The organism is Hyphomonas sp. UBA4505 (genome assembly GCF_002388685.1).
In the GTDB taxonomy this organism is placed as follows: domain Bacteria; phylum Pseudomonadota; class Alphaproteobacteria; order Caulobacterales; family Hyphomonadaceae; genus Hyphomonas.
Map to the genome: position 1 here is coordinate 1 of NZ_DGMZ01000010.1, position 56,145 is coordinate 56,145.

Here is a 56,145-nt window from a genome sequence, read left to right on the forward strand (position 1 = left end):
TTTTGGGAGCGGTTCAGAAAGGGCTAGACTCTCGAAATGAGTGAGGGACGCGTGGGGCTCAGGTCAGTCACGCAATCCGTGTCCGCTTCGTTCTGAGGTCGGGCCCGTTTCCTCACATCTCCAAGAGCTTGCTTTTCGAGGTTTTGTTACTCACTTTCCTTGCCAGCTCTTCTAGCAATAATAGCTTAAAACCGGTAGGCAATACCGATGTTGAGAATTGTTGGGTCCACCGAAATCTTGCCTCTGACCGGCGCCCCGCCGAGTGTCCCAGAGATATCTGTTTCGAATGGCGTGTAACGTATATCGGCATTAGCAAACCAATTATCGCTCATTTGATAGCGCATTCCAACTTGGACAGCGGGCGCCCAGGCGTCTTTCAAGTCGAAGTCCGCGAGTGCATCCCCTTGTTCTTCCAGAAACAAGATTCGAGCGATACCGGCACCAACATAAGGGCTAACGGATGAATTAGTCGAAAAGTGATATTGAAGCGACAAAACAGCAGGGCCATATTCCGTCTCTCCAACAGGCAGTCCTGCCAAACTGCCGCTCCCTGCAAGATTAGCGCTGGCAGGCAAACCACCAAAGAAGTTCAACGCTACAGATGAATTCAAAAAATAGGAAACGTCGAAACTCAGCGTGGTGTCATCGGTGATATTGACACCAGCCCCGGGTATTGGCGCACCGCCCGCGCTGATTGAATCCAACGTTTCGTTCGTGAATACTTTCGCCGCATTCAGGCCAAAAAGCCAGTCGCCCTTGGAGTAAAGCGGTTCCGCATTTGCGACGCTGAACGACGAAAAGCCACCGATCATCGTGATTAACACAAACTTCGAGGCAAAAGGCCCCTTGGATTTTACATTAGATTGTTTCATTTATTCCTCCCTTTTGGTCGTTTTTTCGCGCCCTATGCGCGGTCGCAAACAGGCGGAACATGCGATCCGCAAACCCGCTTGCCTGATTTCAGGCTACGCCAGAAGCACGTCCCCATAGGCTTCCCGCAGCTTGTTCTTCAGCACCTTACCGGTTGCGTTTCGTGGAAGCTCATCCACAAAAACGACCGTATCCGGGATCTGCCATTTGGCGACTTTGTCAGAAAAGAAGGCAATCAAATCCTTCTCTGACACTTTTGCTCCTGGTGCCTTGACCGCGACAAGGACCGGCCGTTCGTCCCATTTTTCATGTTTTGCCGCGATTGCGGCGGCATCCACGATACCGGGATGACCGACCGCGATGCCCTCAAGTTCGACGGTGGAAATCCATTCGCCGCCAGATTTTATGATGTCCTTGGAGCGATCCCGGATCGTCATGAACCCATCGGCATCAATCGAGGCCACATCGCCGGTTTCAAACCATCCATCGGATGCCAAAGTCGTGCCCGGCTCCGCACAAAAGTAGCTGTCTACGACCCAATGGCCGCGAATGCGAAGATTGCCTTGCGCCGCCCCATCCTCGGGAAGTGTGCTGCCTTCATCGTCAACGATCTTGAGTTCCACGCCATAGGGCGGGCGGCCCTGGCTTTCTCGCACTTTCGCCTGCTCTTCCTCGGTCATGCCTGCATGGCGTTCCAGCAAGGCATTCGCGGTCCCGAGAGGCGAGGTTTCGGTCATGCCCCAGGCGTGCACGACTTCGGTGCCATATTTGTCGCGGAATTCGGCGATCATCGACGGGGGACAAGCCGACCCACCGACCACTGTCCGTGTGAGGGTTTCGGCTTTGGAGCCGAGTTTGTCGAGCGATGCGAGAAGCCCCTGCCAGATTGTAGGAACACCAAGCGCGACCGTCACGCCTTCGTCGTCGATGAGCCGTGTAAGGCTGTCACCATCAAGTCCCGGACCAGGCAGGACCAGCTTTGCGCCGACCATCGCAGCAGCATATGGGATGCCCCAGGCATTGACGTGGAACATCGGAACCACGGGCATCATCACTTCGCGTGCTGAAATGTTCAGCGTATCGGGAAGGGCCGCGCCCAACGAATGTAACACCGTAGAGCGGTGCGAATACAGAACGCCCTTGGGGTTTCCTGTAGTCCCGGAAGTATAGCAAAGGCTGGATGCGTCATTCTCATCGACATCCACCCAATCGGCGTTTTCGTCGCCCGAGGCCAGGAAGTCCTCGTAGAACACAAGTCCGGGGATTTTTCTTGCTGCTTTTTCATCACGCACGGACATAAGAACGAAGGTATCGACAGTCGTCAGCTTCTCCTTGATCCCCTCAATGATCGGCAGGAACGTCTTGTCAAAAAAGATGACCCGATCTTTCGCGTGGTTGATGATATAGACAAGCTGTTCCGGGAAAAGGCGCGGATTGATCGTGTGACATACCATTCCACCACAGGAAATGCCAAAGTAGCATTCCAGATGCCGCGCATTGTTCCACGCGATCGTCGCCACGCGATCCCCTTTGAAGAGCCCCATCTTTGTCAGCGCCGAGCCGAGCTGCCGGGATCTGTCAGAAATACCTTTCCAGTTCGTCTTAGTCTTTGTGCCATCTGTTTCCACCGACACAATCTCGGTGTCGCCGTGGTAGCGAGCTCCGTGGTCGATCAGTGAATGAATGGTCAGTGGCATAGCCATCATCTGTCCGCGCATTTGGCTTCCTCTTCAGAACTTGAAATTTGGGTTGGAATCGTGCCGTTCTGAAACTGCTGGAAGCTTCTTACAATAAACCCCATCGCCCCCTGACACCGGACTGTTTTTCGCTTTTCATCATAAAGTTCAGGCAACTGAACGACTCCTGTCAAAAATACGCACCTGCCCCAGAATGATCTCGGCCGCATTCTCAGCGATGACCATGGTCGGGGCGTTGGTGTTTCCAGCGACAAGGCTTGGCATGATGGATGCGTCCACCACTCGCAGCCCAGATACACCGCGAACCTTAAGCTCGGGGTCGACCACAGAATCCTTGTCCGCACCCATTCGGCATGTACCAACCGGATGATAGATTGTTTCTGCGCTTTCCCGAATGAATGCCGCGATCTCATCGTCGGTCTGTACGGATTTACCGGGGTGCACTTCGTATTTGCTGTGCGCAGACATTGCCGGCGCTTCGAGTATCCTGCGCCCAGCTTTGAAGGCTGCAATCATCGTTCCCATATCTTCCGGATCGCTAAGATAATTCGGCTGAATCAGAGGATCGTCCATAGGATCCGGGCTTTTGAGGCCAATATAGCCGCGGCTCTTGGGCAAAAGATCGCAGATGTGAAGCGTATAGCCATAACCAAAAGCGATCTTGCGGCCATGATCTTTCAGATATGTGGGCAGGAAGTGAAACTGAACATTCGGCCTATCGCGGTCAGGGGACGACTTAATGAACCCACCGCTTTCCGCAACATTTGACGTGAGAAACCCTTTACGTCTGAAGATGTAGGAAAGCAAACCACCAATGCCACGCGGCAGAAAGCTGGGCGCGACACCGATCGGGCGCCGTGAGCTAGCAGCATGCATAATCGTTACATCGAGGTGGTCGGCCATGTTCTTGCCAACCTCGGGAAGGTCGTGAACGACGGCTAGACCATGCCGTTTAATTTCTTGGGCATCCCCGATACCTGACAGAAGGAGAAGTTGAGGCGAATTCACGGCCCCGCCAGACAGGATCACCTCGCCGCCGGCATTGAGACGCAGTTGGCGATATTCGCCGCCCTGCCGCAAGGTGACACCCGTTGCGGACTTTTCTTCCATGACGACGCGGGTCACACGGGCGTCGGTGATGACTTCAAGATTGGAACGGGACTCAGCCCCCCGCAGAAAGGCTTGCGCCGAACTCCAGCGCCTTCCGTCCTTTTGCGTGACCTGGTACATGCCCAGCCCCTCTTGCGAACCGCTATTAAAATCGCCGTTGTGAGGAATCTGCAATTCACGCCCAGCCTGTACGAAATCGCGGCTCAAAGGGTTCACGGTTTTCAGCTCGCTCACGGAAAGCTCGCCGCCCTTACCATGACTATCGGATGCTCCGAACCGATGGTTGTCTTCGATCCGCTTGAACAGGTCTGTCATGCGGTCCCAGCCCCAGACATCCGTGCCTGCCTCGGACGCCCAGTAGTCGTAATCGGCCTTGTGCCCGCGGATATAGACCATGGCGTTGATGGACGACGACCCGCCCAGTGTTTTGCCACGAGGCCAGAACAGTCTACGGCCATTCAAATGTTCTTGTGGTTCGGTATCGAATGCCCAGTTCAGCTTTTTGCTATTGGCCAACAAGGCGATCCCCACTGGCATGTGAATCAGGGGGTTCTTGTCCTTTGGGCCCGCTTCGATAAGCGCGACGCGTTTTGCCGGGTTTGCAGACAACCGGTTGGCCAGAACGCAACCGGCGGATCCGGCGCCGACGATGATATAGTCGTACATTTCTTCTCTCCCTATTGGTTCCGGGCGGCTGTTATCCAAGCACCCGGACCACGATGTTTATGAGGCGGCGTACAAAGCCCGTGTAAGGCGGGAAAAGCATGTGAGTGATGGAGTGATTTTCCTCCAGAACGGCTTTTTCATGCGAAAAGGCCTTGAAGCCGTATTCGCCATGGGCCGCCCCGATGCCGGAGTTGTTGACGCCGCCGAATGGCAGGTTCGGGTGCAGGAAATGCACCACTGTAAGGTTTACGCCCACGGCGCCCGAAGAGGTGCGCGTGATGATTTGATCAGCGAAACTCTTGCTATTGTCGAAGATATACAGGGCAAGCGGTTTGGGATTTGCGTTGATCTTGTCGATCACTTTATCCAGATCAACATATTCGATGATCGGCAAAATTGGCCCGAACAGCTCTTCCTGAGTGATTTCCATATCATCCGAAACCTCGGAAATCAGCGTCGGGGCAACGAAGTTCTGGCCCGCATCAGTCTGACCCCCCTGAAGGATACTTGCGCCTTTGGCACGGGCATCCTCGATCAGGTTGCGCACCCGGTCAAAATGCCTATCGTTCACGATCCGGCAATAGTCGGGCGTTGCTTTTTGTGCCTCGGGCGTTTTCCCATAGACCCGACCGATCTCGGCCTGAAGCGCGGCCTTGAACGCGGCCGACACATCGCGGTGCACATACACATGATCGGGGGCGATACAGGTCTGACCGTTGTTTGAGAACTTACCCCAGACGATGTTGCGCGCGGACTTCTTGATATCGGCGTTGGGCCCGACGATAGTGGGCGACTTGCCACCAAGTTCCAGAGTTACAGAGGTGAGGTTCTTTGCAGCCGCCTCCATCACGACCTTGCCGATTGTCGGACTGCCCGTGAAGAAAATATGGTCGAAGGGCAGCGACAGAAGCTCTTGGGAAACCGCGGCATCGCCTTCGATGACTTTGACCAGGTCCGGTGTGAACGCCTCTTCCACGATGTCGGTGATGACCTGAGCCGCATTCGGCGTCATTTCGGACGGCTTGATGATGGCACTGTTGCCCGCCGCGATTGCCGAAACCAGCGGCCCGAGCGAAAGATTCACCGGATAATTCCAGGGCGCGATGATCAGGCATACACCCTTGGCCTCGGGGCGAACCCGTGCCTTGGTGCCAAACACCCCCAAAGTGGCGCGCGCCCGTTTGGGGCGCATCCACGACTTCAGATGGTGTTTGGTGTGCCGGATTTCCTGAAGCACAGGAAATATCTCGGTCAGTTTCACTTCTTCGGCGGGTTTGCGAAAATCAGCCGCGCAAGCCGCGATGATTTTGTCCTCGTTCCGTTTGACGGCCTCTGCCAGGCGGTCCAGCTGTGCGATACGTGCCTTGCGGTCAAAGACCGCCCGCCGGGCAAGTTGTGCCCGAATCTGGGTGTCAAACGCCGCTCGGATGTCATCGGCACCGGCTGTTTTGGCGGGAAATGAGGCAACCTGATTCATGTTCGCGCTCTTATTTTTCTTCGTAGAGGACATAGTCCTCTTTCGTGGCGCCACAGTCCGGGCAGCACCAATCATCGGGGATTTGGCTGAACAGCGTTCCCGGCGGAAAACCTTCGTGTTCGTCACCAAGGGCTTCGTCGTAGATATGACCGCATGTGATACAAAGCCATTTCCGGTAGGCGGTTCCGGCGGCAGGGGCCGCTTGCGCCACCGGCGCAGGCTGAGGCGGCTGCGGTGCGGCGGCAGGAGGGGCAACCGCTACGGGTTCGGGTGCCGGGGTTGGTGTAGGCGCTGCGGCTTCGCCGATCAGCACAAAGTCCTCTTTGTCGCGGACCGCGCAATCGGGGCACGCAAAGTCTTCGGGTACTTGCGACCACGGCGTTCCCGGCGGGAAACCTTCATGCGGGTGCCCCAGGATTTCATCGTAGGTATATCCGCAATCCGGGCATTGATATTTGGCCATTGTTCATTCCTCCCTTACACACGTGCGTTGACAGGCAAGCACATGCGTCTCTCCAGATTTTCTGTCGGTTGTGTCTGCGGCCCCATCTTTGGGTTAAAGCAAGGGGCTGTTTGTCAGGTCAGTGTTGGCCCCATGGGGGCCAACGCCTTTGTCTGAGATGCCAAGCCTTGGGTTTTATTCGGCGGGCATTGCGGCAGGCTGCGCAGGTGCGACCGACCCGAATTTGCGGTCATAGTAGTCGCGCATACCGGGTTCGATCTGGATCTTGTTCAGATCGCCTTTGGCCCAGTCCAGGACACGATGATCCATGATCGACCGGAACCAGGAGGGGATCAGCGCGGCAAAGAACATCCCGGGATAGCCCGAAGGAAGCGCAGGCAGATCCTTGAAGTCCCGCAGGGATTGATAGGACCGCGTCGGGTGCGCGTGGTGGTCCGAGTGCCGCTGCAGGTGGAACAGGATCAGGTTGGACATGATATGGTTCGAGTTCCACGAATGGTGCGGCTTCTGATGCTCATACTTGCCGTTGGGCAGTTTTTCGCGCAGCAAGCCATAATGCTCGATATAGTTGGCCGAGGTCAGCTGCCACCATCCGTACGCCATTTGAATGGGCAGGAACACAAGCATGATGGGCCCGAAGAATGCCAGCAGCCCGGCATAAAGAACGACGGTAATGATCAGCGGCTGAAGGATCTCGTTGTCCAGGCTCCAGACACTCTTACCACTCCGCTCAAGGCGAACCTCTTCGAGTTCCCAAGCGCGTTTGAAAGCCCCGGGGATTTCGCGGGTTGCGAAAGAATAGATGTTTTCACCCATACGCGAGGTTGCCGGGTCTTTCGGGGTGGCCACGTCACGGTGGTGCCCTTTGTTATGTTCGATGAAGAAGTGGCCATAGCCCACCACTGCCAGCACCAGTTTTGCCATCCAGCGATCAAAAGCTTCCTTCTTGTGACCGAGTTCATGGCCGGTGTTCAGCGCCAAACCGTTGACGACCCCCAGCGACAGTGCCAGCGCGACGAATTCGAGCGCATTCAGAGAATGGGTTGCGACCCACCAGCAAGACCCGATCAAAGCCGCATAATGCATGGGCACCGTCAGATAAGTAAGCACGCGATAATATCGGTCTCTTTCAAGATCAGGTACGGCCGATTCGGGGGGATTGGAAAAATCCTCGCCAAACATAGCGTCCAGCATCGGAACCGCCAGATACCATAAAATCAGCACAGTCCCGTACCAGATGCTCCAGCCGGTTACCGAGACCAGATACAGTCCGATTAGCGGCGTTGCCGGCCAGAATACGGACAAAATCCAAAAATACCGTTTCTTATCAACGTATACTTCATCGGCGCCAGCTTGCGCCGTGGACGCTTGGCTTAGATCGCTCATAGTCTACTCCTCCCAAGGAAAAGGCTGTTGTAAGTTTCTGTATTGGCCAGAAGAGCATCTCCTTTTCGTACTTGCTGCTTCTTGCCGCTTGGAATTAAGCTGCCTCTCAATCAGGTCACCCCACAACTACACGTTCGTGTAGTTTAGAGTTTTTGTGCGCTAGGTAAGATGTCGGCACGCCTACGATACATCACTTTCAGGGAGGGAGGGATGATTAAGACCTCCAGCGCAATCCCGAACGACATCTACGATTTTCTGGAACGCATGAATGTCCGTCAAAAGAAATTGACTCAGGGCTGCCTGAGACGTGACAGACTGGATATTGCGGGACACCCCGGCGCGAAATGCCTCCTTTATCAGGCACCTCGCGGCTTCGGCAAATCAGTGCAGATCGCCTTGTGCGCCCAATCGGCTGCCGACCGAGGAGACGATTGTATCTATCTGGACCTGTCGTCGTTCTGGCCAGAGAGCGTCTCTGAAGCGGACCTTATTGCAACCGCGATTGTCGCAATGCTTTCGCCACCGGACCTTCCCGTCACGTCCGGTGATCGCGGCCCAGAGATCATCGCACTGCGCCTTCTTTTCGATTGGAAAAGACCCGTCATGATTTGCTTGGACGGCGTTTCTGACTCTGCCGCCACACAGAGATTTCTGAAAACGATCACCCTGGAAACGCCAGAAGCCGTTCGACTGGTAGTAAGCGGGCACCAACCGGGCACGTTGGTCACCCTGTCGGTAGTTTCGCATGTGGTTACGATCGGTCCAAGAGAGTTAAGCTTCACTCTTGACGAGACATGTTCAATTCTACCGTTGGAAGCCGACCGGGCGACGAAGATATACAACAAGACGGCTGGTTGGCCGCTTCTATGCGCACTGGCTGGCAAATCGAAAGCATCAGGCGACGCGATCGCTGACCTTTCAGAGGTTCAGGCATACTTCGAAACCGACGTACTGGCACAGATTACGCGGCCGCTCCTCGATCACCTGATTAACGCCAGTTGGCTGGAGGAAATCACGGCAGACTGCAGCGATTATGTGTTCAAGATTAACGATTCCAGTTGCAAATTGGCAGAACTAGCATCGCGCCACGGGCTTTTGATATCCAGCGTTGAAAAACCAAAATGCTATGAAATGAACCGGGCCCTGAAAGAGTACCTGCGCAATCGTTTCATCGAAGCAAATGGATCGCGTCGGTCGTATTTCCTAAAACGTATCGCATTCTGGCATTGGCGAAAAAAAGAGTACCGTTTGGTCGTGGATGTTGCTCTTCGCGCACACGATCACAACTGGGCCAAACGGCTAACTGATCAAGCTCTGTTCGATCTAGCCCTGAGACAAGGAGAGATTGAGGCCTTGACGATCTGGTTCACGGGCATTCCCAGAGCCAAACTGCTTCAGATGCCATCCTTGGCTATCGGATATGCTTGGGTGCTGTACTTCAGTCAACGCGCACAGGAAGCACAGGATGTGCTTTCCAGGCTGAACGACCAGAGGGTTTCCGCACCTTCGGAGGAGGAAGATTCGAATGGCTGGGGGAAACTAGTGCATGCCATCGGTCTTGCCACCCACGATGAATTGAAAGAAAGCGATGAAAGATGCGCGGTCTGGATTGATACCTATGGGTCGGCCAATCCTGTCGGCCATGCCGCAGCACAGACGTGCAGAGCATTCATCGCCGCTTCCGGCAGGCAGTTTGCTGCCCTTTCAGATCAAATAGCCTCCGCCACGGTCGTGAGCGGCGCGGTCCGTCACCGTTATGCGTTTGGCTGGCTTGCTGCTGCTGGGATTCTGGCTAAGCTGCTCAATGGCGACATCTATGGCGCACGCAGCGAGATTCGTCGGGCACAGAAGAACGAAAACGTCGCCCATGAGTGCACACCCTTTACCAAAGGAATGCTCGCGGCCTTCGAGCTTCAGGTCCAAACAGAAGAAGAGTCTATCACTCCCGATGAGTGTCTTGTGCAAGAGGCTCTGGATTTTGCGCTGAAATTCGGGGTGACGGATGTGGTGTGGAACACCGTCCGAAGCGCGGCCGAGATCTATATTCGCCAGGGTGACACATTGCAGGCGTTCTTGTTGCTTGAACGTTGCCGCCTGCTGGCAAAGGATCACGGTCTGAAGCGGCTGGGCATTCTGGTGCGATTGGGCTCCGAAGTCTTTGCTATGGGAACCCGAACCAGCACTCCGCTCGCGACCGAGCCGCTTCCGTCCGTCGAAGACCTGGTGTTTCTGCCAAACCAGAATCGCGCCATCCAGGCGGAAATCGCCTTGCTAGAAGCCTCAAGATTTCTGCGAGACGGCAAACTGGGCCTGGCCGAGATGCACGCTCGAAAAGCCCTTTCCAACTTTTCCGCCGTCAGAGACCAACGCGGAGAAATCAGGGCGCAATATACGCTTGCGACTGCAATTTATCTGATGGGCGAAAAAAAGCAGGCGCTGAAAAGAATCGCCGATGCCGATCTGAAGGCACAACAACTGGGCGCTTTCAGGTCCTTGATAAACAGGCGGCATTTTCTGCGTGTCATCAGTCCAGCGGCGAAAGCGTTCTTGGATCAACGGACAACTCAGGTCGCCAGGACCAAAGTACCTGCGCATGATGTGCAGATTACTGAACGCCCCTTTGCATATAGATCGGCCCCCATAAGTCAGAAGCAGGTAATCGTCCTGCAACATGCCGCACTTGGGCTGAGCAACAAGGAAATTGCAGTGCGCATGCATGTCACGGAAGACACCGTGAAGTGGCATTTCAGAAAAATTTTGCGTGGTCTAAACGTCGCCAATCGCACCGAGGCAGTAATGGCTGCGCGCTCGCTTAGCCTCATCTAAACAATCGGTAAACCCGGGGAGGAAAGAAACATGAACACAACTGTGATTATCGGCAATGGAGCGGCCGGAACAAATGCTGCCGCAACCTTGCGCATGAATGGCTACGAAGGTGCGATAAAACTTATTGGCGATGAGGTGTCGCTGCCTTATCAGCGCCCGCCTCTGTCCAAGGCGTGGCTGCAGGGACCGGATAGACCGCAGCCAACTCTGATACGTCCTCTTTCATTCTACGAAGACAATCGCATCGACCTGATGCGGGCGCGCAAGGTCGTCAAGATTGATAGGAATAAGCGTAGAATCCACTTTGCGGACGGGAAGACGATGAAATTCAATACCTTGATCCTTGCCACAGGGGCATCGCCGCGTCGTCTTAATGCGAAGGGCGCGAACCTGAAAGGGATCCACTATCTGAGAGACCTGGGCGATTCGGCAAGGCTTCGCCAAGCCTTGAGCGATCCTGGCTGTCGCGACGTTGCAATCATTGGCGCCGGTGTTATCGGGCTCGAAGTGGCCTCTGCCGCGGTCAATCTTGGGAGAACCGTCACTGTTGTCGAGGCCGCCGCTCGCGCCATGGCCCGCGTTGCCTCACCCGCAACAACCAATTTCGTTACTCAGAAGCTGAAAGATGCCGGTGTTCAGTTTCTCTTCAATCAGAAGATTGAGAGGTTCGGCGCCGCTGATCGCCGCGTTTCCTCGATCCATCTTGGCGATGGATCCCAAATAAAGACCGATCTCGTGTTGGCGGGGATTGGTGCAACACCCAATATTGCGCTTGCCGAAGCCGCGGGCCTGGAATGTGACAATGGTATCTGCGTCGATCAGGACATGCGGACATCTGACTCCGAAATATTTGCAATCGGAGATTGTGCCCGCGGTGAAAACGAATTCGCATCCGGAAAACTGCGTATCGAAACCATTCACAATGCAACCACGCAGGCCCAGATTGCGGCAGCGGCCATTTGCAACAAAGAACGTCCTACCCCAGTTCCCCCACGGTTCTGGTCCGATCTCAAAGACATGAAGGTTCAGGCGGTCGGAATATCGTCCGGTTACGATCTGGTTCGCAGCGATGCTTCTCAGCATCCACCAACTTTGGAAACGCATCTGAAATGCGGCGAACGTCTTATCGCAGCCGAGATCGTAAACCTTCCCAATCGTCAGAGCGCCCTTGCGAGAGCGATTTCTCCGCGCATTCCAGTTGACACTCAATAATCCACAATCAGGTCTGATTTTGGGGCGAGTTCGGCCACTTTTTCTGCTTCGAAGCCGCATCCAGAGTATTGGACAGATTCCACACCTCGTTCTTTGCGCCTGGATTTGAATTTTCAATAGGTTGTCCATTGGGCGATGCCGAAGGAGACTGATGTTCCGACACGTCAACTTCGCCGGAGGAACACCACATGGACATGCATCAGAATGCGCGCACTGACCCGATCCTTTTGGACGCGGCCACGAACAAAGAATCACCTGGCTGCATTCATGGAGGTAAAGCGATTTCGGCCTGAAGAAATCATATCGAAATTGCGCAAGGCGGAGGCAACTGTGCGCATCGCGACGACTGCCACCCTGCTTTCTTCCCACAAAGACAGCTATACTCAACAGGACATTGACAGCTGGCGATCCAGCCCTCCCGCCAGGTTCCTCACAGGCGGTAGCCACCGGAAGGCGAAGCTTTTTTGGTGATTGAACGCTCGATGCCTGGATGGCCGTGATGATGAAGCTTCGGACATCAGGTGATTTGTGGTTCCGACGTTGACCGGGGGGAGTAAGGCGACCGGCCACTTTTTCGAGATTTCGAGAAACCACGATCTGTCGCCATGAACCGCGCCAACATAGGTGCGATAAGCTTTGCGGCTTCGTTCTTCTGTCCGGTCTCACGGGCCAGCACGTCAGCATAGGCAACAAGATCGCGATGCACATCGGCGGGAAGTTCAATACTCAATTTGACAGGTTTATCGTCTGGGATGGCGCCGAGTTTCAATTTGGTCATGGGTCAATTCCGATAGGGTTCGAGGATGAGGTCGCGCGTGACCATCACGCGCACTGGGAATCCGGGGCGAATGGTCAAGGTCGGCGGGATGGAAAGCTGACGACGAACAACCTCCTCACCGGCGCGGCCGATCGTGTCCTGCGTTCCTTCGCGAATGGCGCGGGCGATGTCGTCGTCATCATCGGCGCCAAGCTCCACACCGATATTCAGGACAGTGGCGAGCCCGGCCGCCATGAACAGCCGTCCCCAGTGGTTGTTGACGCCGTCTTCGAGGCCGGCATAGCCGGCCTCGTCGGCGCCGGGCTGGCGTTCGAGAACGATAGAGCGCCCATTGGGCAGAATCAGCCGTGTCCAGGCCAGCAGCACGCGGCTTTGGCCGAAAGCGACGCGGCTATCGTATTCACCGATGAGGCGCGCGCCTTGCGGGATCAGCAGGAAGCGACCGGTCGGGCTGTCATAGACATTGGATGTCACCTGCGCGGTGATCTGACCGGGAAGGTCCGAGCGCAGACCCGTGACCAGCGCCGCCGGAATGACCGCACCGGCCTGGACCACATAGGGGCTTGGCGGATCGGTGAGCCGGTCGTTGCTTGTCGTGCGTCGATCAATGGGTTCGTCAAGGAAGGCTTCCCGTCTGTCCGTGGCATCTGGTGCTGCGCTTGTTACGCTCGCGGGAAAGAAGGATCCGGCGCCGGATTGTAAAGGACCGACCGCCGACGAAGTTTGAGGCTGGTCATCGATGGTGGTCGTGGCTTCAGCGAAAAGTCGGCTGAGCCGGGCTGCCTCCAACTCCTGCGACCGGCGCTGTTCGTCAGGATCGACGGCAGGCGCAGCGACGACCGCCGGCACGGGCTGACCGCGTTGTTGAGCTGACAGGATCGGCCGCCCGAGCTCCCCGGGCAGTGGCGGCCCAAGTTGGGGTATGTTTGTGTAGTCGGTCGGAAGGCGCGACAGACCTTCGGCTGCCTGGATTCGCTCGGTCGAATAGAGTTCCGGCGGTCCATCGGCCGGTTTGCGATCTTGCAGAGCCACAATCAGGATGGCACCGAGACCGAGGCCTCCGACCGCGCCAAGCACCGTCAGCGTGCGGCGCGAGAGACGCATGACCGTTGGCGGATCGGCGCGCAGCCGCAAAGAGGCGGCAATCTCTTTGTCCTCACGGGATTCTCTATCGTCGCTCATTTGCGTGGCCCCACGGCGCCGGGGCGTGACGCGGTAGGGGCGTTGCGGCTCACCCCGTCGGTGCGGACGATCCGCACGCGTTTCTGCCTGTCGCCGAGACGCAGTTCGGCGGCGGCGAAGAGCCGATCGACGATCATGTAGTTGCGGGCGATGCGATAGTTGACGAGCTGGCCTTCGCCTTCCGGACCGATAACGAAGAGCGGCGGCATTTCCCCCTGTCCGATCCCGCGCGGGAACTCGATGAAGACCTGCCGCCCATCATCGAAAGCGCGAAGCGGCCGCCAGGGCGCGCGGTCGCCCTCGATCCGATAGCGGAAGCGCAAGGAGTCGAGGACCACGTCACGTCCGATCGGCAAGGCTGCTTCCGCCTCGGCGTTGCGCCGCCTGAGCGCGATCAAGGCATCCTCGGCATAGGTCCACGAGACGGACGCCATGTAGGCGGACGGGTTCGCTCTCAGTTCGAGATGATAAGTCCGCCGATCCGTATTGATGACGAGGTTGGTCTGAAGATCAGGCCGCGTCGGTTTGACCAGAATATGGATGCGCTGATCATCCCCTGAACCGCTCTGGGTGTTGCCGATGATCCAGCGCGCCGTGTCGCCGGCCGCGATCGGTCCGGAGCCAACAAGGCTCTCTCCGGGCTGCAGGGCGATATCGGTGATCTGCCCCGGCGATGCGTAGACCTGATAGAGCGCGCCCTCGGTGTAGGGATAGAGTTGTACGGCGTTGATGAAGCCGTCTCGTACCGGCTCCATCCGGGCGGCGGCGTTCGCCTCGTTCACCCGCTCAGCGGGACCGGCAGATTCCGGCGCTCGGTCTCCCCCATTGATCGGCTTGAGTTGACCAGGCAGCGGCAGTGGGCTGGTGCGCTCGACGATCCGCACCGGACTCTCCGGTTCCGGAAGAAGCTTCGCTTCGATCGGAGGGGTGTCGTAAGCGATCTCCGGCGGTTTGAAGGTCGCGCATCCCGAGAGAGTGGTCGCGGCGAGGAGGACCGTCATGGAGGCTTTGTTCAGGCGAAGTGTCTTTATCATTGGGCGGACTCCCGGGACCAGTTGATGGCGTTGACAAAGATGCCGAGCGGGTTTTTGCGCAGGCGCTCGGCATCGCGCGGCTGTTGCAGAACGATGGTGAGAATGGCGGTCCAACGTTCCGTTGCGGCGAGTTGTCCGTTGGCGTAGCGGCGCTCGATCCAGGCGATGCGGAAGCTGCTCTCGGAGGCGCGGATAACGCTGGAGACTTCGACCGAGATCTGCGTGTCGCCGACCTTGGCGAAGGGATCGTTCACCCGGGCGTAGTCGTTGAGCGCCAGCGCGCCCTTGTCGGTCGTGAAGTCGTAAGCGTGCAGCCAGTTCTGGCGCAGCACGATCGGATCGGCCGGGATTTGGCGCACATTCTCGATGAAGCGCGAGAGGTGGTAAGCGATCTGCGGATCGGTCGGTCGGAAGTCGGCGGTGGCAGGCGTCACGGCTTGCGCCGCGCCAAGCCTGTCCACCTCGACAACATAGGGCGTGATCGTCCCTTGTGTGGACTGCCAGACAAGCGCGGCGCTGAGCCCGCCTGAGAGCAGCAAAGAGCCGAACGCCATCAGTCGCCAGTTCCTGGCTTGCACGCGGGCGGACCCGATGCGTTCGTCCCAGACCTGTGCGGCTTTCTGATAGGGCGTGACGGGCTCTGGGGTCTTGGAATAGCGAACGCTTGGACGACGGAACATCATGATTTCTCCGAAAGGCTGACGGCGGTCCCGCCGCCACCATGGTCGCCAGAGCGAACGGCATGAGCTGCGACGGCGGCGCCGTGGTGAAGGGTTTGCTGTTGTTTCATGCGCCGCGCCCAGGCTGGCGGTACGCCACTGGCTGAGGGCGAGACGTCGGGGCTGTTACTGAACTTGCCGCCGGTCGCTTCGAAGGCTGCGCGCGAACCTGAGCGGTAGCTTTCGCTCATGGAACGGCGAAGCGGGTTCGTTGCGGCGCTGACGCCCGCTTTTCCAACGCTAGAGAGACCGGCGGCGACACCGGAGGCGCCGCCGCCAGCGGCAGCGTTTCCCATGCTGTAGGCGGTCGAGGCGCCACCAGCGACTGCCGCCGCGCCGCGCGCTCCGGCGCCGACTGTTCCGACGGCCATCCGGGCGCCAGCGACCCCGCCGACAGCAAGCCCGCCGGCGGCGAGACCTGCGCCAACCGCAGCGCCTGCGCCGAGTTGCGGGCCGCCCGAAACGATGCCGTTGGCGATGCCCGGACCGAAGATGCCGAGCGCGAGCATGGAAAGCGCGGCGAGAACGATTGCCATGGCGTCTTCAATGGTCGGCTCACCCGTGAACCCCGCGGTGAACTCGCCAAAGATGGTCGAGCCGATGCCGACGATCACGGCGAGCACCAGGACCTTGACCCCGGACGAGATCACCAGCCCCAACACGCGTTCAGCCATGAAGGCGGTTTTGTTGAACAGGCCGAAGGGTACGAGGATGAAGCCGGCCAGCGTGGCGAGCTTGAACTCGATCAGCGTGACGAAGAGCTGGATCGCCAGAATGAAGAAGGACAGGAGAACGACCAGCCAGGCGAAAAGCAGGATGATGATCTGGAGGAAATTCTCGAAGAAGGAGACAAAGCCCATCAGATCGGAAATCGACGCGAGAATCGGACGGCCCGCATCAAGGCCGATCTCTGCGATGCGGCCGGGCTGAAGCAGCTCGCCGGGGCTAAGGCTGCCGCCCGAAGCGATGAGGCCAAGCCCGGCGAAGCTTTCGAAAACGATGCGGGCGAGCGCGTTCCAGTTGCCGATGATGTAGGCGAAGACGCCGACGAAGAGCGTTTTCTTGATGAGCCGGGCGAGGATGTCGTCGTCGGCGCCCCAGGCCCAGAAGAGCGCAGCGAGCGTCACGTCGATGACGATCAGGGTCGTTGCCAGGAAGGCGACGTCGCCGCCGAGCAGGCCGAAGCCGCTGTCGATGTAGGAGGTGAAGACCTGCAGGAACCGGTCAATGACGCCAACACCGCCCATATCCTACTCCTTCTCGGGATCGTCGCCGGGAAGCCCGAGAAATCGGCGGCGTTGCTCTGCCCAGGCGGCGCGACACATCGTGTCGATTTCCAGCTCTTCCGGCGTCACCGTTCGGCAGCGAGAAAGTTCCGCCTGCAAAGGATTGTTGGTCACGGGAGGAACCGATGGCGTTTCCGGAGTGACCGTATTCGCCAGCTCAACCGCGGCGAAGAGCGCAGCGAGCCCGCCCAAGGCGATGGCGACGGGCCTGATGATTTGGTCGGGAGAATTGCGCACGGGTATTACCGGAACATGCTGACGGCGGTTGGCGTGTAGCCGGTCCCGTAGTCGAGGAAGCGATTGAGGTTCTCGCGCCCCTGCGCTTTAGCGGACGCGCGCCGAGCCGCGTCCAGCGCGTCCGCGCGGTTCTGCGCGGTGATGGCGGCGGTTAGGTCCGTCATCTGCTGGCTTTGCAGGGCGAGAAGTTGATTGCCGGCCTGCGCCGCCTGCAAGGTGCCGACCGCACCCTGGCTTTGCGAGACGAGAGTGCTCAATTCCGTGCGCGTCGCTTCAATATTGCCGACGACGCCGGCCTGGACCTTCAACGCGTCTTCATAGCCTGCAACCGAGGTCCGCCAGCGCGCCTCGGCATTGGCGTTCATGGCGGCGAAATCGCCGGTTGCTGCGGCGTCTCCATATTGTTCTGAGAAGACGCGTTCGATTTCGGAGACGACGTATCCAACGCGCTGCGCTTCGCCCAGCAGATCTTCCGTCTGCTGCATGATCGACCGCAGACGCGCCAGCGATGAGTGCGGCAGGTTTGCGAGGTTGCGTCCCTGGTTGATCAACATCTGCGCCTCGTTCTGAAGCTGCGTGATCTGATTGTTGATCATTTCGAGGGTGCGTGCGGCGGTGAGAATATTTTGCGCGAGGTTGGTCGGATCGATGACGACGTCGCCGACGCCGAATAGCGCATAGGCCGGTTGCATCGGCGCCAAAGCGATGGCTCCGGTCAGCATGAGGGCGGCGAGTTTCTTACGCATGAGTAGTCTCCGTGGTTTGAGGGGATGGGATCGGATCAGGTGTTTGGCCGAGCAGTTCGACGGCCCAATCGAGACCGCGACGGGCGAGCCAGGCTGCGGCGAAGCCGTCTCGTCCGTGTTCGGAGAGGATGTCGGTGATGGCGGCGTGATCGGTCTTCGACGATGCGGCCGTGAAGGCGAGCGCGACCTCGCCGAGACCGAGCGAGAAGAGCCGATTGCCGCGGCGCGACTGGCAGTAATAGTCCCGCTTCGGCATGGCCCGCGCGACGATCTCGATCTGGCGTTCATTGAGGCCGAAGCGGCGGTAGATGTCGGCGATCTGCGGCTCGAAGGCACGCTCGTTCGGCAGGAAGATGCGCGTTGGACAGCTCTCGATGATGGCGGGCGCAATCGCGGAATTGTCGATGTCGGCGAGCGATTGCGTGGCGAAGAGGACGGAGGCGTTCTTCTTCCTTAGAGTCTTAAGCCATTCGCGGAGCTGGCCGCCAAATGTCCCGTCATCGAGCGCGAGCCAGCCTTCATCGACGATGATGAGGCTCGGACGTCCATCGAGGCGATCCTCGATCCGGTGGAACAGATAGGCGAGCACGGCCGGCGTCGCGGCCGATCCGATCAGCCCTTCGGTCTCGAAGGCCTGGAAATCGGCTGTTCCGAGTTCTTCTGTTTCGGCGTCGAGCAAACGCCCGAAGGGGCCGCCAAGACAGAATGGCGTGAGCGCCTGTTTGAGTTCGGTCGACTGCAACAGGACGGATAGCCCCGTGAGCGTTCGTTCTGCGACAGGCGCCGAGGCGAGCGAGGTCAGCGCCGACCAGAGATGATCCCGCGCGACCGGATCGATGGTGACGCCTTCTCGCGCGATCAGGCCGGACAGCCAGTCCTGCGCCCAGGCGCGTTCGCCGATATCGTCGATGTTGCGCAGCGGCTGAAGCTGGACGGCGGCTTCGTCATCCGAAAGCGCGCCGGCGAGATCCTGCCAGTCGCCACCACAGGCGACGGTCGCACAGCGGATCGAGCCGCCGAAGTCGAAGGCGAAGATCTGCGCGCCCGCATAGCGACGAAATTGCAGCGCCATCAACGCCAGCAACACGGATTTGCCCGACCCGGTCGGACCGACGACCAGCGTGTGCCCGACATCGCCGACATGGGGTGAAAAGCGGAACGGAGTCGAGCCTTCCGTCTCCGCGTAAAAGAGTGGAGGTCCGTCCAGATGATCATTGCGCGCCGGTCCTGCCCAGACTGCCGATATCGGGATCATGTGGACGAGATTGAGCGTGGAGACCGGCGGTTGACGGACATTGGCGTAGAGATGGCCGGGCAACGAGCCGAGCCACGCCTCGATGGCGTTCAAAGTCTCGGGCATGCAGGTGAAGTCACGACCCTGAATGACTTTTTCCGCCGCCTTTAGCTTGGCGTCCGCGACGGCTTCGTCCTCATCCCAGACGGTCAGCGTAGCGGTGATGTAGGCGGCGCCCGCTATGTCGGCGCCGAGCTCTTGCAAGGCTTCATCGGCGTCGGCGGCCTTGTTCGCCGCGTCGCTATCGAGCAGCGTCGACGCCTCATTGGTCATCACCTCTTTCAGGATCGCGGCGATGGATTTGCGCTTGGCGAACCATTGCCGGCGGATGCGCGTCAGCAGTTTGGTCGCGTCGGTCTTGTCGAGGCAGATAGCGCGCGTGACCCAGCGATATTCGAAGGGTTGGCTATTGAGCTCATCCAGCAGTCCCGGCCATGTGGCCGTGGGGAATCCGATGATGGAGAGGCTGCGCAGATGCGCCCCGCCCAAACTCGGCGCCAACCCGCCGACAAGCGCGCTATCGGCCAGGAGCGCATCGAGATGCATCGGCGTTTCGGGCAAGCGCAGGCGTTGACGACGCGTCGACACGGTCGAATGCAGAAAGGTCAGTGTCTCTTCGTCTGAGAGCCAGGCGGCCTCCGGCATGAAGCCGTCGAGGAGATCGAGCAGGCGATCCGTTCGCGCCATAAAACTCTCGACATGCTCTCGCGGGTTGAGGCTGCTGTCGGGCGCGTCCTCATAGAGCCATCGTCCCGCGCGGCTCGTATCGTCGAGCGGCGGCATCCAGACGAAAGTCAGGAAGTAGCTGCTTTCGAAATGTCTGGACGCATCTTCAAACTGGGCGCGTCGTTCCGCGTCCACGAGGGCGGAAACGGCATCGGGAAAATGTGAGAGCGGATAGTCGCGCGCCGGCGCCCGCTGCGCTTCGACGAACACCGCCCAGCCCGATCCGAGCCGGCGAAGGGCGTTGTTGAGCCGGCTGGACACGGCGACGAGTTCTGACGGTGTCGCGGAGTCGAGGTCAGGCCCCCGAAACCGTGCGGTGCGTTGCAGACTGCCATCCTTGTTGAGGATGACGCCCTCCGCGACGAGCGCCGCCCACGGAAGAAAATCTGCCAATAGCGAGGCGGTCGAGCGATATTCGGCGAGGCGCATCATCGCTCAGACTCCGAACCAGGTTGGGAAACGAAGATGCCGGCGCGCAACATCGACGATCTGGGCATCACGTTTTGCGGCCCAGACCGCGAGGAGATGGCCGACAAGCCAGAGTGCGATCCCGACCACCCAGAGCCTAAGGCCAAGTCCGACGGCTGCTGCGAGCGTGCCGTTGGCGATGGCGACCGTGCGGGGCGCGCCGCCGAGCAGGATCGGTTCGACCAGGGCGCGGTGGACGGGCGCGTAAAAGCCCGGAATGTCGGCCAGCTCGCGCATCAGATCAGCGCTCCGCCGCCGAACGAGAAGAATGACAGGAAGAAGCTCGACGCCGCGAAGGCGATGGAGAGGCCGAAGACGATCTGCACGAGGCGGCGAAAACCGCCGGAGGTGTCGCCGAAGGCGAGCGTCAGTCCTGTGACGATGATGATGATCACCGCGACGATCTTGGCGACCGGCCCTTCAATGGATTCCAGGATTGACTGGAGCGGCGCCTCCCAGGGCATGCCCGAGCCCGCCGCATGGGCGGGCGCGACGAGCAAAAGGCTGAACGCGAGCGCCGTCGCGTAAAGCGGCCAGCGCGGATAGAGAATTGTGGTTTTGGTCATGGATGGTCTCCTGTCCTGGGGTGAAGAAGCGGTTGGATCTGGTAGTCCCCGGTCGCATCGAGGCCCTCGACGCGGGCGAGTTCGGAAAGTCGGCGCGCCGATCCGCGCCCCGAGAGGACGGCGATCAGGTCGATTGTCTCGGCGATCATCGCGCGGGGCACGGTGATGACGGCTTCCTGGATGAGCTGTTCGAGGCGGCGCAGCGCGCCGAGCGCTGAACCGGCATGGATGGTGCCGATGCCGCCGGGATGGCCGGTGCCCCAGGCTTTGAGGAGATCGAGCGCCTCAGCCCCGCGCACCTCGCCGATGGGGATGCGGTCAGGCCGCAGGCGCAGCGAGGAGCGAACGAGATCGGAAAGCGACGCGACGCCATCCTTGGTCCGCAGAGCGACAAGGTTCGGCGTCAGGCATTGGAGCTCGCGTGTGTCCTCGATCAGAACGACGCGGTCGGAGGATTTGGCGACTTCCGCCAGCAATGCATTGGTGAGCGTGGTCTTGCCGGTCGAGGTGCCGCCAGCGACAAGGATGTTGGCGCGGGATGTGATGGCGTCGCACAATGCCGCCGCCGCATCGTCTGGCATGATCTCGGCGCGGACATAGTCTTCGAGTGTGAAGACCGCGACGGCCGGCTTGCGGATCGCGAAGACCGGGGCGGCGACCACAGGCGGCAGAAGCCCCTCGAACCGCTCCCTTGTTCCCGGCAGCTCCGCGGACACACGCGGAGCGCCAGCATGAACCTCTGCGCCGACATGGTGCGCAACCAGACGGACGATGCGTTCGCCGTCAGCGACGGAAAGCTCTTCGCCGGTGTCGGCGAGGCCTTCGCTCAGGCGGTCGACCCAGAGGCGGCCATCCGGATTGAGCATCACCTCGACAACCGCAGGGTCTTCGAGCCATGCGGCGACGTCGGCCCCCAGAGCGGTTCTGAGCATGCGCGCGCCACGGGCGAGCGCTTCGGATTTGAATGTATGGACGGTCATTGGCGGCCCCGCATTGGATTACGGGGTCGATCAAGAAGACCTTTAAAGGCTGATCGGCAACAGCCTTGAAGGCGTAGTAGTACTACGGCGCGCAACGGCAGGAGAAAGCGAAAAACGGTCGAAACAGTTCACTTCAAAATACCTGGGAAACAGGCTGTAGATTTACTCTTTCGGTGTGAAATCTTGCGACACTTCTTTGGCGAAGGTGTTACCCTTTGCGAGCCGCCGACCGAGCGTTTCTACAAAGCCTTCATACCGCTCGCGGCCTTTCGCCTGCGCGGCATCGCGCATCGTATCTGGCAATGGCGGAGTCGTCGTGAGCCAGAACCGGATGAACAAGGCTATCGCATCGTTGCCGATCGTCACGTCGCGTTCGAGCCGTTCGACGGCGCGGGTCAGCCGGTCGAGACGTCGCGTAATCGCAGCCTCGCGCTGATCCGCAGCGTCGGGGGAAAGGTAGGAGGCAAGCGCCGCTTCCACGATCTGGGATTTCGAAACTTTGCGCCGCGCCGCCAGCGTGTCGAGCTCCGCTGATAAAGCTGGATCGAAATACACATTGAGCCGATCTTTCTTCATGGCGGGCCTCAAAGTTCGATGCCGTCATCGGGATCAAGCGAGGCCTGCCGGGCGATGCTGCGGAATCGGCCCTGCATCTGGCGAGCCCGCTGAGCGTCATCATCCGTTTCATCATCGAGACCCGCGAACTCTTCTCGCGCAGATGGTGCCGGCTCCGGCGCGATGTCTTCATGCTCGGGCAGTTCCGGCTCACGGCGAATGCCGCCGTCTGCATCTTCGCCCGCATCGCTGGAGGCCCTCTTCCTTGGCTTTGGCGCGGCGACGGGTGCGCGGTCACTCCAATCATCTGCCTGCAACTCTTTCGATACGGTCGGTTCGGCCATCAGTTTGGGCGGTGACAGGATGCGTGTCTTGAGCTGTGGGTCGGTATAGTAGCGCGCCTTTTTGCCCCGGACCGGCGGCGCGCCGGAGACGAGCACGATTTCATCATCCGGCGGTAATTGCATGATCTCGCCGGGAGTCAGCAAAGGCCGCGCGGTCTCCTGCCGGGAGACCATGAGATGGCCAAGCCAGGGCGACAATCTGTGCCCGGCATAGTTCTTCATTGCCCGCATCTCGGTCGCCGTGCCGAGGGCATCGGACACGCGCTTGGCAGTACGTTCGTCATTGGTCGCGAAGCTCACCCGGACATGGCAGTTGTCGAGGATGGCGTTGTTCTGGCCATAGGCTTTCTCGATCTGATTGAGGGACTGCGCGATGAGGAAGGCCTTCAATCCATAGCCCGCCATGAACGCGAGCTGGCTTTCGAAGAAGTCGAGCCGCCCGAGCGCCGGAAATTCGTCGAGCATCAGCAACAGGCGATGGCGCTTGCGATTGGCGTTCAACTCTTCTGTCAGCCTACGTCCGATCTGGTTCAGCACAAGCCGGACGAGCGGCTTTGTGCGGCTGATGTCGGAGGGCGGCACGACGAGATAGAGCGTGGTCGGCCGCGCGCCAGAGACCAGATCCTTGATCCGCCAGTCGCAGCGGCTCGTGACCCTGGCGACGACGGGATCGCGATAGAGGCCCAGAAAACTCATCGCCGTAGACAGAACACCGGAGCGTTCGTTTTCCGACTTGTTGAGGAGTTCGCGCGCCACCTGCGCCACGACCGGATGCGGCCGGTCGCCAAGATGCGGTGTGCGCATCATCGCCGCGAGCGTCGCCTCGATCGGCCGGCCCGGATCAGAGAGGAAGGCGGCGACGCCGGCGAGCGTCTTGTCCGCCTCGGCGTAGAGGACATGGAGGATCGCGCCGACGAGCAGCGAATGGCTAGTCTTCTCCCAATGGTTCCGGCGTTCGAGCAGACCTTCCGGATCGACGAGGATGTCGGCGACGTTCTGGACGTCGCGTACTTCGCTGTCGCCGCGCCGGACTTCGAGCAGTGGATTGTAGGCCGCGCTCTTCGCGTCGGTCGGATCGAACAGGATGGTGCGGGTGAACCGCGCCCGCCACCCGGCGGTGAGCAGCCAATTCTCTCCCTTGATGTCATGGACGATGGCCGAGCCCGGCCAGGTCAGGAGACTCGGGACGACGAGGCCGACGCCCTTGCCCGAGCGGGTTGGCGCGAAGCAGAGCACATGCTCCGGGCCGTCATGCCGGAGGTAGTGGTTCTCGAAGCGGCCAAGCACGACGCCGTCCGCGGCAAGCAACCCGGACGATTCAACGTCCTTCCGCTCCGCCCATCGGGCTGAGCCGTAGGTGGTTACGTCGCGCGCCTCGCGAGCCCGGAGGACGGAGAGGAAAATCGCGACACCGATCGCGGCGATCCCGCCGCTGCCGGCAATGATCGCGCCTTCGACGAACACACGCGGCGCATAGGCGTCGTAGAAATACCACCAGACGAAGAAGCTCCAGGGCGGATAGATCGGCCATCCGAGAATGTCCGTCGTCGGCGCGCCGAGCTGAGGCTGAAAGCCGAGCCGCCATGCGGTCCACTGTGTTGCGGTCCAGATGAAACCGACCACAACGAGCGAGACGATGATGATCTGGCCCCAGAGGATTTTGGTGGCCTGTGTTGGCTGTGTCTTGATCGGCATGTCTTTTCCTTCCGGGGTGATGCTCAGATGCCAAGCCCGCGCTTGCGGCCGAGGCTCCAGTCGATCCCACCACCCGGCGTCATCGTTCCCGTCACGGTCTGGCCGAGATGGCGTTCGAGCTGGGGTTTCCACGGGACGAGTTCGAAGCCGAGGCCGCTATCGACCATGGCGAAACGGCCTGAGGCGAGATCGAGACGCCGGCGATAGGTTCCCGAGATGCGATCGCCTTCTGCAGAATTTCTGCGAAGCAAGCCTGTCTCGGTTTCGACACGCGCCGCCGCAGCGTCGAGCTCTCGTTCGCGCAGCGTCTTCAGGAGGTCGCGGGCGAAGGTGACGCGCCGACCATTTCTGGTCGCGAGCCCCTCGGCGACGAGATGATCGGCGCGCCGGTCGAGCGCTTCGCGAACTTCGGCGCCGAAGCCGCCCATGCTGAGCGGCGCCTGGGTCTTGGCGAGTTGCAGCCGATCGAGCCAGGTCGCACCACTCGCGCCGATTTGGGTTTCGAGGTTGAGGTCGGAGCGGCCGACAAGGGCCATGCGCTGACGGCCGCCATTGTCCGAGCGCCAGACCCGCGTCTCGACAATCCCGCCTTCGGGCGTGTCGCCCGTGGCGTCGAGATCGTTGAAGCGCAGATGATGGACGCTGCCGTCCACGGCGTCGATCACGGCATAGGCCTCGCCGCGCAACTCGTCATGCAGCCCGCGCTCGACCAACCGTCCAAGTACTGGGGCAGTCGGTGTGTCCTCAATCGCGAAGTCCGTTTGTGCGCGCCCTGGTCCGCCGGACATGGCGCGGTGCATGGTCTTGATGATGTCGCCACGCTCGGCGAGATCGCGCAGCGTTTCCTGTGCGCCCGGTTTCAGAGACCAAACCGCCGGGGCGAGCCTGTCGGCGAGGCCGAGCCCTTCCAGCGTCTGGGCGCGACCAATAAGGAGTTTGCGCAGCTCCGGATCGCGCGGTTCCGGGGAGCCGGGACGCAGATCAGCAACCCCGGCACCGTCATCGGCGAGCCCCTGGAGCGCGCGGTCAAGACCCGTCCAGCGTTCGGCTTTCACCTCCGCCTGAAGTTCGGATGCGATCTCCTGCTCGGCGCGCGGCCCGAGCTCCAGTTCGACCAGTTGCTCGGCGCGGCTGCGGAACCCTCGGCTGATATAGTCGCGGGCGATGACGAGGTCCTTGCCGTTATCGGCTCGGCCCCGCACGAGAACATGGATGTGCGGATTGTCGGTGTTCCAATGATCGACGCCGATCCAGTCAAGCTTCGTGCCGAGATCGCGCTCGGCCTGGCTCATCAGGTCGCGTGTGTAGGCGCGCAGGTCTTCGAGGCGGTCGGCGTCTTCAGGCGAGACGATGAAGCGGAAATGATGCCGGTCCTCTTCGCATCGCTCTGCGAAAGCGCGATCATCGACGCTGTCTGCTTCGGCGTTGAACATGCCCGCATCACGCCCGTCACGGGTCACGCCTTCACGCTTCAGATAGGCGATGTGTTTGGCGAGCGGGGCGGAACGGAAACGTGCGCCACGATGACGGACGACGCGCGCTTTGATGACGACGCGCCGCTGGGTGCGTGACAGTCCGCGCGCTGCGCCGGCGAAACGGCCCCGGCCGAATTGCGATCCGCGCCCGCGTCCTTTCGAACCGTTCAGCTTGTATCCGGTGTGTCCGGCCTTGCGGGCGGCGCCCATTACCTGGCCGACAAAGCTTTGCGCCTTCCGGGCGCTTGTCCCCTTGTTGCGGATGCGGCCGGGCCGGATGCGCATGTCATTATCGCGGTCGCTCATGACAAAGCGCCCGCTTGAAAGCGCGCGGCACGGTGAAACCCGCATAAAAACAGTGGGTTGAGCCGTGGGGCGGCACTGTGCCCATGACCGCAGCGGGCGAAATACCCAACAACAACAACGACATAGCGCGTATCCGTGCCGCGCCTTTTATCTCGCCCTCCCGTTGTTGTTGCGCCTTCCGTCCCCGTCCTCCCTCCCGGAAACACGCCATCGCGCGACGGACCGCGCGAGAGTGCGATCAGCGGGATCATCGCCGATCCCCGTTTCCAGTTGGCGGGAACAGACCGTCCGATGCGCCGGATGTGTGTGAAGGAAAAGTGCCTGCGCCACTGCTCAGATGCGTTTCATCAGCAGGCGTTTGTCGGTCGGTACGAGCGGAAAAGAGCGGCGCCGCGCGCCAGTCCACGGTCAGAATTGCGCTCGGTTCTCGCCGTTCTGCTGCAACCGACGCGCCGAGGAGCGGCGCCAACGCCGCAACATAATCGCGGGTTTCTCGGGGCAACGGTCGGCCTGTAGCTAGATGCTCGGCATAGCGTGTCGGTCCCGCATTGTAGGCGGCGAGGAAGCCCGGCGATCCGAAGCGGTCATGCAGTTCACGGAGATAAGCGGCGCCCGCCAGAATGTTGTCGCGAGGATCGAACGGGTCGCGCCCCAGACCGTAACGCGCGCGCAGCTCATCCCAGGTATCGGGCATGATCTGCATCAGCCCCATCGCGCCTTTTTCGCTGACGGCGCGCACGTCGCCGGCGCTTTCCCTGCGCATGACAGCGAGGATCCAACGCGCCGGGAAGCCGAAGCGCTGCGCAGCTTCGGCGATATAGGCAGCATAGGAATTGCCGCCTTGTTCCGTCCTGGAGGACGCGGTCTCTGCTGATACGGCGTGAGAGACAACCACGCCGGAGAGCAGACCGCAGAGGAGGAACTTCGCCATAATAGCGCAGCGCCGAGACGGTCTAGCCGCGCTCATCGCGTTTCTCGGGGCGCTTTGCGGGGCGGTTCCAATAGAGCGCCCAATGTCCGTCCTCGGCGTCGGTCTTGAAGAGATTGGCGCGGATCGGAAATGCGAAGGTCGGGTCGTCGATCTGCAAAGAGATGTATTCACCAGCCTTCTCGCCGGTGCGTTTCCAGCCGGCGCCGATCTCCGGTCCGTCGTGATCGCCGTGATGGATGCGATAGTCGGGCGCGTTTTCGCTGTCCGACGATGTTGCCGGGACGAGGGTGAGTTCTCGGTAGAGAATGAGCGTGTGAAGGCGTCCGGTGAAGCCGGTTTCTGTGCGGGTGAATTGACCGATCTGAGCCATGGGGCAGTTCCTTTCATTTGCGGTCGGAAGAATTTTCGAGAGCGTCGGCGTCGTGATCGGCGCGCCAGACATAGTGGCCGTCGCCGTCTTCATCGGTGAGGATCGGAACGGCGCGCCCGATCACGGCGTCTGCCGGGAGTGCGCCGAAATAGCGACCGTCGAGACTGTCGGGATGGCTTGGATTCAGGAGGAAGAGTTCCGTCTTGGCGACGAAGTGGCAGCCCTGCCAAACGGGCAGGTCGCGTCCGAAGCGGTCGCTCGGCTGGGCCTGCGCCAGGGGGATGTCGTCGACAGCGACAGCGGCGCCATCGCGGCAGACACGTTGTCCGGGAAGCGCAGCGACGTGCTTGAGGAGCGGTACGCCCTCGGGCAGATAGCCGCGCTCGGCGAGATAGGTCGCAAGCGATTCCGGCGGATCGACGACGACCAGATCGCCTACGGCAAGATCGTCGTCCGACGCAACGGCGTATAGCCCGATGGGCGCGCTTGCGGACGCGTTCCAGATCAGCTTGGGGCTCACATGAACGAAGGCCAGTCCGCCGATCGCGAGCACCGAGAAATAGGTCGTCATGACGTATCCGAACCGGGTCATGACACGCTCCCCGCCGACGCGGCTCGCAATGTCAGTGGATCGGGTGGACAGGCTTGGCGCAGGAGCCAGGCGCGATGTTGAGCGGCTGTGTAGCCTCGCGGCTCCAGGCCTGCTGACAGCCTGTTGTGAACGTGGCGCCAATAGTCCGGCGCGGCGTCGGCCGGGTCGATGCCGAGCGCTTCGATCGCATCGGCGAACTGAAGAACCCGTTCGACCTTGAGCCAGCCGGACTGGCGCAGCAGGCTATCGCCGCCGGGTGTCACCTGCGGCACGGTCGCATAGGACTCACCCGGTCGGGGCGCACGCAGGATGTCGATCCGGCTTTCCGTAGTCCCGAAGTCGTTCGCCTGCCAGCGGACGAAGGCGAAGACGGCGCCGGGATCGAAAGCGACGGTGCTGCCACTGCGGCTCTGGATCGTTGTCCGCACGATCCGGCCGAAGCGAATCCAGTGCTCGATCTGCTTCTCGATCCAGACGAGTTCGACAGTGGCCCCGCCGCTCATGAGCGGGCCTTCCGTGCATAGGCGGGCGAGATCGCTGCATGCCGCTTGGCGGGCAACACCTCGTCGCCCGTGTCGTCCGAGGTCGAGTTCTTCTCTCCCCGGCTGACCCAGGCTTGCAGATCCTCGATCGCGTAGACGACGCGCCCGCCGATCTTCGAGTAGCGTGGCCCCGTGCCATAGGTCCGGTGTTTTTCGAGCGTCCGCCCCGAAAGGCCGAGAAAATGGGCCGCTTCCGGCGTTCTCAAATAGCGTGGGGGAAGTCCGGCATTGGGATCGGGCATGGGTCGCGTCTCCGGTTAGGCCATCCCGCTTCGGGAAGCGCGGGACTGTCGGAGACGAGAAAAGCGTAAGATGCGCGCCGGGAGGGATGACGATCAGCGCGCGGCGAAAACGTCACTCCCCTTTGGGGGGCATGAGAACGGAGTGTGAAGAGGTATCGTTTGGTGTTAGAAATCTTAAGGTGTAGGACACGGTAATAAGATCGCCCAGTAGGCGCGCATTATGGACGTGAGAAGCATATTTACTGATCAATTTTCCTGCCCCTACCGAGATTGCCCTTTCAGCAAATTCCTGTACCCATGATCGATCATCATTCGTCCGTAGGCAGCAAGGCGGGCGATTTGAGCCTTTAGCGAACTGGTCTTCCATGGCTCAGCGGACACGCGGGCGGCTCCAAAAAAGACTGTGGCGACGGCGCGATAACTGGCCCCGCGCTGGCGGCCGTCGATTGTTCGCAGGGCTCGTTTCAGGCGTTCGCGTCGCTGTCGCGTGATAGGCGGATGCAGGTCGCGCTCCACAAGTTGGTGATATAGGCGATCAGCGGCGGCTAGCCGAACTGCCCAGTCGTCATCTAGCGGAAGTAGCAGGCCAACGGGGCGATCACTGAGCAAATTACCAACGAGATTAACGCCGTTTTTAAGCCGAACCCAAGAAATCCCGTCGTCGTCGATCTTCTGATATGCGATGCGCGCGGCTGGATTGGCAGAGGTCAAGCCCACGTCCGGAAGAGCATCGATCAGTTGAACGACGGCGGGTGCTGCGGTTGGAAGCCAGAAAATCGGAGCGCTGAGTGCGTTGAGCTGTGGGTTTACAGCGAAATCGTAACCCCCAGTCTGCTGGAGCGCCGCCGCCCTCCCGCATTAGCTCGTAGTCATCACGATAGCGCGAGTTCCGACGAAGGCATTCCCAAGCGAGCCCGGAGACACCGAGATCATCGAAGTGATCATACTGCTTGTCGTCGCGCCAATCTGACGGCATTGCGAAATCCTCCCAATCGCAAACTGGCGCATGGAATTGCGTCAGTCAGTCGGGATATTACGCTTTATACCAGCGGTTGCGCTGTGTGGCCACTGGCGTCGTCTTTTACGCATGGTGCCCGCACGCCGATCAACCTGCGGGAAGACCATTCTTGAGAAGATCTCGGTAGCCTTGTTCGGTCATCCAACGAGCGCGGGATAGATGACTGTCGTGGACCTGGCGCGCACGTTCCGGCTCCTTGTTGGCGTCGATACCGAGCAAGAGCGACGCCACATCTTCAAGCGTTGCACCGGCCTCACTTGCATCGAGCAGGCGCATATAGAGCTTCAGGTGATTGCGATCATAGACCGTCACAGCCGCATCGTTCGGTGGCGCGTCGGCGATCCTGTGCTGTCTCGAGGGCATGCGAAATCCTTGCAAGTTGGCCCATATTATTAATGAACTGGAAACCATAACCTAGCAAGCGCAGGCGGCGCAAACGTCGCCGGGTTGGTTGCAGCTTCGTGGCGGCCGCGTCGTTCGCCGCGTATTATAGTGCGTCGCATTAAAATACGCGATCCGCATTTTACTGGCGGATGGATATTCGGGAAGTATTTGGCGCGAACCTTCAGTATTTTAGGGAAAAAGCCGGCCTCAGCCAGGCCGCTCTGGCGGATAGGATGGGCGTTGACCGCGCTCATATAAGCGCGATGGAACGCGGGCAGCAGAACGTCACTATCATCACCCTCTGGCACGTGGCCGAGGCACTTGACGTCAAACCGGCCGAACTCTTGGACGATCAGCGGAAAAGCCGAGAGGCATGATGGCAGCCCCGCCTGGGAAGACCGGGCGGGGCTGTCGGGGCGTCAATCGCCGCTCTGGCGGCGTGACCGCGACCAGATAAGGCTGTAGCTCTCTTCGCCTTCGATGACGGTGTCGTCGAAGAGGTTGGCGTAGATCGGAGCGGTGAAACTCGGATCGTCGAGCTTGAGGCTCAGATAGTCGCGGCCCTCATTCGAGCGCTTGGACCAGGCGGCGCCGATCTCGACTCGGCCGACGAAGACGCGGTGGCTGGGTGCGTTGTCGTTCGCGCGATCCTCTTCCGGGATGATCCTTACATTCTTCGCTTGAACGCTGAGGGTGACGATTTCGCCGACGTACTCGTTGGCGGACTTCTTGAAGGTTCCGATGGTGGCCATGTCAGTTCTCCTTTTGGCTTTCGAGCCCGCGCCCGTCGCGGCCTCGATGGAGATCGACAAGGCCGGGACGACCGCCGACGCAGTCCGGAGGACCCGGAGCGTATGCGGAGGACAGCGGAGACGGAGTTTCTTGTTTCGCGAGGAATGGGCGTAGCCCAGGGGAAGAAAGTTCGGCTCCGCCGTTGCGGCCAAGGCGGTCGAGGCGTCAGCCGATACCGGCCAGATCAGTCCATGAGAGGCCGTGTCGGGCGTGGGTGATGAGGCTCAGGAGAAGTTCGTCACCGGCCAGCGCGACAGTCGAAAAACGCCGGCAACGAGCGTAGGCGATGAGCGATCGACATCGTTTCAGAGAAAAAGTTAAAACCACGCCGGATAGATTTGAACGAGACCGCTCCATTCTGACCTTGCGCGCCAAGGGCCGGATTGGGCATGTTCCTTCAACGCACGAAAGTGGCTGCGGAACGTGTCAAGCACGATCCCGGTTTCCACTTATCTGAACCTTAACCGTGGAGTGAATCCCCATTGACGTGAGCGATTTAGCCGTCTGTGGCTGCGTATCAAGCATGATGCGAATTGACACCGCCGGACTGCGTCTCTGGTCCTGCAAGGGATGCGATGCGCACCCATGCTGTCGCGCCGACGATGATTGCACCGATGCTTGCGAAGATGAGGGTCCACGTCTCGCCCGCGCCGCCGGTCTCAGAGAGACCCTTGACCGCGTGAAAACCGGCCAACCCGGCCGGCAAGGCATAGAGCGCGCCGATCGCCAGGCGGATGGTCGGTGACCGTATCGTGGCGAACGCGACTTGCCCGAGGATAAGAGCGACTGCGCCGGCGAATAGTGCGACAGCGATGGCGCCGATCGGCCCCGCGCCGTTTTCAAACGCATAGTAGCCGACAGTAACGGCGACGAAGAACGGAAGCGCATAGACGGCCAGGCTGAATAACAGCCAGCAGAGAAAGCCGAGGCCGACAACGCTCAGCAATGCGGACAGAAACATGGGCGGTCTCCTTCATGGATGGAGCGCCTCCACCAACCGCCACGGCGCTTTTCGAAGTATAGCGCAAAGCAGCGCACGCCGAAACCTTCCGGCGCGCGCATCAGGTGATGCATCTCAGGCATCACGCTGCCTGCGCTTTGTTGTTCTTCGGCCTGAAATCGAAGAGCGGGACGCCGAGCTTTTTGGCCTTGTCTGCCAGATTGTCCGTAATTCCCGACCCCGGAAAGAGGATGAGGCCGATGGGCATCGCCTCAAGAAGCGCGTCGTTGCGCTTGAACGGCGCCGCCTTGCCGTGGCGCTTCCAGTCCGGCTTGAAGACGATTTGCTGGCATTTGCGGTTATCGGCCCAGCACGCGGCGATCTTCTCGGCGCCTTTGGGCGATCCGCCATGCAGGAGCACCATGTCGGCGTGCTTGGCCTTCACACGGTCCAGCGCATCCCAGATCGCCCGATGGTCGGTGACGTCCAGTCCGCCGGAGAACGCAACCCGTGGTCCGCTTGGCAGGAGGGGTTCGATCTCCGCGCGCCGCTTCGCCGAGAGATAGTCGCGGCTGTCGATCATGGCCGCCGTCAGCGTCCGGTGACTGATCCGTGATCCCGAGTGCGGTCGCCAGGTCTGACCGATATGGGTCTCGAAGTGGTCGGCGGCGATATCGCGCATGAGCTCGTAAGCGTTGCGCCGCTCGATCAGCGTGGTTCCTTGCGCCGTCAGGGCTTCAAGTTCGACCGAGCGAATTTCCGACCCGTCCTGTTCGCGCTGCGAGCGTTTCTGGGCCTGCTCATTGTCGTCCAGGTCGCGGTCGACGCGGGCCGCTGTGCGATGAAACAGGTTGGTCACGGACCAGAGCAGGTCTTCGAGATCCGGTTCGAGACGCGTGTCTTCCAGCGTGGCGGCGAGCGCGTCGAAGATGTCGGCTATCGCACCCTGGAGGGCGTCGGCTTCGGGCAAGGGTCTCGGGTCGGGTTCGTCGGCGAAAGGCCGATAGCCATAAAGCTGCAATTCTTCGAGTACGGCCGCGGTTGCGGAGCTGGCCATTGGTTCGGTGGTCTCGGCGGTCATGGGATCGTCTCCTGTTCGGCATGAGCCGCGCCTCTCGCGGCCTTCCCGAGCGACGGGAAAGCGGGGGCTGTCCGGGACTGCACCGCCACGGCGGCCGAAGCCAGAGGCGGAGGACGGCGAAGGCGGCGCTCTTTTGTTTCGCGATGCAAAGCCGGGCCATTACGCCCGGCGGCGGAAAAGAGTGTCGCCGTAGCCGTTGCCGGCCCGGCCAGTCTCCGCTCCGTCTCGCTCCTCTCGGAAGGCCGAAGGCGAGGCTCTCCAATTAGGAGGTGATCTGACGATAGCGACCAGACTAATGACGGGCCTGCTCAGCCGCTCAGTGTTCGTCGGAAAGCAGCCGTGAGAAATCGGCCGTGGCCAGTTGCTGACCCAGATGCGTCCTTAGGTCGTCCCGTCCGAGCTTGCGGAGGTCTTCGTTGAAGTCGCCGCCAAGAGAAATAAGCCGGATCGTTTCGATACCGACGGCTCCTGCGCGTTTGATCAGATTGGCGGTGGCCATGTCGCCTGCTTCGTCGGCGTCGGCAGCGATGTAGAGACGCTGAAGCCCGGTCGGCAGGATCAGCGCGGCGAGATGATTGGCCGATAACGCGGATATGACGGGCATGTTGGGCAACGCCATGCGCACGGAGAGCGTGCTTTCCAGCCCTTCGCCAGCAGCGAGGATGTCGCTCGCAGTTCCGATCCGCACGCCATGGCCGAGCAGGTTCCCCATCGCCTTGCGTGATGGATCGAGGGGCGCCTTGCGAGCCGTCGCCGGATCGAGCCATGTGCGGTGAACGCCGGTGAGATTGCCGTTCACGTCCGTGACCTTGGCGAGCAATGCAGGCCAGGTCTCCGGTGGGGTGTCCTTGGGCTGACCTTCTCGCCAATAGTAGCAGCACGGATGAAATCGCAGCGCTGGCGCGTCGCCAAGCCCGGAAAGACCGCGTCGACGAAGATAGCGCTCGGCGAGCGTTCCACCGACCGGTCTTCCCATGGCGAAGAGGCGCCGTGCAGCCTCCGGCGATCCGGTGGGCGCGGATTGACGCTCACGTTGTGGCGGTTCGGGGCGTGGCAAGCTCAGGAATCGTCGCGCCTCATCGAGCGTCTCGCCGAAGGATTGCAAATGATGCGCAGCGGCAATGAGGTCTAGCAGGTCGCCATGTTCGCCTGTGGCGGCGTCTGCCCATTTGCCGGCAGCGCCCGGACCGTGGGCTGGTCCCGTCAGGCGAACATAAAGACTGCGTCCGGGCGTGTTCTCGATGTCGCCGACGATCCAGTAGCGGCCCTGCTTGCGACCGTTGGAGAGGTAATGGCGGCAGACGGCCTCCGCCTCGCGGCCGAGCCGTCGTGCGATTTCGGATGCTGCGCTGTTCATTTGCGCCTCCATGGTGAGAGCAAAAAAGAAGGAGCCCGCCACATTGGGCGGGCTCCAGGGGCGGCTGCGGGAGCCGTTGGGGGGCTTGGCTCCCGGTCACTCGGCCGCAGTGGCGAAGGCGTTGCCGGTGACAGGTTCATCATCGGTGATGACGGCGTAATCGCCCATGGCCGGTTCGCCGCCGTTATCCGCCGATTGCGCTTCGCTGTCGGGAAGAGCCGGCATGCGCAGCACTTCGGGCAACCAACCGGTTCCTTCGAGAAGCTCTTCGGCAGCCGCGACCATGTCCGGTTTCTTGAGGCCGGCGATGCGGTCGGATGCATTCTCGCCCTTCGCTTCGCGCACGGCCTCCAGAATGCGGGCCTTGGTGACGCGAGCGAGATAGCTCTCGCCCGTCGGCGCCCAGCCCGTCGCCGCCATGTCGAGCCCGAGCGTCGCCGCCAGCACATCGGCATGGGCGAGCGCCCGCGGACGGCGGTTGTACGGTTCCTGGACGGCGTTGACGGTCATGGCGACGCAATGCGCGAACAGCGCCTCGCGGCTATCGTTGTCGAACCCGACCAGCGCCTCCCACAGATCCTCAGGCGCTTTCGGCAGCGCCCCTAGCCAGCTCGTCGTGCGATCGTCGATGCTGAGCGCGTAAGCCGTGTCGCCAAGGCCCGGCGCCTGGGCGCCGAAACCGGCGCTGTGCGGGGTGATCTCGACGCAGCTATCCAGCGGATAGTGGTAGAAGAGCCGCAGCGCCATCGCGTGCAAGGCGGCGAGGAACGCCGTCTGCGGATCGTTGGCAAGCGCGTCGCGCAGAGCGAGCGTGCGATGCGCCGTCAATTCCATGACGAGGCGGTCGGAGAGAGGCTTCAGGCCATCGTCTTCCTCTTCCGCCTCGTCGCTGGCATCAGGGGGCGTAGCGTCGTCGACGTCCTCCTCGTCAGACGCGTCGATCCCATCGACCTCGTCCTGTCCGTCGGATTCGACGGAAGGTTCATCCTCGGGGCGGACATAGCCGCGCTCGACACGCAGGCGGCCGTCATGGCCGATGCTGACGAAGACGCCGGCCACGGCGATTTCATCCGGCTCGAAGCGGACGGGACGCTCCTGCAAGGCTTCCATCGCCGTTTCGATCTCGCCGAGCCGGGTGTCGATATCTTCCGGGAACTCCTCGGCGTCGGCGTAATCGTCCTCAAGCTGATCGTATTCGGCTTTCAGTGCGTGGAAGTTCGCGATCTCGTCCTCGCTCATCGGCTCGGTCTCGCCGATGATCCGGCGCAGACCGTAGGTATGGCCGTAGGGAAAGTCCGTGCCGATCTCGATCCATTTCCAGCCCTCGGCGCGGATCGCTTCCGCATGGGTTTCGAGCTTTTCATCGACGAGTTTCGCAAGCAGGCCAGCGTCATGGAGCCATCCGCCGTCGTCGGATTGGAAGAGATCGCGAAGGATGGCGCCGCCGGCCACCTCATAGGCGTCGAGCCCGACGAACTGCGCCCGCCGGTCGGAGGCGCGCACGGCGCCTTCGGTCAGCATGCGGCGGATTTCATAGGGCTGTTTCGCATAAGTCCGTTTGATCGACTCCCAGACCTGTTCCTGGCGCTCATGGTCGGGATTGACCGTGAAGGCCATGAGTTGGTCGAGGGTCAGTTCCTCCTCGGCATAGGCGTGGAGAAGCGATGGCGCGATAGCGGCGAGCTTGAGCCGCTGCTTGACGACGTTCGCCGAGACGAAGAAGGCCGCCGCGATCTCTTCCTCGCTCTTGCCTTTCTCGCGCATCGCCTGGAAGGCGCGGAACTGGTCGAGCGGATGAAGCGGCGCACGCTGAACATTCTCGGCGAGACTGTCTTCTTCGGCGAGGCCGTCCGTGCGCACGATGCAGGGCACGGGCGCCGTGCGGTTCAGACGCTTCTGCTTGACCAGCAGTTCGAGCGCCCGGTAGCGGCGTCCGCCGGCCGGGATCTCGAACATGCCGGTTTCAGCGCCGTCCTCATCCAGCACCGGCCGGACGGTGATCGAGGACAGAAGCGTGCGCCGGGCGATGTCTTCGGCGAGCTCGTCGATCGAGACGCCGGCCTTGACGCGGCGGACATTGGACTGGCTGAGCACCAGCTTGTTGAAGGGGATGTCGCGCGAGGCGCTGAGGGTGATTTTCTGAGACTTGGTCATGTCAGTTCTCCGTGGGCGGGCTGGCCGAAAGCCTCTCTCTCGACCTCCAAACCCGTCACGGAGAACCCGGCCCGCCTCTTCCTCTTGAGGAAGCGACGGACCGGAAAGGCGGAGCGCCGGCCGCAGCTACGCCGCGCGCTCGAGGAGCTTCTTCGCCTTGCCCTCCATTTCGAGCCGGGTGTCCTGCTGCGGCTTCGACCGGGCGACGGCGGTGATGCCCTGCACGAAATCGAATACGGACTCCGGCGGCCGACCTTCTTCGGCGAGGACTGTCTCGACGATTCTGGCCGTCTCCGCCTTGGAGAAGCCCCGTTTGCGGAGGAAGTCGGTGCGGTCATCGTCGCTGTGGGCGACGATGCGCTCGCGCGCTGCTCGAATGCCTTCGACGAAGGGTCGCGGCGAGGAGTCAGCGAAGCGGGTCAGCGCCGGCGCCGCCTCGTGCGCGAAGCGATTGGCGGCGTATTTGGAATGTCGGATGCTAATTTCCTGGAAGTCCTCAACGCCCCAGAGATTGCGGTTCTGGCAGACGGCGCGCAGATAGAAACTGGCGATGCCGAGCGTCTTCGCGCCGACTTCAGAATTCCAGCAATAGAAGCCCCGGAAATAGAGATCGGGAGATCCGTCGGACAGCTTGCCCGCCTCGATCGGGTTCATGTCGTCGACCAGGAAGAGGAAGACGTCTCGGTCGGAGGCGTAGAGCGTGGTCGTGTCCTTGGTGATGTCGACCATCGGATTGTAGACGCCGCTCGACCAGTCGAGCGTGCCGGGCACTTTCCAGCGCGTATCGCCAGTTCCGTTCCCCGCGATCTTCTGCACGGCCGCCACGAGTTCGTGGTCGTAGATGCGGCCATAATCCGGGCCGGTGACGGCGCGCAGTTCCGTGCGCCCGTCTTCGGTTTCCAGCGTCTTGATCTGCTCGGCTCGGTGCGAGGTGAGCCCGTATTGCAGGTTGATGCCCGCAAGCGGCGCCGGGAGCTGGCGCAGATAGGCCGCCGGCGCGCTGACTAGGCTGGCGAGCTGGCCGAAGCTCCAATGGGTCGGCGCGACCGGCGCCTCGGCGTCGGGCAGGATGAGCGCCAGGTTTTCCGGATCGTCGCGATGGGCTTCAACGCGGATCGCCGCGCTCTCGACTGTCCGCGTGCGGCTGCGCTCGGCGCGGCCCTTCACCGACGCGTAGAGCTCCGACAGGGACAGATAGCGCTCGTCATTCGGCCGGGAAAACCATTCCGAGGAGACGCGGCCGATCCGCTCTCCGCGCGAGATATCGACTTTGTAGCCGCCGCTCGCGTCGCGCCGGCCGTCCAGGGTTTCAAGGTTGGTCATGGGTCAATCTCCGCGACAGGTCGGCCGAGAGCCTCTCTCTCGACCTCCAAACCCGTCACGGCGAAAGCCGCCGAACTCTTACTCTTTATCGGGGAACATGTTCGTCTTGATTGGCCAGGCATTTGGCGCAGCACCGCCGAACACCTGTCTTCGCCGCCATTGACGCTTCACCCGGATGCGGAGCATTTCTCCGCGTACTACGGGGCGGCACAGTCGCTTCATGTCCAATTCCGTACCCAAACGCCGGCAGCGTTCGCGCGCGGCAAAAATTGATCTTTACGACTACGCGCAGATTCCGGAACCGAAGCCGCGTGGACGTCCCGAACCAGAGTTGACCGACTGGCGCGTCACCGATGAGTGGCTGAAGCGCGTGCCGGTCACTTCGTCCGAAGTGGATGTGTTTGAGGCCTGGTTCGGTGATCTGTTCGACGATTTGTTCGGCCCCTTGGGTTCGGTTGGCTCCTTGACAAAGTTATCATCTAAAGATAACCTAATATGACAGAGGAGACATACGATCCGAGCCTTGACGCCTTGCTCGATCTCGATGGCCAGGTGCTCGTCATCGACCCTGCGGGCAGGCATTGGGTGAAGTTCGTCGTTACGCGCGTGCCCGTTAGCCCGGAGAAGCCCCATGGGCTCGACTATTCGCTGACGCTGCACGGACCTGACGGCGAGCGGCTTGTCGGCTTCGACAATGCTCATCCTGTCGGCCGCCGCAAACGCGGAGAACCGCAGGATCACCGCCACCGGCTCCGGACCGTGCGTCCCTATGACTATCAGGATGCCGCGAGCCTGATCGTCGATTTCTGGGAGACGGTGGATGCAGTGTTAAAGGAGCGAGGCGTACTGCAATGACGACGTTGAAGATCGGCATCGCCGATTATGAGGAGATGAAGGCCCGCACCATGCGGATCGCCCGCGGCGAGCAAAAGCCGGGGCCGGACGATCCGAAGGTATGGTTCACATCGACCGAGTCCTTTGCCCAGGTGCTGTCAGCCGGTAATCGCGAACTGTTGCGGACCATCGCCGAACGCGCACCGGCTTCGCTTGACGAGTTGGCGGAGATGACTGGGCGCGCCAAATCGAACTTGTCGCGAACGCTGAAGAAGATGGCCGAATACGGTTTGGTCGAGATGGAACCGGAAGGGCGCCGGCGGCGTCCGCGAGTCCTCTACGACCGTGTTTCGCTTGATCTGACGTTGACCGGCGAGGAATGGCGAAAGGCAGCGGGAGGCGCATCATGAACGCACCGCAAAACGCCGTGAAGCTCCGCGCCGCGCTTTACCTGCGCGTCTCGACGACGCGGCAGGCCGAGCATGACGTCTCGATCCCTGACCAGAAACGCCAGGGCGAAGCGTGGTGCGAGGCGCGCGGCTACGAACTCGTCGAGACCTATGTGGAGCCAGGAGCGTCAGCAACGAACGACAAGCGCCCCGAATTCCAGCGCATGATCGAGGCGGGTACGTCCAAGCCCTCAGCCTTCGACATCGTGGTCGTCCACTCATTCAGCCGTTTCTTCCGCGACCATTTCGAGCTGGAGTTCTACGTCCGGAAGCTCGCCAAGAACGGCGTCAAGCTCGTCTCCATCACCCAGGAGATGGGCGACGATCCCATGCACGTCATGATGCGCCAGATCATGGCGCTGTTCGATGAATATCAGTCCAAGGAGAACGCCAAGCACGTCCTGCGCGCGCTCAAGGAAAACGCCCGCCAGGGCTTCTGGAACGGCTCGCGCCCGCCCGTCGGCTATCGCGTGGTCGCGGCCGAACAGCGCGGCGCCAAGACCAAGAAGAAACTGGAGATCGATCCGCTGCACGCCGACACGATCCGGCTGATCTATCGCCTCGCCCTGGAAGGGGACGGAACGCGCGGGGCCATGGGCGTCAAAGCGATCGCCACGCATCTCAATGGCAGGGGCATCTTCACGCGAGACGGCGGCCGCTGGGGCATCGGACAGGTTCATCGCATCCTGACCCGGCGGACCTATATCGGCGAGCATCAATGGGGCAAGCATCGCAAGAACAAGGAGCCGACCAAGCCGGAAGACCTGGTGACGGTTCCGGTTCCGCCGATCATAGACCGCAAGACCTTCGACGCCGTGCAGAAGCTGATGCAGGCGCGCAATCCCAAGGTCGCGCCGCCACGCGTAGTGACAGGACCAACCTTGCTGACGGGGATCTGCTTTTGCGGCAAGTGCGGCGGCGCCATGACCATCCGCACTGGCAAGAGCGGGCGTTACCGCTACTACGCCTGCTCGATCAAGGCGCGTCAGGGCGAGACTGGCTGCAAGGGCCGGACAATCCCGATGGATAAGCTCGATACGCTGGTTGCTCAGCATCTGGAGGAGCGTCTGCTGACGTCTGATCGGCTGGAAGAGGTTCTCGTCGATGTGCTCGACCGACGGCAAGAGCGCGCTGAGCGCCGCCGTGAGCACATCGCCGAACTGAACCGGCGGGCAACGGAATCGGAGCTGCGGCTGAAACGCCTTTACGACGCCATCGAGATCGGCGTCGCCGACCTCGACGATCCGGCGCTGAAAGAGCGCATCGCCGGTCTGAAAGTCCTTCGTGATCAGGCGAAAACCGACGCGGAACGCGCCGAAGCCATGCTCGACAGCGCCACTCATCAGGCCGTCACGCCGGAAATGATCGAGAGATTCGCCGCAGCGGCCCGCGAGAAAATGCGGTTGGAGGGCGGCGGCTATCGGCGCGATCATCTGCGCGCGTTAGCTCAGCGCGTCGAGGTCGACGAGCGCGAAGTGCGCATCATGGGATCGAAGAACGAGCTTCTGAGAACCCTAGCCGCCGCAAATAGCGCAGAATCGGCGGCGAACGGCGTGCCCAGTTTTATACCGAAATGGCGGAGAGGAAGGGATTCGAACCCTCGATACGCGTTAACGTATACGCCCTTAGCAGGGGCGCGCCTTCAGCCACTCGGCCACCTCTCCAGCGCGGAATATGGGGTCTAGAGAAACCCCATCCTGATCGCAAGCCCCTGAATTCGGTGGAGCCGTCAAAATCTCCACGAAAGCACGGCCAAACTCAATTGCACGCACAACTGCTACATATGTGGCGTTACGTATGGTCGGCCCATCCCTCTGTGCTAATCTCCCCTCTAATTCTTGCCAGAGACCCCGATAATGATGACCGACTATTTCAAACCCGTCCCGTTCGACCTGTTCAAATCCGATAAAAAAGCGTTCGGAGATGCGCTCTGCCGCTCCTTTCGAGAGACAGGGTTCGCAGTGGTGTCCGGCCATACAGTCGATCAGGGCGTGATTGACCGCAATCTGGATGCGACCAAGGCTTTCTTTGCTCTGCCGGACGCGGAAAAGCTGAAATACGACGGACGCCAAGGGGGTGGCCAGCGCGGCTATACGGCCTTTGGGACGGAAAACGCCAAAGGCAACGCTCATGCCGACCTCAAGGAATTTTGGCACACCGGCCGCGCCCTGCCGGAGGACAGCCCCTATCGCGCGACGATGGCCGACACACCCAGCGTCCCGGAAGTACCCGCCTTTGACGGAGCCACAACCGCACTTTTTGATGCACTGGATGAAATGGGCCGAGAAATTCTGGAAGGTGTCGCCTTGCATCTTGGGCTCGCCGAGGATTGGTTCGACGACAAGGTCAATTTCGGCAACTCGATCCTGCGTCTGCTCCACTACCCCCCGCAGCAAACTCCTCCACCCGCTGACACGGTCCGCGCCGGCGCGCATGAGGATATTAATGTCATCACGCTGTTGCTGGGTGCTGAGGAGGCCGGCCTCCAGGTCTTGCACAGTTCAGGCGAATGGCTGGACGTTAATCCGCCCGCTGGCGCGCTGGTCATCAATTGCGGAGACATGCTACAGCGCCTGACGGGCGGTGTACTGCCGTCGACAACGCACCGCGTGCTTAACCCATCTGCCGAGCGCGCAAAATTCCCGCGCTACTCGACGCCCTTCTTTCTGCATTTCAATCAGGATTACCTGATCGAAGCGCTACCTCGCTGTGTCGCTGAAGGCGGCAAAGCCGAAGCCCCGATCGCGGCTCAGGATTATCTCATGGAACGGCTCCGCGAGATCGGCCTCGTAAAGGCCTGACGTAGACCTAATGCTCCGCTGCACTAAACGGTCACAGACATCGAACACTCTTTTGGACGGGAAAATGTTAGCGTTGACATAAATAGCCACTCCCCCAATGATTGCGCTAACGAAACGTGGTCGACGCGACACTTATGGGGAGGGAATTATGACCGATGCTTACACGGGCACGAAGCGCCGGCTTGCGATTGGCGCCTTGGCGACCACCTTGTTGGCGACCGCTTGCGCCACGCCTGTGCAAGCGCCTACCGCACCCGCTGACACCGTCGTTTCTGACATTTCCGAGGCCAGAGCCTGCACGCCGAATGTGAGTCTGACGAGTGCATCACAGCGCGTACGTTCGTTGGTGGCCCAGATGACCATTGATGAAAAACTCGGTCAATTAAACCAGGCCGCAGGTGGCCGCAGCAAGTCGCTGAATTCAAAGCTCACCCCTGAAGAACTCGGCAAAGTCCGGAATGGCGAGATTGGCTCCTATCTTCATGTTGCGGGCGCTGAGCCGCTGGGTGAGCTCCAAAAGGTCGCCATTGAAGAAAGCCGTCTGGGCATCCCGCTCCTCTTTGCGATGGACGTAGTTCACGGCTACCGAACGATTTTTCCGGTACCACTGGCAATGGCGGCATCATGGGATCCAGACGTCTGGCGGGAAGCCACCGTCATCTCCGCTGACGAGGCGTCGTCAGCAGGCCTTCACTGGACGTTCGCCCCGATGGTCGACATTGCGCGTGACCCGCGATGGGGCAGAATCGTCGAGAGTGCTGGTGCGGACCCATATCTGGGGTCTCGTATGGCAGTCGCGCAGGTCGAGGGCTATCAGGGCGAAAGCCTGGCAGCCCCAAACACCATTCTCGCTGCGACGAAACACTTCGGCGCATATGGTGCCCCAACTGGCGGCCGCGACTATGGGTCTGCTGACATCAGCGATCAAAGCCTGTTCGAAACCTATCTGCCTCCCTTCTACGCCGCCACGAAGGCTGGCACCGGCTCCATGATGACGGCGTTCAATGATGTCGCCGGGGTTCCGTCCACAGCCAATGAATATCTCATCGATGATGTATTGCGGGGCGAGTGGGGCTTTGACGGCATGATCGTGTCCGACTGGAATGCAGTCGCTGAATTGATGAATCACGGCGTGGCCGAATCTGAAGAACAGGCGGGAGTGCTTGCCCTGCGCGCGGGCGTCGACATGGACATGACCAGCATGGTCCTGCCAACCAGGATCAAGACCGCTGTGCAGTCAGATGAATGCCTGACACATGATCTCGACGCGGCAGTTGCCCGTATACTGACGACAAAAGAGCGATTGGGCCTGTTTGACGAACCGATGGACTATCACGATGCAGAACGGGAAAAGACAACTCTGCTGAGCCATGAATTCCGACGCACAGCACGCGAAGCCGCGGTGAAATCAACGGTGCTCCTGAAGAATGAAAACCAGGTTCTGCCACTCTCCAAATCCCCTCAGAAAATCGCCGTTATCGGTGCCTTGGCGGAAGACAAGCTGACTCAGCTCGGCTCTTGGCGTGCACAAGGCAAGGTCGAGGATGTCGTCTCATTGCTTGAGGGCCTGCAACAAAACGCTCCTGACGGCACCACCATTACATATGCAGCCGGCGCGCATCCTTCAAATGACGCGGATTCTTCTATTGAGGCTGCTGTGGAGATTGCGTCGGCCGCCGATCATATTCTCTTGGTGATCGGGGAGGATTTCGACCTGTCCGGGGAAGCGCGCAGCCGCTCAGATATTGCCCTTCCCCAGAACCAGTCCGCCCTCGCCGCGGCGATGTTTGAGATCGGCAAACCCGTTACGATCATATTGGTGACGGGACGGCCGCTCGCAATGGAACAGGAAGTTGGAGCCGCTAATGCCGTGCTCAACACATGGATGCTGGGCATTGAAGCCGGAAACGCGCTGTCTGACGTGATATGGGGTGATGTCTCCCCTGCGGGTCGCCTACCTATCGAATTTCCGCGACGCACCGGTGCGGTGCCGCACACCTATTCCGAATATCCCGGTGGGCGCCCCGCTGACCCGGACCTGTCGAAAGACACGAACCGGTTCATCGATATTCCGATCACGCCGCTTTTCCCCTTCGGTCATGGACTGACCTATTCCAGCTTCGAATATGGTGACCTGATCGCAACAACCGATGCAGATGAATTCACCTTGAGCATCAAGGTCACAAATTCCGGAGACGTCGATTCTGATGAGGTGATTCAGCTGTATATGCGTGATCCGCTCGCCACGATTGCCCGACCGAAACGAGAACTGCGCGGATTCAAGCGAGTCCATATCCCGGCTGGTGAATCCCGCACAGTGAGCTTCACCCTGACCCCCGACCAGATGGCGTACTACACGGCACGGGACGGCTGGATCGTAGAACCCGGTAAGATCGAATTCATGGTGGGTGCATCCGCTGACGACATTCGGGCGCGCGCGGAGGTCATCATTGATCAGGCTTACCACACGAACGTTCCAGCCAGCGCAATTGCCACAAGGACACATGTAGAATGAAACAAACGCGACGTGGCTTCATGGGGTCTGCCGCCGCAGCCACCCTGATTTCGGCTTGCGCCACCACTCCGATCGGAAAGGCGTCCAATCCCGATCTCGAGATCTTCGATGCGGAAGCCCATTCCCTGTTGGATATTTTCGCAAGACTGGAGGTTTTGGCCTCCGGTTATACATGGAGTGAAGGGCCGGTCTGGGATCGCGCACGCAACTGCCTGTATTTTACCGATGTACCGGAGAACATTGCGTGGAAATGGTCAGAAGCCAGCGGCGCGACGGAATTCCTGGCCCCTTCGGGCGTTGCACGTGAGCAGGCGACGGGTTTCCGCGAACCGGGCGCCAATGGATTGGCTATTTCTCACGATGGCTCACTTCTCATCTGCAACCATGGTCGTCGCGCGGTCGAACGAATGGACTTCGAAACCGGGCATCGTGAGATCATTGCCGCCACGTTCAATGGCAAGAAGTTCAACAGCCCAAACGATGTTGTCGAAGGGCCTGACGGAAGCCTGTTCTTCACCGATCCGCCCTATGGGCTGGAGGGCATGAATGACTCTCCCCTGAAGGAGCAAGATGCCAACGGCGTGTACCGTCTGTCACCAGATGGAGAAATCACCCGCCTTATCGATACAATGACTTTCCCGAATGGCATCGTGCTGTCACCAGACAGCCAGACACTCTATGTTAGCCAATCGGATCCCGACCAGCCGGTCATCCTGCGCATGGCACCTGATGGTTCTTCCAGTTCGGTGCTTTTTGACGCCAAGCCGTTCATGTCCGACACGGCTCCGGGCCTGCCGGACGGGATGGCTGTGACGCGTTCGGGTCACATCTTTGCAACGGGCCCGGGCGGCGTGTTCCTTCTGGCCTCGGACGGCAAACCCCTTGCCCGGATCAACACCGGCAAGGCAACTGCCAATTGCTGCTTCGGCGACGCAGACGGCCGCACACTTTACATGACCGCACATGACACACTCATGCGCATCAGAACGACATCAATTGGCCTCGCATGGAGCTGACCGAAGCGATCCTCGTCTACCGCCCCCTGCTGGCAACCGGGTTTGGTATTGCGGCACTGCTTGCGCTGATATTGCGTGCGCGGATGAATGCCTTCGCGGCCCTGCTACTGGTCAGCATATTCAGTGCCCTGGCTGCGGGCATGGCCCCAGAACAAGCCTTCGATACATTGGCAAAAGGCCTGGGCGGCACGCTGGGGTTCATTGCCACAGTCATCGGGCTTGGCGCGTTGTTCGGCGCGATCCTGCAGGCCTCTGGGGCGCTCGATGCCCTGGCTTCAAAACTCTCTACCTCATCCAGCTTCAAAACGAACCAATGGAAGATCGCCGGCATTGGCTTGTTGGCGTCCACACCTGTCTTTTTCGATGTTGCCCTCATCATACTCGCACCCCTGATCCTCACCATGGCTCATGACCGGCTGAAACCCGCCATGTCTCTTGGTCTCCCGCTCATGGCAGGGCTCGCGGTCGGCCACGCTTTCCTACCGCCCACGCCGGGACCGATCGCCATCGCGGAGCTGATAGGCGCGGACCTCGGCTGGGTTATCCTCTTCGGCGCAATAACAGGCTGCGTCGCGCTGGCCGTATCCGGTCCGCTCTTCGCGGCGTTTTTGGAGCAGCGCAACCGCATGCCAATCGGCAATCCGGCCTTCGAACTGGACGAAACCAGCAATCATACAACCCGGCCCATCCCACAGCCCGAACGGGCCATATTCCTGATTACGCTGCCACTCGTCCTGATTCTGTTGGGCACGCTTGCGGGAATCTTGCCGGACGGCCCCATCAAATATGTGCTTGAAATCATCGGGCATCCATTTAGCGCGCTCCTGATTGCATGCGGCGCATCCTGGCTGCTGCTTTATCCAAAGACCGTCCAGAGCCGGAAATTGATGTCGGACGCGATGGCCCGCGCATTCGAGCCTACAGGCGCAGTCATCCTCGTCACTGGCGCGGGCGGCGCGTTCAAGCAGGTTCTTGTGGACACAGGCGCTGGCGAGCAGATCGCAAATGCCGCGCTTGGTCTGGGGTTTGGTCCGCTTCTGGCGGGCTATGTACTCGCCGTCATCCTGAGGCTCGCCCAAGGCAGCTCCACGGTTGCCATGATAACGTCAGCCGGCCTGACCGCGCCCATTGTGGCGATGGCCGATCTCTCCGCCCCGCAGCTAGGTATTGTGGCCATCGCGATTGCCGCGGGCGCAACAACCGGCAGCCATGTGAATGATAGTGGCTTTTGGCTCGTTGGACGGATCTTCGGCATCACGCCAGGTGAGACACTGCGTACATGGACCGTCTCTACCACGCTGATCAGCGTGGTAGGATTTTTGATGTGCCTGATCCTGTACGCAGCACTCGCGTTGTTCTGATCAGATCAGGCCCGCAAGCGGCGAACTTGGATCCGCATACATCTTTTTTGGCATCCGCCCGGCCAGATAGGACTCTCGACCGGCGATCACCGCATGTTTCATGGCATTGGCCATCCGGATCGGATTCTTCGCGGCGGCAATGGCCGTATTCATCAGCACGCCATCACAGCCCAGTTCCATGGCAATCGCGGCGTCCGAGGCCGTTCCGACACCCGCATCGACAATCACCGGCACTCGTGTCTGCTCGACAATGAGACGGATATTGACCGGATTCATAATTCCGAGGCCTGACCCAATCAAGCTACCGAGCGGCATGATCGCGCAGCAACCTGCGTCTTCCAGCATCTTCGCGTAGACCGGATCATCGGAACAATAAACCATGACCTCAAACCCATCGGCGATCAGGGCTTTGGCTGCCTCAAGCGTCTCCGGCATGTTCGGATAGAGCGTCTTCTGGTCAGCCAGCACTTCCAGCTTCACCAAATTCCAGCCACCGGCCTCGCGCGCCAGGCGCAGCGTGCGAACAGCTTCATCCGCCGTGTAACATCCGGCTGTATTTGGCAGATAAGTAAATTCGTCTGGTTTCACAAAGTCTGTCAGCCGCTCTTCGTTCGGGTCCGACAAGTTCACGCGCCGCAAAGCCACGGTGACGATCTCCGCGCCAGCAGCCCGCGCTGCATCCGCGTTCTGTTGATAAGTCTGATACTTGCCCGTGCCCACGATCAGGCGGGAATTATAGGATTTGCCGGCGATGATAAGGGGATCTGTCAAAATTCTAACCTGTCTGGTCTGCAAGAGCTGGATGGCGCAAATAGCTGAGATCGCAAGCGATCAGCCACCACCCACGAACTGAACCACTTCTATCTTGTCGCCGTCCTCAATCACAGTGCTGGCATGCTCTGACTTCGGCACGATTTCGAGATTTCGCTCAATCGCAATGCCGCGCTGATCCCTGCCGGACTCGCCTGCCAGTTGAAGCACCAACATGGCCAGCGTCAGGCCAGGTTCGACTTCGCGAGATACGCCATTGACTGTAATCAACATTCGGGTTTTCTCCGTTCACCAGCCCCCTTGCCTTGCCCGGCGTTACAGCGCAAGACGGAAGACTATGACCAAGCCCGTATATGTCCTTGGAGGCCCAAACCTCAACCTTCTCGGCTCACGCGAGCCCGAGATTTACGGGCACGAGACCCTCGCTGACATCCATGCACGTCTCGAAGCGCTGGCAGATGGAACACCGCTGGAGCTTCGCCAGACGAATCATGAAGGCGAATTGGTGGGCTGGATTCAGGAGGCATCTGAAAAGGGCGCCGCCATCATTCTGAATGCTGCAGCCTACACGCATACATCCATTGCTCTTCACGACGCGCTGAAAGCGTGCAAAATCCCTGTAATTGAAGTTCATTTGTCGAATCCTGCGGCGCGCGAAGCGTTCCGCCAGGTGAATTACGTATCCCCCGCTGTGAAGGCCACGATTGCAGGCCTTGGCGCCTATGGTTATGAGCTGGCGCTAATGGCGGCAAAGACCCTCACGGGCAAATAAGAGACCTGACATCCCATGAGCACAACGAAGAACAAGCTGGATACCGGACTTGTCCGGGAACTCGCAGCCATTCTGCGGGAAGCAGACCTTGGCGAAGTTGAAGTTGAACATGAAGGCCTACGCATCCGCGTCAGCAAACCTGCTGCGCCGGTTGTGCAGGCCGCTATGGCCGCGCCGGTCGCTGCACCGGCTGCCGCTGCTCCGTCAGCAGCTGCCCCTGTCACCACCACAGACGCTCCACCTCAGACATCTGACAACGCCATCAAGTCTCCGATGGTCGGCACCGTATACCTGTCGCCTGAACCCGGTGCGAAGCAATTCGTCGGCGTTGGCGACAAGGTGAAAAAGGGCGACACGATCTTGCTCGTTGAAGCCATGAAGACTTTCAATCCGGTCGAAGCCGACAAGGCCGGTACCGTCAAAGAAATCTACGTCACTGATGCCCAGCCAGTTGAATATGGCGAAGCTCTCATTCTGATCGAGTAATATGGCTGACCAACCCGTTATCAAGAAGGTTCTCATCGCAAACCGCGGCGAGATCGCGCTGAGGATTCACCGCGCCTGCAAGGAAATGGGACTGTCCACCGTGGTCGTCCATTCCGAAGCAGACAGCGACGCCATGGCTGTGCGCCTCGCGGACGAGAGTGTCTGCATCGGGCCTGCGCCATCGTCCGAAAGCTATCTGAAGAAGTCGCAGATCCTTGCCGCTGCCGAGATCACCGGCGCGGACGCGATCCATCCGGGATACGGCTTTCTGTCGGAGAACGCCCAATTCGCCGAAATGGTCGAAGCACATGGGCTCGCGTTCATTGGTCCTACGGCCGAGCATATCCGCATCATGGGCGACAAGATCGCTGCCAAGGCCGCAATGATAGAAGCGGGCGTGCCGTGCGTACCCGGTTCAGAAGGCGCTTTGTCGTCTATTGCCGAAGCCAAGAAGGCCGCCAAGAAAATCGGCTTTCCGGTCCTCGTAAAAGCATCTGCTGGCGGCGGCGGCCGAGGCATGAAGCTCGCCAAGACTGAAGCAGACCTCGAAAATGCCGTTCGAACCGCCAAGACCGAAGCCAAGGCTGCATTCGGTGATGATGCCGTGTATCTTGAGAAATATCTTCAGGGCCCGCGTCACATCGAAGTCCAGATCATCGCTGACACGCATGGCAATGTAGCCCATCTCTGGGAGCGCGATTGTTCGCTGCAGCGACGTAACCAGAAAGTCTTCGAGGAAGCGCCCTCGCCTGCTCTGAATCAGGCCCAGCGTGAAGAGATCGGCGGCATCTGCGCCCGTGCGATGGAAAAACTTGGTTATCGCGGCGCCGGTACGGTCGAGTTCCTCTATGAAGACGGTAAATTCTACTTCATCGAAATGAACACGCGGCTCCAGGTCGAGCACCCTGTCACCGAAATGATCACAGGCATCGACCTGGTGCGCGAACAAATCCGCATTGCCGAAGGGAAGGAACTCTCATTCCGGCAGGAAGATGTCATGCTGGTCGGTCACGCCATCGAGTGCCGGATCAATGCCGAGCACCCAAAGACGTTCGTGCCTTCCCCGGGCCTGATCACAGACTTCCACGCACCCGGCGGACCTGATGTCAGACTCGATAGTGCGGCCTATTCGGGCTACCGCATTCCTCCTCACTACGACTCGCTGATCGGCAAATTGATCGTGCACGGGCGAACCCGCCGTGAGTGTATCATGCGCCTTCGCCGGGCCTTGCAGGAAATGGTCATCGGCGGGGTCTTCACGACGCTGGATCTGCACCGCGAACTCGTCGAGAATGAGGATGTACTCGAAGGTGAATACAATATTCACTGGCTCGAAAAGTTTCTTGAAAATCAAACTGATACAAAAAAGTGAGCATTTTTCACCTTTCGCGTTCCACAAGGATCGACAAAGGGTAGACATCACATAAGCCGCTGGTTCATATAATTCCATGTCACAGCGGTTTAGTTCATCCGATCTGCTTGCTTGCTATCGTCGGGGGATTTTCCCCATGGGCGATGCCCGAAATGACCCGAACTTGTTTCTGGTCGACCCTGATATGCGAGGGATCATTCCGCTTGGTGATTTCCACGTGCCCAAGCGCCTGCTCCGAAAGGTCAAGCAGGATCCGTTTCGCGTGACCATTGATCAGGCCTTTACGCGTGTCATGGAATTGTGCGCTGAGAGTGCAAAGGGGCGCGAAAGCACCTGGATCAACTCGCCCATTCTGAATCTGTACAGCTCGCTCCACCGCGAGGGCCACGCCCATTCCATCGAGTGCTGGGACGGCGACAATTTGGTCGGCGGCCTTTATGGGGTGGCACTTGGCGGCGCCTTCTTTGGAGAAAGCATGTTCTCACGCGCGACGGACGCGTCAAAGATTGCGCTGGTCCATCTGGTGGCGCATCTTCTCGAAGACGGTTTCGTCTTGCTCGACGCGCAGTTCCATAATCCCCACTTGGAGCAATTCGGGCTTATCGAAATACCCCGTCAGGATTTCAAGAAACTCTTGAAAGACGCCCTCACTGTAGAGGCCAAATTCTATTCGAACTCCGCATCCTCTTCGGACGGACGTGGTGCGAGCTTCACAGGCTCCGGCGCAGCGCAGCGTATTACCCAGATATCATAGACAGGATGTTCAAGCGCGCTGAGTCCTGGCGATGAAGCATACATCCAGCCCGAAAAGAGTTCTGGATTATCTTCGCTGACGGTTTCGACATCCTCCGCATCGACAGCAGCTTCCATCGTCTCAACAGCCACGGGCTGGGTCGAGGCGATCTTGAGAAATGCTGCGCTTTCCGGCGCTTCCTCCGGCGGGGTCTGGTAACAGACCTGCAGTTCGACCTTCAGGGATCCGAAGACAACCGGCTCACCCACTTTCACGTCAATATCCGTGGAGCGGCCGGTAATCTTGTCGAGCGCGCGCAACGTGGCCGTATCCTTCTGGACGAAGGTGGCCGCGTGTCCGGCGCCCCCAACGAGGGCGGCCAATGCAAGTGCAGAGACCATCATACGCATTATTGGTAATCCTCATCCGGATATGCATCGTCTGCTGTGGCATCTGGGCGGGCCGCCGGGTCGGACGCACCATCACCACCGCTGCCTGAAGCAAAGGACGCAAACAGGGTCAGCAGGTCTACGCTGCCACGCGTATACTTGATCTCACCAGACCCATCCTGAGGGATATTGTCGAAGCTGCCGCCTGGTTCCAGAGCCACATAAGCTCCGCCGAGAAGACCGTCAGTCGACACCCGGGCATCCGTATCGTCCGGCAGGGCCCATTTTTCATCCAGGCTGAGCGTTACAACCGCCTCAAACCGCTCCGGATCACCCACGATGCTTTTGACGATGCCAGCCTTCACACCGGCAATACGCACATCGGAACCGCGCGAAATGCCCGATACATTGTTGAAACGCGCCTCAAGCTCGTACTGATCACCTTGCGACTGGGTTTCTCCACCGCGGTCGATCGCGAACCAGAGGAAGATACCAGCCACCGCGACCACGGCGGCGCCAATCAAGGTTTCGAAGAGTGATTCACGCATCGGGGTTCCATGCCTCATAGTCGCCTGATGCCTTCTGGCGTGCCATGTCAGTCGACAAGCTGCCCTTCGGCTTGGTGGCGTAAGGAGTGCCCGTCATATTGGGCTTGTGGTCCGTTTCCCATTCACGGCGCGTAAGCGGCGACTTGGTGGGCGGATCTTCGACAGTATGATGCAGCCAGCCATGCCAGTCCGCAGGCACCTTGGATGGCTCGGCCAGGCCCTTGTACATCACATAACGACGCTTGCGCCCTTCGAGAGACGGCTTGCGCTCCTCGAAATAGCGGTTGCCGTATTCGTCGGTCCCGACATAGCCAGAGCGCCGCTTGATATCAAAAGCCGCTCCGATCGTATTGCCGCTCCACCAGGTAAAAATCTGTTTCAGCATCGTGAGGATGTCCTGACCTGTCTTGTTGGCCGTAATATGGCGTTATCCGGGCAGTTAATCCATACGGCAGCCGCAGGCAATGCGACGCACGTTTTTATGATCTGACCGCTAATTTTGCTGCCGGAATGGTTGATACCCCTGACCGGAACCGTCACGCTCGAATATGTGATTCGCTGGTGATTCGCGGGAGGGTTTAATGAAAACTGCAGAGATTGCGTCCATTGTGGAGGCCGCCGAGACTGACGGCCTGCTTTCTCCGGAGATGGAGTTCGGAACCGCCTTCCGGGCCGCGGGAAAACGGCGGCGGCCGATTACTGAAGAATCTCTGAGAAATGTTGCGTCCGCCTATGCGTCTGCTGGTTTGCTCGGCGCGTCCCAGATTGCCACCGCCGAAATGCTGGAACGTCTGGGCAATGCACCACGCAATGCAGAATTGGCGGAGGCCGTGGCATCAGGCCTACCGCAAGACATACTTGAAGAAGCGCTGCGTCAGCCAGACGGTTTTGCACGCACGGCGGAGGCCTTGAGAATCGCCGCTGCCAATAACCAGCCTCCCCCCGCAGCAGTCTTCAGCGCAGAATCGGCCGATCCGGAATTCGACACTCTGCTATTAAGTGCCCTCAAAGAAGGCGCTGAAATCCTTCTTGCTCAGGATGACCTCGCTCCGGCACGTACCGCTTGTCGGTTGCTGGATGTCTCGCTGGCAGTCAGCCCCGATGGACTCGAAACAGATTTGTTGAGCTCTGTGGCGGAAGCAGCTGGCAAAAGCGTCGGAGACGGCCTGCTCCTGATACAGGGTCTCGGCGCAGCCGTGCTTTCGCTTGGCCTCTCCTATGATAGCGACGACGGACGTTCGGTAGCGGCTGCGATATGTGCCCTTGTAAAGGCCCATGCAGCCGGCTCATCGCTAGCCGCAGGCCATGCCAGCGTACTCGGTCTCGAGGCACGCAGAGCAACGTCCCGGAAATCCTGTACGGTTGCCATTCTGCCCATCACAGACCTCGCCGATTTGATGCCTGAATGCGAAAGCGAGGGCGCTGGGCCTGTGCGCACCGTACTGGCCTATTCCGATGACGGCCCGACCCTGGCGCGATGCGCTCGACTGGCGATATCACGTACCGCGCCAGAATCTCTCCCAACAATATTGGACCGGGTGGCCAATTGTGGAGGTGAAGACCTGGAAGCCGCCCTTGGGGCAGACCGTTTGCGAGACCGCGGCTTCTCCGAAGCTGCCCTCGACCGGGTTACACGCGCGCTCAGCGACGGACTACCCCTGAACGCCGCCTTCTCCCGATGGGTATTGGGTGACGAGATCATCAGCGAAGATCTGAAACTGGCCCCAGAGAATTTCGATTCGGATGGTCTCGCACTTCTCTCCGCGATGGGGTTCTCCAGAAAAGATATTTCAAATGCTGAAGCTGCCGTTGACGGTACGGTCGAAGATGTTGCCACCCAGGCCTTTCGCCAATGCGGGCTGGACCTTTCTGTTGGTGAAGAAGCTGAACTGGCTTTCGCGATGGCGTGTTCCGAAGCGCTTGGCGGGCAGACGACCGTCCGGGTGAATGGGCGAGACGGTCTGGATTTGGCCGACAAGGCTATCGAGGCAGGCCTGTCCGCCCTGTTGATCGGCATACGGGCATCGGCAAACGAAGAAGTGGCCGAGCGCATGGACCATATTCTCAGCCTCGCCGACGAGCTGGCGGCAGAGGCCGAGATTCCACACCAATCCCCTCAAAGTTCGGCTCTCACGGGTCACGGTCCAAATGCCCGTACCCGACTCCCTGATCGCCGAAAAGGCTATATCCAGAAGGCATCAGTCGGCGGTCACAAGGTCTACCTCCATACGGGCGAGTTTGATGATGGTGCGCTCGGGGAGATTTTCCTTGATATGCATAAAGAAGGCGCCGCTTTCCGGAGCCTGATGAACAATTTTGCGATCGCCACCTCTATCGGTCTGCAATACGGTGTGCCGCTGGAGGAATTCGTCGACGCCTTCGTGTTTACCCGGTTCGAGCCGGCTGGTGCCGTCACCGGCAATGATCGCATCACCAAAGCGACCTCCATTCTAGACTACATCTTCCGCGAACTCGCCGTGTCCTATCTCGGCCGGGACGACCTCGCCGAAGCCGATGTCACCCATGACGGCCTCGGTCGGGGCGCTGGGGACGGAACCCGCGAAACTGCAGAGTTTACGGAAGAAGCCGCCCAGTTGATCTCACGTGGCTTCTCACGCGGGCAATTGCCGGACAATATCGTCATCCTGGACAAGAAACGCGAAGAAAAGCTTTCCGGTGAGGAGGGCGACGATGAGACGTTGAACGCGCCAGCCTACCTCACCGACGCGTGCCCGAATTGTGGTAGCTTCACACTGTTCCAGATCAGCGAGGACGGGGATGCCGAGTGCGATACGTGTGGGCAGGAATTACAGGATACGAGCGAAGTTCCGTCCTGATTACTTCAAGATGATCAATAGAAACCGGCGGTTCTTTCTCCGAATTTCGGTTAATCGCTGTCTTCCAAGGCATGGCGGAATTGCAACACTTCCCGTGTTTTAGGCAGTCCTTACTGTTTGTTCAGTTTGGGGTAACAAAATCAGGCGTTATCCATGTTCCATGATCCGCTTGGTACATGCACTTCTTACCGCATCCGCCATGTCCTTTGTCGCCTTGTCGGCACAGGCACAGAGCCAACCCGTGGCCTGGTCCCCCGGTTATGCAGGCGCCTGCGGGGAGTGTGACCTATCCGGCAAGAATTTGACTGGCTGGTCCCTCGCTGGCGGAAACTATTCCAGCGCGAACATGGAATACGCTTTCATGCGTGGTGTTCAGGCTGGCAATGCCAATTTTGAGAACGCTAATGCGACCAGCGCAGACATGCGGGGCGCCATTCTTACCTCTGCTCAATTCGCTGGAGCCATTCTGTCTGATGCACGTCTTCAGGGTATTCAAGCATCTGGAGCTGATTTTCGGAGCGCAAATGTTCGCGGCGCGAATCTTCAAACCGCCTTGCTTGTTGGAGCCAATTTTGCTTCGGCAGACCTGACGGGATCCCGGATGGAATCGGCAGACCTGTCAGGCGCCAATCTCACCGGGTCCTGGCTAAACGAAACGATTCTGGCTGGCGCCGTCTTCAACGGCTCAAACATGACCGGTTCCCAACTGCGGAACGCGGCTGTGCATGGCGCCTCATTCAAGGACGTCCGCTTCATTGACGCCGACCTGTCCGGCCTGAAAGGCGCTGAAACCGCAGACTTCGAGGGCGCGTGCGTCTCGCTCAGTTCCACCCTTCCAGCGACCCTTACCCTGCCGCTCTGCGGCACAGCCGTCGCGCCTGCGGCCTTTGCCAGCAAATAGACTTGCAAACGCAAGTCAATGAAAAGGGCGGAGCGCTTGGCCCTCCGCCCTTTGTAATTTGGGATGCGGCGTAATGCTTACGACTTCATCTGCGGCGCGAGGCGAATGTGAAGCTCTTTGAGCTGCTTTTCGTCCACAGGGCTCGGGGCCTGCATCATCAGGTCACGCGCCTGCTGGTTCATCGGGAACAGCGTAACGTCGCGGATATTCTCGGCATCAGCGAGCAGCATGACGATCCGGTCTACGCCCGGCGCAATGCCACCATGTGGTGGCGCGCCGTAGCGGAATGCGTTCAGCATGCCGCCAAACTCCGCTTCCACAACGTCAGGGCCATAACCTGCCAGCTCGAACGCTTTCAGCATCAGTTCCGGGCTGTGGTTCCGGATCGCACCAGAGGACAGTTCCACACCGTTACAGACGATGTCGTACTGATAAGCCTTCAGGTCCAGTTGCTTCTCTTCAGTATCAGCAGCCAACAACGCATCCATTCCGCCTTGAGGCATGGAGAACGGGTTGTGGCTGAAATCGACCTTCTT

Annotated in this window: 56 protein-coding genes, 1 tRNA gene and 1 pseudogene (1 of these 58 only partly in view); 17 read left to right on the plus strand and 41 right to left on the minus strand. The window is 60.1% G+C overall.

The window, feature by feature from the left end; translation table 11 throughout:
• Positions 1–185: 185 nt before the first annotated feature.
• From B3527_RS06025 to B3527_RS06055, 6 genes are all read right to left on the minus strand, one after another.
• Entirely contained in the window at positions 186–872 is a 687-nt protein-coding gene (locus B3527_RS06025) for an OmpW/AlkL family protein (RefSeq protein WP_009802132.1), read from the minus strand.
• A 93-nt stretch (positions 873–965) separates the two neighbouring features.
• A complete protein-coding gene (locus B3527_RS06030; RefSeq protein WP_290479102.1) occupies positions 966–2,588 on the minus strand; it encodes a long-chain fatty acid--CoA ligase in 1,623 nt (540 codons plus the stop codon).
• 126 nt (positions 2,589–2,714) lie between these two features.
• Entirely contained in the window at positions 2,715–4,343 is a 1,629-nt protein-coding gene (locus tag B3527_RS06035; protein ID WP_290479103.1) for a GMC family oxidoreductase, read from the minus strand.
• A 31-nt stretch (positions 4,344–4,374) separates the two neighbouring features.
• A complete protein-coding gene (locus B3527_RS06040) occupies positions 4,375–5,820 on the minus strand; it encodes an aldehyde dehydrogenase family protein (protein ID WP_112062331.1) in 1,446 nt (481 codons plus the stop codon).
• A gap of 10 nt (positions 5,821–5,830) precedes the next feature.
• Complete coding sequence (locus tag B3527_RS16860) at positions 5,831–6,283, minus strand: rubredoxin (RefSeq protein WP_349677839.1); 453 nt, start codon at positions 6,281–6,283, stop codon at positions 5,831–5,833.
• 174 nt (positions 6,284–6,457) lie between these two features.
• Positions 6,458–7,669 (minus strand): alkane 1-monooxygenase, encoded by a 1,212-nt coding sequence (locus B3527_RS06055; RefSeq protein WP_009802138.1) that lies wholly within the window; start codon positions 7,667–7,669, stop codon positions 6,458–6,460.
• A 210-nt stretch (positions 7,670–7,879) separates the two neighbouring features.
• Between B3527_RS06055 and B3527_RS06060 the strand changes: the two genes are divergently transcribed.
• Both B3527_RS06060 and B3527_RS06065 read left to right on the plus strand, forming a co-directional pair.
• Positions 7,880–10,495, plus strand: a complete 2,616-nt coding sequence (locus B3527_RS06060; protein ID WP_290479104.1) for a helix-turn-helix transcriptional regulator — start codon at positions 7,880–7,882, stop codon at positions 10,493–10,495.
• Positions 10,496–10,525: 30 nt separating this feature from the next.
• Entirely contained in the window at positions 10,526–11,707 is a 1,182-nt protein-coding gene (locus tag B3527_RS06065) for an NAD(P)/FAD-dependent oxidoreductase (protein ID WP_009802140.1), read from the plus strand.
• Between the two features lie 517 nt (positions 11,708–12,224).
• Here B3527_RS06065 and B3527_RS06070 read toward each other — a convergent pair.
• From B3527_RS06070 to B3527_RS06170, 22 genes are all read right to left on the minus strand, one after another.
• Positions 12,225–12,485: a DUF2274 domain-containing protein gene (locus B3527_RS06070; protein ID WP_009802141.1), complete on the minus strand. Its 261-nt coding sequence runs from the start codon at positions 12,483–12,485 to the stop codon at positions 12,225–12,227.
• A 3-nt stretch (positions 12,486–12,488) separates the two neighbouring features.
• Positions 12,489–13,667: a TrbI/VirB10 family protein gene (locus B3527_RS06075; RefSeq protein ID WP_112062329.1), complete on the minus strand. Its 1,179-nt coding sequence runs from the start codon at positions 13,665–13,667 to the stop codon at positions 12,489–12,491.
• Positions 13,664–14,701 carry a P-type conjugative transfer protein TrbG gene (gene trbG, locus B3527_RS06080; RefSeq protein ID WP_112062328.1) on the minus strand — a complete coding sequence of 346 codons (1,038 nt, stop codon included), beginning with the start codon at positions 14,699–14,701 and terminating at the stop codon, positions 13,664–13,666. Before trbG ends, B3527_RS06075 begins: the two co-directional genes overlap by 4 nt.
• Positions 14,698–15,381 carry a conjugal transfer protein TrbF gene (trbF, locus tag B3527_RS06085; protein ID WP_112062327.1) on the minus strand — a complete coding sequence of 228 codons (684 nt, stop codon included), beginning with the start codon at positions 15,379–15,381 and terminating at the stop codon, positions 14,698–14,700. Before trbF ends, trbG begins: the two co-directional genes overlap by 4 nt.
• Entirely contained in the window at positions 15,381–16,667 is a 1,287-nt protein-coding gene (gene trbL / locus B3527_RS06090; protein ID WP_009802145.1) for a P-type conjugative transfer protein TrbL, read from the minus strand. Before trbL ends, trbF begins: the two co-directional genes overlap by 1 nt.
• A 3-nt stretch (positions 16,668–16,670) precedes the next feature.
• On the minus strand, positions 16,671–16,943 hold the full coding sequence (gene trbK-alt / locus B3527_RS06095) for a putative entry exclusion protein TrbK-alt (protein WP_009802146.1): 273 nt from the start codon (positions 16,941–16,943) through the stop codon (positions 16,671–16,673).
• Positions 16,944–16,948: 5 nt separating this feature from the next.
• Positions 16,949–17,689 (minus strand): P-type conjugative transfer protein TrbJ, encoded by a 741-nt coding sequence (gene trbJ, locus B3527_RS06100; protein WP_009802147.1) that lies wholly within the window; start codon positions 17,687–17,689, stop codon positions 16,949–16,951.
• The gene (gene trbE, locus B3527_RS06105) at positions 17,682–20,141 is read right to left on the minus strand and encodes a conjugal transfer protein TrbE (RefSeq protein WP_112062326.1); all 2,460 of its coding nucleotides are present in this window, start codon (positions 20,139–20,141) and stop codon (positions 17,682–17,684) included. The genes trbJ and trbE overlap by 8 nt, the downstream gene beginning before the upstream one ends.
• A 3-nt stretch (positions 20,142–20,144) precedes the next feature.
• The gene (locus B3527_RS06110) at positions 20,145–20,414 is read right to left on the minus strand and encodes a VirB3 family type IV secretion system protein (RefSeq protein ID WP_009802149.1); all 270 of its coding nucleotides are present in this window, start codon (positions 20,412–20,414) and stop codon (positions 20,145–20,147) included.
• Positions 20,414–20,743 (minus strand): TrbC/VirB2 family protein, encoded by a 330-nt coding sequence (locus tag B3527_RS06115; RefSeq protein WP_009802150.1) that lies wholly within the window; start codon positions 20,741–20,743, stop codon positions 20,414–20,416. Before B3527_RS06115 ends, B3527_RS06110 begins: the two co-directional genes overlap by 1 nt.
• Complete coding sequence (gene trbB, locus B3527_RS06120; RefSeq protein WP_112062325.1) at positions 20,740–21,723, minus strand: P-type conjugative transfer ATPase TrbB; 984 nt, start codon at positions 21,721–21,723, stop codon at positions 20,740–20,742. Before trbB ends, B3527_RS06115 begins: the two co-directional genes overlap by 4 nt.
• 162 nt (positions 21,724–21,885) lie before the next feature.
• The gene (locus tag B3527_RS06125) at positions 21,886–22,299 is read right to left on the minus strand and encodes a CopG family transcriptional regulator (RefSeq protein ID WP_009802152.1); all 414 of its coding nucleotides are present in this window, start codon (positions 22,297–22,299) and stop codon (positions 21,886–21,888) included.
• 8 nt (positions 22,300–22,307) lie between these two features.
• Positions 22,308–24,317: a conjugal transfer protein TraG gene (locus tag B3527_RS06130; protein WP_127566788.1), complete on the minus strand. Its 2,010-nt coding sequence runs from the start codon at positions 24,315–24,317 to the stop codon at positions 22,308–22,310.
• A gap of 23 nt (positions 24,318–24,340) precedes the next feature.
• A complete protein-coding gene (locus B3527_RS06135; RefSeq protein ID WP_009802154.1) occupies positions 24,341–26,098 on the minus strand; it encodes a relaxase/mobilization nuclease domain-containing protein in 1,758 nt (585 codons plus the stop codon).
• 247 nt (positions 26,099–26,345) lie between these two features.
• On the minus strand, positions 26,346–27,029 hold the full coding sequence (locus tag B3527_RS06140) for a lytic transglycosylase domain-containing protein (RefSeq protein ID WP_112062388.1): 684 nt from the start codon (positions 27,027–27,029) through the stop codon (positions 26,346–26,348).
• 22 nt (positions 27,030–27,051) lie between these two features.
• The gene (locus B3527_RS06145) at positions 27,052–27,399 is read right to left on the minus strand and encodes a DUF736 domain-containing protein (protein ID WP_084399898.1); all 348 of its coding nucleotides are present in this window, start codon (positions 27,397–27,399) and stop codon (positions 27,052–27,054) included.
• A 13-nt stretch (positions 27,400–27,412) separates the two neighbouring features.
• Entirely contained in the window at positions 27,413–27,991 is a 579-nt protein-coding gene (locus B3527_RS06150) for a S26 family signal peptidase (protein WP_009802157.1), read from the minus strand.
• On the minus strand, positions 27,988–28,494 hold the full coding sequence (locus B3527_RS06155) for a DUF2840 domain-containing protein (protein WP_009802158.1): 507 nt from the start codon (positions 28,492–28,494) through the stop codon (positions 27,988–27,990). The genes B3527_RS06150 and B3527_RS06155 overlap by 4 nt, the downstream gene beginning before the upstream one ends.
• A complete protein-coding gene (locus B3527_RS06160; RefSeq protein ID WP_009802159.1) occupies positions 28,491–28,775 on the minus strand; it encodes a helix-turn-helix transcriptional regulator in 285 nt (94 codons plus the stop codon). Before B3527_RS06160 ends, B3527_RS06155 begins: the two co-directional genes overlap by 4 nt.
• A gap of 261 nt (positions 28,776–29,036) precedes the next feature.
• On the minus strand, positions 29,037–29,486 hold the full coding sequence (locus tag B3527_RS06165) for a DUF2285 domain-containing protein (protein ID WP_158085768.1): 450 nt from the start codon (positions 29,484–29,486) through the stop codon (positions 29,037–29,039).
• Positions 29,410–29,751: a transcriptional regulator domain-containing protein gene (locus B3527_RS16905; RefSeq protein ID WP_366080137.1), complete on the minus strand. Its 342-nt coding sequence runs from the start codon at positions 29,749–29,751 to the stop codon at positions 29,410–29,412. Before B3527_RS16905 ends, B3527_RS06165 begins: the two co-directional genes overlap by 77 nt.
• Before the next feature lie 129 nt (positions 29,752–29,880).
• The gene (locus B3527_RS06170) at positions 29,881–30,156 is read right to left on the minus strand and encodes a DNA -binding domain-containing protein (protein WP_009802160.1); all 276 of its coding nucleotides are present in this window, start codon (positions 30,154–30,156) and stop codon (positions 29,881–29,883) included.
• A 170-nt stretch (positions 30,157–30,326) separates the two neighbouring features.
• Between B3527_RS06170 and B3527_RS06175 the strand changes: the two genes are divergently transcribed.
• Positions 30,327–30,554: a helix-turn-helix domain-containing protein gene (locus tag B3527_RS06175; protein WP_009802161.1), complete on the plus strand. Its 228-nt coding sequence runs from the start codon at positions 30,327–30,329 to the stop codon at positions 30,552–30,554.
• Positions 30,555–30,596: 42 nt separating this feature from the next.
• Here B3527_RS06175 and B3527_RS06180 read toward each other — a convergent pair whose 3' ends face one another.
• The 6 genes from B3527_RS06180 to B3527_RS06205 all read right to left on the minus strand — a co-directional run bounded on the left by B3527_RS06180 (position 30,597) and on the right by B3527_RS06205 (position 37,824).
• Positions 30,597–30,929: a DUF736 domain-containing protein gene (locus B3527_RS06180; protein ID WP_009802162.1), complete on the minus strand. Its 333-nt coding sequence runs from the start codon at positions 30,927–30,929 to the stop codon at positions 30,597–30,599.
• A 557-nt stretch (positions 30,930–31,486) separates the two neighbouring features.
• The gene (locus B3527_RS06185) at positions 31,487–31,930 is read right to left on the minus strand and encodes a hypothetical protein (protein ID WP_009802164.1); all 444 of its coding nucleotides are present in this window, start codon (positions 31,928–31,930) and stop codon (positions 31,487–31,489) included.
• A gap of 121 nt (positions 31,931–32,051) precedes the next feature.
• Entirely contained in the window at positions 32,052–32,990 is a 939-nt protein-coding gene (locus B3527_RS06190; protein WP_009802165.1) for a DUF2493 domain-containing protein, read from the minus strand.
• A gap of 316 nt (positions 32,991–33,306) precedes the next feature.
• Entirely contained in the window at positions 33,307–34,347 is a 1,041-nt protein-coding gene (locus B3527_RS06195) for a DUF7146 domain-containing protein (RefSeq protein WP_040613343.1), read from the minus strand.
• A 96-nt stretch (positions 34,348–34,443) separates the two neighbouring features.
• A complete protein-coding gene (locus tag B3527_RS06200) occupies positions 34,444–36,501 on the minus strand; it encodes a ParB/RepB/Spo0J family partition protein (RefSeq protein ID WP_112062389.1) in 2,058 nt (685 codons plus the stop codon).
• Positions 36,502–36,627: 126 nt separating this feature from the next.
• Positions 36,628–37,824, minus strand: coding sequence for a hypothetical protein (locus tag B3527_RS06205; RefSeq protein WP_009802168.1), 1,197 nt, complete (start codon positions 37,822–37,824; stop codon positions 36,628–36,630).
• 220 nt (positions 37,825–38,044) lie between these two features.
• Between B3527_RS06205 and B3527_RS06210 the strand changes: the two genes are divergently transcribed.
• The 4 genes and pseudogenes from B3527_RS06210 to B3527_RS16965 form a co-directional block, all read left to right on the plus strand.
• Positions 38,045–38,323 carry a hypothetical protein gene (locus B3527_RS06210; RefSeq protein ID WP_206740500.1) on the plus strand — a complete coding sequence of 93 codons (279 nt, stop codon included), beginning with the start codon at positions 38,045–38,047 and terminating at the stop codon, positions 38,321–38,323.
• Positions 38,320–38,679 carry a toxin-antitoxin system TumE family protein gene (locus B3527_RS06215; RefSeq protein WP_009802169.1) on the plus strand — a complete coding sequence of 120 codons (360 nt, stop codon included), beginning with the start codon at positions 38,320–38,322 and terminating at the stop codon, positions 38,677–38,679. The genes B3527_RS06210 and B3527_RS06215 overlap by 4 nt, the downstream gene beginning before the upstream one ends.
• Positions 38,676–39,068: a helix-turn-helix domain-containing protein gene (locus B3527_RS06220; RefSeq protein ID WP_009802170.1), complete on the plus strand. Its 393-nt coding sequence runs from the start codon at positions 38,676–38,678 to the stop codon at positions 39,066–39,068. The genes B3527_RS06215 and B3527_RS06220 overlap by 4 nt, the downstream gene beginning before the upstream one ends.
• Positions 39,065–40,711 (plus strand): annotated as a pseudogene (locus B3527_RS16965) (recombinase family protein); the annotation flags it as partial. The gene B3527_RS06220 and the pseudogene B3527_RS16965, both read left to right, overlap by 4 nt.
• Here the strand turns inward: B3527_RS16965 and B3527_RS06230 are convergent.
• Positions 40,682–40,771: transfer RNA gene (locus B3527_RS06230), tRNA-Ser, on the minus strand. The pseudogene B3527_RS16965 and the gene B3527_RS06230 overlap by 30 nt on opposite strands.
• A gap of 192 nt (positions 40,772–40,963) precedes the next feature.
• On the opposite strand from B3527_RS06230, the gene B3527_RS06235 reads away from it, so the two are divergent.
• The 4 genes from B3527_RS06235 (at position 40,964) to B3527_RS06250 (ending at position 46,800) form a co-directional block, all read left to right on the plus strand.
• Positions 40,964–41,908, plus strand: a complete 945-nt coding sequence (locus B3527_RS06235; protein WP_290479105.1) for an isopenicillin N synthase family dioxygenase — start codon at positions 40,964–40,966, stop codon at positions 41,906–41,908.
• Between the two features lie 148 nt (positions 41,909–42,056).
• The gene (locus B3527_RS06240) at positions 42,057–44,423 is read left to right on the plus strand and encodes a glycoside hydrolase family 3 N-terminal domain-containing protein (protein WP_290479106.1); all 2,367 of its coding nucleotides are present in this window, start codon (positions 42,057–42,059) and stop codon (positions 44,421–44,423) included.
• Complete coding sequence (locus B3527_RS06245) at positions 44,420–45,439, plus strand: SMP-30/gluconolactonase/LRE family protein (RefSeq protein WP_290479107.1); 1,020 nt, start codon at positions 44,420–44,422, stop codon at positions 45,437–45,439. The genes B3527_RS06240 and B3527_RS06245 overlap by 4 nt, the downstream gene beginning before the upstream one ends.
• Positions 45,430–46,800 (plus strand): GntP family permease, encoded by a 1,371-nt coding sequence (locus B3527_RS06250; protein ID WP_290479108.1) that lies wholly within the window; start codon positions 45,430–45,432, stop codon positions 46,798–46,800. The genes B3527_RS06245 and B3527_RS06250 overlap by 10 nt, the downstream gene beginning before the upstream one ends.
• Here B3527_RS06250 and B3527_RS06255 read toward each other — a convergent pair whose 3' ends face one another.
• Both B3527_RS06255 and thiS read right to left on the minus strand, forming a co-directional pair.
• Positions 46,801–47,571 carry a thiazole synthase gene (locus B3527_RS06255; protein WP_290479109.1) on the minus strand — a complete coding sequence of 257 codons (771 nt, stop codon included), beginning with the start codon at positions 47,569–47,571 and terminating at the stop codon, positions 46,801–46,803.
• Between the two features lie 60 nt (positions 47,572–47,631).
• A complete protein-coding gene (thiS, locus tag B3527_RS06260; RefSeq protein ID WP_290479110.1) occupies positions 47,632–47,844 on the minus strand; it encodes a sulfur carrier protein ThiS in 213 nt (70 codons plus the stop codon).
• Between the two features lie 64 nt (positions 47,845–47,908).
• Here thiS and B3527_RS06265 point away from each other — a divergent pair, with 64 nt between their 5' ends.
• The 4 genes from B3527_RS06265 to aat all read left to right on the plus strand — a co-directional run bounded on the left by B3527_RS06265 (position 47,909) and on the right by aat (position 50,955).
• A complete protein-coding gene (locus B3527_RS06265) occupies positions 47,909–48,343 on the plus strand; it encodes a type II 3-dehydroquinate dehydratase (RefSeq protein WP_290479111.1) in 435 nt (144 codons plus the stop codon).
• A gap of 15 nt (positions 48,344–48,358) precedes the next feature.
• Entirely contained in the window at positions 48,359–48,829 is a 471-nt protein-coding gene (gene accB, locus B3527_RS06270; protein WP_290479112.1) for an acetyl-CoA carboxylase biotin carboxyl carrier protein, read from the plus strand.
• Position 48,830: 1 nt separating this feature from the next.
• Positions 48,831–50,201, plus strand: a complete 1,371-nt coding sequence (gene accC / locus B3527_RS06275; RefSeq protein ID WP_034813286.1) for an acetyl-CoA carboxylase biotin carboxylase subunit — start codon at positions 48,831–48,833, stop codon at positions 50,199–50,201.
• Positions 50,202–50,277: 76 nt separating this feature from the next.
• Positions 50,278–50,955, plus strand: coding sequence for a leucyl/phenylalanyl-tRNA--protein transferase (aat, locus tag B3527_RS06280; protein ID WP_206993067.1), 678 nt, complete (start codon positions 50,278–50,280; stop codon positions 50,953–50,955).
• Here aat and B3527_RS06285 read toward each other — a convergent pair.
• The 3 genes from B3527_RS06285 to B3527_RS06295 are packed head-to-tail and all read right to left on the minus strand — an operon-like array spanning position 50,868 to position 52,256.
• Positions 50,868–51,344: a DUF2155 domain-containing protein gene (locus B3527_RS06285; RefSeq protein ID WP_290479113.1), complete on the minus strand. Its 477-nt coding sequence runs from the start codon at positions 51,342–51,344 to the stop codon at positions 50,868–50,870. The genes aat and B3527_RS06285 overlap by 88 nt on opposite strands.
• Positions 51,344–51,871, minus strand: coding sequence for an outer membrane lipid asymmetry maintenance protein MlaD (locus B3527_RS06290; protein WP_290479114.1), 528 nt, complete (start codon positions 51,869–51,871; stop codon positions 51,344–51,346). Before B3527_RS06290 ends, B3527_RS06285 begins: the two co-directional genes overlap by 1 nt.
• A complete protein-coding gene (locus B3527_RS06295) occupies positions 51,864–52,256 on the minus strand; it encodes an NADH:ubiquinone oxidoreductase subunit NDUFA12 (RefSeq protein WP_034813292.1) in 393 nt (130 codons plus the stop codon). The genes B3527_RS06290 and B3527_RS06295 overlap by 8 nt, the downstream gene beginning before the upstream one ends.
• Before the next feature lie 196 nt (positions 52,257–52,452).
• On the opposite strand from B3527_RS06295, the gene B3527_RS06300 reads away from it, so the two are divergent.
• Together B3527_RS06300 and B3527_RS06305 are read left to right on the plus strand one after the other, a co-directional pair.
• On the plus strand, positions 52,453–54,708 hold the full coding sequence (locus tag B3527_RS06300) for a hypothetical protein (protein WP_290479115.1): 2,256 nt from the start codon (positions 52,453–52,455) through the stop codon (positions 54,706–54,708).
• A 160-nt stretch (positions 54,709–54,868) separates the two neighbouring features.
• Positions 54,869–55,609, plus strand: coding sequence for a pentapeptide repeat-containing protein (locus B3527_RS06305; RefSeq protein ID WP_206993065.1), 741 nt, complete (start codon positions 54,869–54,871; stop codon positions 55,607–55,609).
• Positions 55,610–55,686: 77 nt separating this feature from the next.
• Here the strand turns inward: B3527_RS06305 and aspS are convergent, their stop codons facing one another.
• Positions 55,687–56,145, minus strand: partial view of an aspartate--tRNA ligase gene (gene aspS / locus B3527_RS06310; protein ID WP_290479116.1) — the end only. It continues 1,374 nt past the right edge of the window; only the last 459 of its 1,833 coding nucleotides appear in the window; the start codon falls outside the window, past its right edge; the stop codon is at positions 55,687–55,689.

Bases quoted from the DNA above. Each gene is read 5' to 3' on its own strand.
- B3527_RS06025 (WP_009802132.1), bottom strand. From the start codon at position 872: ATGAAACAATCTAATGTAAAATCCAAGGGGCCTTTTGCCTCGAAGTTT.
- B3527_RS06030 (WP_290479102.1), bottom strand. From the start codon at position 2,588: ATGCGCGGACAGATGATGGCTATGCCACTGACCATTCATTCACTGATC.
- B3527_RS06035 (WP_290479103.1), bottom strand. From the start codon at position 4,343: ATGTACGACTATATCATCGTCGGCGCCGGATCCGCCGGTTGCGTTCTG.
- B3527_RS06040 (WP_112062331.1), bottom strand. From the start codon at position 5,820: ATGAATCAGGTTGCCTCATTTCCCGCCAAAACAGCCGGTGCCGATGAC.
- B3527_RS16860 (WP_349677839.1), bottom strand. From the start codon at position 6,283: ATGGCCAAATATCAATGCCCGGATTGCGGATATACCTACGATGAAATC.
- B3527_RS06055 (WP_009802138.1), bottom strand. From the start codon at position 7,669: ATGAGCGATCTAAGCCAAGCGTCCACGGCGCAAGCTGGCGCCGATGAA.
- B3527_RS06060 (WP_290479104.1), top strand. From the start codon at position 7,880: ATGATTAAGACCTCCAGCGCAATCCCGAACGACATCTACGATTTTCTG.
- B3527_RS06065 (WP_009802140.1), top strand. From the start codon at position 10,526: ATGAACACAACTGTGATTATCGGCAATGGAGCGGCCGGAACAAATGCT.
- B3527_RS06070 (WP_009802141.1), bottom strand. From the start codon at position 12,485: ATGACCAAATTGAAACTCGGCGCCATCCCAGACGATAAACCTGTCAAA.
- B3527_RS06075 (WP_112062329.1), bottom strand. From the start codon at position 13,667: ATGAGCGACGATAGAGAATCCCGTGAGGACAAAGAGATTGCCGCCTCT.
- trbG (WP_112062328.1), bottom strand. From the start codon at position 14,701: ATGATAAAGACACTTCGCCTGAACAAAGCCTCCATGACGGTCCTCCTC.
- trbF (WP_112062327.1), bottom strand. From the start codon at position 15,381: ATGTTCCGTCGTCCAAGCGTTCGCTATTCCAAGACCCCAGAGCCCGTC.
- trbL (WP_009802145.1), bottom strand. From the start codon at position 16,667: ATGGGCGGTGTTGGCGTCATTGACCGGTTCCTGCAGGTCTTCACCTCC.
- trbJ (WP_009802147.1), bottom strand. From the start codon at position 17,689: ATGCGTAAGAAACTCGCCGCCCTCATGCTGACCGGAGCCATCGCTTTG.
- trbE (WP_112062326.1), bottom strand. From the start codon at position 20,141: ATGATGCGCCTCGCCGAATATCGCTCGACCGCCTCGCTATTGGCAGAT.
- B3527_RS06110 (WP_009802149.1), bottom strand. From the start codon at position 20,414: ATGCGCGAGCTGGCCGACATTCCGGGCTTTTACGCGCCCGTCCACCGC.
- B3527_RS06115 (WP_009802150.1), bottom strand. From the start codon at position 20,743: ATGACCAAAACCACAATTCTCTATCCGCGCTGGCCGCTTTACGCGACG.
- trbB (WP_112062325.1), bottom strand. From the start codon at position 21,723: ATGACCGTCCATACATTCAAATCCGAAGCGCTCGCCCGTGGCGCGCGC.
- B3527_RS06125 (WP_009802152.1), bottom strand. From the start codon at position 22,299: ATGAAGAAAGATCGGCTCAATGTGTATTTCGATCCAGCTTTATCAGCG.
- B3527_RS06130 (WP_127566788.1), bottom strand. From the start codon at position 24,317: ATGCCGATCAAGACACAGCCAACACAGGCCACCAAAATCCTCTGGGGC.
- B3527_RS06135 (WP_009802154.1), bottom strand. From the start codon at position 26,098: ATGAGCGACCGCGATAATGACATGCGCATCCGGCCCGGCCGCATCCGC.
- B3527_RS06140 (WP_112062388.1), bottom strand. From the start codon at position 27,029: ATGGCGAAGTTCCTCCTCTGCGGTCTGCTCTCCGGCGTGGTTGTCTCT.
- B3527_RS06145 (WP_084399898.1), bottom strand. From the start codon at position 27,399: ATGGCTCAGATCGGTCAATTCACCCGCACAGAAACCGGCTTCACCGGA.
- B3527_RS06150 (WP_009802157.1), bottom strand. From the start codon at position 27,991: ATGACCCGGTTCGGATACGTCATGACGACCTATTTCTCGGTGCTCGCG.
- B3527_RS06155 (WP_009802158.1), bottom strand. From the start codon at position 28,494: ATGAGCGGCGGGGCCACTGTCGAACTCGTCTGGATCGAGAAGCAGATC.
- B3527_RS06160 (WP_009802159.1), bottom strand. From the start codon at position 28,775: ATGCCCGATCCCAATGCCGGACTTCCCCCACGCTATTTGAGAACGCCG.
- B3527_RS16905 (WP_366080137.1), bottom strand. From the start codon at position 29,751: ATGCCGTCAGATTGGCGCGACGACAAGCAGTATGATCACTTCGATGAT.
- B3527_RS06170 (WP_009802160.1), bottom strand. From the start codon at position 30,156: ATGCCCTCGAGACAGCACAGGATCGCCGACGCGCCACCGAACGATGCG.
- B3527_RS06175 (WP_009802161.1), top strand. From the start codon at position 30,327: ATGGATATTCGGGAAGTATTTGGCGCGAACCTTCAGTATTTTAGGGAA.
- B3527_RS06180 (WP_009802162.1), bottom strand. From the start codon at position 30,929: ATGGCCACCATCGGAACCTTCAAGAAGTCCGCCAACGAGTACGTCGGC.
- B3527_RS06185 (WP_009802164.1), bottom strand. From the start codon at position 31,930: ATGTTTCTGTCCGCATTGCTGAGCGTTGTCGGCCTCGGCTTTCTCTGC.
- B3527_RS06190 (WP_009802165.1), bottom strand. From the start codon at position 32,990: ATGACCGCCGAGACCACCGAACCAATGGCCAGCTCCGCAACCGCGGCC.
- B3527_RS06195 (WP_040613343.1), bottom strand. From the start codon at position 34,347: ATGAACAGCGCAGCATCCGAAATCGCACGACGGCTCGGCCGCGAGGCG.
- B3527_RS06200 (WP_112062389.1), bottom strand. From the start codon at position 36,501: ATGACCAAGTCTCAGAAAATCACCCTCAGCGCCTCGCGCGACATCCCC.
- B3527_RS06205 (WP_009802168.1), bottom strand. From the start codon at position 37,824: ATGACCAACCTTGAAACCCTGGACGGCCGGCGCGACGCGAGCGGCGGC.
- B3527_RS06210 (WP_206740500.1), top strand. From the start codon at position 38,045: ATGTCCAATTCCGTACCCAAACGCCGGCAGCGTTCGCGCGCGGCAAAA.
- B3527_RS06215 (WP_009802169.1), top strand. From the start codon at position 38,320: ATGACAGAGGAGACATACGATCCGAGCCTTGACGCCTTGCTCGATCTC.
- B3527_RS06220 (WP_009802170.1), top strand. From the start codon at position 38,676: ATGACGACGTTGAAGATCGGCATCGCCGATTATGAGGAGATGAAGGCC.
- B3527_RS06235 (WP_290479105.1), top strand. From the start codon at position 40,964: ATGATGACCGACTATTTCAAACCCGTCCCGTTCGACCTGTTCAAATCC.
- B3527_RS06240 (WP_290479106.1), top strand. From the start codon at position 42,057: ATGACCGATGCTTACACGGGCACGAAGCGCCGGCTTGCGATTGGCGCC.
- B3527_RS06245 (WP_290479107.1), top strand. From the start codon at position 44,420: ATGAAACAAACGCGACGTGGCTTCATGGGGTCTGCCGCCGCAGCCACC.
- B3527_RS06250 (WP_290479108.1), top strand. From the start codon at position 45,430: ATGGAGCTGACCGAAGCGATCCTCGTCTACCGCCCCCTGCTGGCAACC.
- thiS (WP_290479110.1), bottom strand. From the start codon at position 47,844: ATGTTGATTACAGTCAATGGCGTATCTCGCGAAGTCGAACCTGGCCTG.
- B3527_RS06265 (WP_290479111.1), top strand. From the start codon at position 47,909: ATGACCAAGCCCGTATATGTCCTTGGAGGCCCAAACCTCAACCTTCTC.
- accB (WP_290479112.1), top strand. From the start codon at position 48,359: ATGAGCACAACGAAGAACAAGCTGGATACCGGACTTGTCCGGGAACTC.
- accC (WP_034813286.1), top strand. From the start codon at position 48,831: ATGGCTGACCAACCCGTTATCAAGAAGGTTCTCATCGCAAACCGCGGC.
- aat (WP_206993067.1), top strand. From the start codon at position 50,278: ATGTCACAGCGGTTTAGTTCATCCGATCTGCTTGCTTGCTATCGTCGG.
- B3527_RS06285 (WP_290479113.1), bottom strand. From the start codon at position 51,344: ATGCGTATGATGGTCTCTGCACTTGCATTGGCCGCCCTCGTTGGGGGC.
- B3527_RS06290 (WP_290479114.1), bottom strand. From the start codon at position 51,871: ATGCGTGAATCACTCTTCGAAACCTTGATTGGCGCCGCCGTGGTCGCG.
- B3527_RS06295 (WP_034813292.1), bottom strand. From the start codon at position 52,256: ATGCTGAAACAGATTTTTACCTGGTGGAGCGGCAATACGATCGGAGCG.
- B3527_RS06300 (WP_290479115.1), top strand. From the start codon at position 52,453: ATGAAAACTGCAGAGATTGCGTCCATTGTGGAGGCCGCCGAGACTGAC.
- B3527_RS06305 (WP_206993065.1), top strand. From the start codon at position 54,869: ATGATCCGCTTGGTACATGCACTTCTTACCGCATCCGCCATGTCCTTT.